Origin of the sequence: Streptomyces endocoffeicus, assembly GCF_016741935.1 — a bacterium.
GTDB lineage: Bacteria > Actinomycetota > Actinomycetes > Streptomycetales > Streptomycetaceae > Streptomyces > Streptomyces endocoffeicus.
Window position 1 is genome coordinate 1 of record NZ_JAERRG010000006.1, and the last position, 57,671, is coordinate 57,671.

At 72.1% G+C, this 57,671-nt stretch carries 35 protein-coding genes and 2 pseudogenes (1 of these 37 running past the window's edge); 18 read left to right on the plus strand and 19 right to left on the minus strand.

Translation table 11 applies throughout. The features are described 5' to 3' along the window. Positions 1–140: 140 nt before the first annotated feature. The 4 genes from JK364_RS16870 to JK364_RS16885 all read left to right on the plus strand — a co-directional run bounded on the left by JK364_RS16870 (position 141) and on the right by JK364_RS16885 (position 16,852). Positions 141–14,081 carry an SDR family NAD(P)-dependent oxidoreductase gene (locus tag JK364_RS16870; RefSeq protein ID WP_443732261.1) on the plus strand — a complete coding sequence of 4,647 codons (13,941 nt, stop codon included), beginning with the start codon at positions 141–143 and terminating at the stop codon, positions 14,079–14,081. A gap of 123 nt (positions 14,082–14,204) precedes the next feature. Beyond that, on the plus strand, positions 14,205–15,050 hold the full coding sequence (locus JK364_RS16875) for an SAM-dependent methyltransferase (RefSeq protein ID WP_201851918.1): 846 nt from the start codon (positions 14,205–14,207) through the stop codon (positions 15,048–15,050). A 223-nt stretch (positions 15,051–15,273) separates the two neighbouring features. Beyond that, on the plus strand, positions 15,274–16,116 hold the full coding sequence (locus tag JK364_RS16880) for an aldo/keto reductase (RefSeq protein WP_201851919.1): 843 nt from the start codon (positions 15,274–15,276) through the stop codon (positions 16,114–16,116). A 34-nt stretch (positions 16,117–16,150) separates the two neighbouring features. Continuing rightward, positions 16,151–16,852, plus strand: coding sequence for an alpha/beta fold hydrolase (locus tag JK364_RS16885; RefSeq protein WP_201851920.1), 702 nt, complete (start codon positions 16,151–16,153; stop codon positions 16,850–16,852). Positions 16,853–16,922: 70 nt separating this feature from the next. On the opposite strand, the gene JK364_RS16890 is transcribed toward JK364_RS16885, so the two are convergent. Continuing rightward, the gene (locus JK364_RS16890) at positions 16,923–17,624 is read right to left on the minus strand and encodes a hypothetical protein (protein WP_201851921.1); all 702 of its coding nucleotides are present in this window, start codon (positions 17,622–17,624) and stop codon (positions 16,923–16,925) included. 527 nt (positions 17,625–18,151) lie between these two features. Between JK364_RS16890 and JK364_RS58035 the strand changes: the two are divergent. From JK364_RS58035 to JK364_RS16925, 8 genes and pseudogenes are all read left to right on the plus strand, one after another. Next, positions 18,152–18,694, plus strand: a pseudogene (locus tag JK364_RS58035) (ATP-binding cassette domain-containing protein); the annotation flags it as partial. A 219-nt stretch (positions 18,695–18,913) separates the two neighbouring features. Next, positions 18,914–19,559 (plus strand): annotated as a pseudogene (locus tag JK364_RS58040) (ATP-binding cassette domain-containing protein); the annotation flags it as partial. Positions 19,560–20,192: 633 nt separating this feature from the next. Continuing rightward, positions 20,193–27,377, plus strand: coding sequence for a type I polyketide synthase (locus JK364_RS16900; protein ID WP_201851923.1), 7,185 nt, complete (start codon positions 20,193–20,195; stop codon positions 27,375–27,377). Next, the gene (locus JK364_RS16905; protein WP_201851924.1) at positions 27,374–31,948 is read left to right on the plus strand and encodes a type I polyketide synthase; all 4,575 of its coding nucleotides are present in this window, start codon (positions 27,374–27,376) and stop codon (positions 31,946–31,948) included. Before JK364_RS16900 ends, JK364_RS16905 begins: the two co-directional genes overlap by 4 nt. Continuing rightward, positions 31,945–32,307 carry an acyl carrier protein gene (locus JK364_RS16910; RefSeq protein WP_372461952.1) on the plus strand — a complete coding sequence of 121 codons (363 nt, stop codon included), beginning with the start codon at positions 31,945–31,947 and terminating at the stop codon, positions 32,305–32,307. Before JK364_RS16905 ends, JK364_RS16910 begins: the two co-directional genes overlap by 4 nt. A gap of 3 nt (positions 32,308–32,310) precedes the next feature. Continuing rightward, on the plus strand, positions 32,311–33,210 hold the full coding sequence (locus JK364_RS16915) for an alpha/beta fold hydrolase (protein ID WP_372461953.1): 900 nt from the start codon (positions 32,311–32,313) through the stop codon (positions 33,208–33,210). Beyond that, entirely contained in the window at positions 33,207–34,577 is a 1,371-nt protein-coding gene (locus JK364_RS16920; protein WP_201851925.1) for a glycosyltransferase, read from the plus strand. The genes JK364_RS16915 and JK364_RS16920 overlap by 4 nt, the downstream gene beginning before the upstream one ends. Next, on the plus strand, positions 34,574–35,713 hold the full coding sequence (locus tag JK364_RS16925; protein WP_201851926.1) for a class I SAM-dependent methyltransferase: 1,140 nt from the start codon (positions 34,574–34,576) through the stop codon (positions 35,711–35,713). The genes JK364_RS16920 and JK364_RS16925 overlap by 4 nt, the downstream gene beginning before the upstream one ends. Before the next feature lie 22 nt (positions 35,714–35,735). On the opposite strand, the gene JK364_RS16930 is transcribed toward JK364_RS16925, so the two are convergent. From JK364_RS16930 to JK364_RS17005, 16 genes are all read right to left on the minus strand, one after another. Continuing rightward, positions 35,736–35,933 carry a hypothetical protein gene (locus tag JK364_RS16930; protein WP_201851927.1) on the minus strand — a complete coding sequence of 66 codons (198 nt, stop codon included), beginning with the start codon at positions 35,931–35,933 and terminating at the stop codon, positions 35,736–35,738. Then, on the minus strand, positions 35,933–37,021 hold the full coding sequence (locus JK364_RS16935; RefSeq protein WP_201851928.1) for a hypothetical protein: 1,089 nt from the start codon (positions 37,019–37,021) through the stop codon (positions 35,933–35,935). Before JK364_RS16935 ends, JK364_RS16930 begins: the two co-directional genes overlap by 1 nt. Before the next feature lie 6 nt (positions 37,022–37,027). After that, a complete protein-coding gene (locus JK364_RS16940; protein ID WP_201851929.1) occupies positions 37,028–38,068 on the minus strand; it encodes a hypothetical protein in 1,041 nt (346 codons plus the stop codon). Positions 38,069–38,153: 85 nt separating this feature from the next. After that, on the minus strand, positions 38,154–39,062 hold the full coding sequence (locus tag JK364_RS16945; protein ID WP_201851930.1) for a phage distal tail protein: 909 nt from the start codon (positions 39,060–39,062) through the stop codon (positions 38,154–38,156). A 1-nt stretch (position 39,063) separates the two neighbouring features. Then, positions 39,064–40,221 carry a phage tail family protein gene (locus JK364_RS16950; RefSeq protein WP_201851931.1) on the minus strand — a complete coding sequence of 386 codons (1,158 nt, stop codon included), beginning with the start codon at positions 40,219–40,221 and terminating at the stop codon, positions 39,064–39,066. 20 nt (positions 40,222–40,241) lie between these two features. Then, positions 40,242–40,952: a hypothetical protein gene (locus JK364_RS16955; protein ID WP_201851932.1), complete on the minus strand. Its 711-nt coding sequence runs from the start codon at positions 40,950–40,952 to the stop codon at positions 40,242–40,244. Positions 40,953–40,970: 18 nt separating this feature from the next. Further along, positions 40,971–41,360 carry a hypothetical protein gene (locus JK364_RS16960; protein ID WP_201851933.1) on the minus strand — a complete coding sequence of 130 codons (390 nt, stop codon included), beginning with the start codon at positions 41,358–41,360 and terminating at the stop codon, positions 40,971–40,973. A 14-nt stretch (positions 41,361–41,374) separates the two neighbouring features. Continuing rightward, positions 41,375–41,665, minus strand: a complete 291-nt coding sequence (locus JK364_RS16965) for a hypothetical protein (protein ID WP_201851934.1) — start codon at positions 41,663–41,665, stop codon at positions 41,375–41,377. A gap of 49 nt (positions 41,666–41,714) precedes the next feature. Beyond that, positions 41,715–42,290 carry a phage tail tube protein gene (locus JK364_RS16970; protein ID WP_201851935.1) on the minus strand — a complete coding sequence of 192 codons (576 nt, stop codon included), beginning with the start codon at positions 42,288–42,290 and terminating at the stop codon, positions 41,715–41,717. A 54-nt stretch (positions 42,291–42,344) separates the two neighbouring features. Beyond that, entirely contained in the window at positions 42,345–42,752 is a 408-nt protein-coding gene (locus JK364_RS16975; RefSeq protein ID WP_201851936.1) for a hypothetical protein, read from the minus strand. A gap of 166 nt (positions 42,753–42,918) precedes the next feature. Continuing rightward, complete coding sequence (locus JK364_RS16980; protein WP_201851937.1) at positions 42,919–43,116, minus strand: helix-turn-helix domain-containing protein; 198 nt, start codon at positions 43,114–43,116, stop codon at positions 42,919–42,921. After that, positions 43,113–43,613 (minus strand): hypothetical protein, encoded by a 501-nt coding sequence (locus JK364_RS16985; protein ID WP_230992089.1) that lies wholly within the window; start codon positions 43,611–43,613, stop codon positions 43,113–43,115. The genes JK364_RS16980 and JK364_RS16985 overlap by 4 nt, the downstream gene beginning before the upstream one ends. A 329-nt stretch (positions 43,614–43,942) precedes the next feature. Beyond that, the gene (locus tag JK364_RS16990; protein ID WP_201851938.1) at positions 43,943–44,737 is read right to left on the minus strand and encodes an SDR family NAD(P)-dependent oxidoreductase; all 795 of its coding nucleotides are present in this window, start codon (positions 44,735–44,737) and stop codon (positions 43,943–43,945) included. Between the two features lie 110 nt (positions 44,738–44,847). Next, the gene (locus JK364_RS16995; RefSeq protein ID WP_201851939.1) at positions 44,848–47,373 is read right to left on the minus strand and encodes a beta-glucosidase family protein; all 2,526 of its coding nucleotides are present in this window, start codon (positions 47,371–47,373) and stop codon (positions 44,848–44,850) included. A gap of 246 nt (positions 47,374–47,619) precedes the next feature. Further along, positions 47,620–48,762 (minus strand): amidase domain-containing protein, encoded by a 1,143-nt coding sequence (locus tag JK364_RS17000; protein WP_201851940.1) that lies wholly within the window; start codon positions 48,760–48,762, stop codon positions 47,620–47,622. 131 nt (positions 48,763–48,893) lie between these two features. Next, entirely contained in the window at positions 48,894–50,117 is a 1,224-nt protein-coding gene (locus JK364_RS17005; RefSeq protein ID WP_201851941.1) for a cytochrome P450, read from the minus strand. Between the two features lie 174 nt (positions 50,118–50,291). On the opposite strand from JK364_RS17005, the gene JK364_RS17010 reads away from it, so the two are divergent. Further along, the gene (locus tag JK364_RS17010; RefSeq protein ID WP_201851942.1) at positions 50,292–50,900 is read left to right on the plus strand and encodes a TetR/AcrR family transcriptional regulator; all 609 of its coding nucleotides are present in this window, start codon (positions 50,292–50,294) and stop codon (positions 50,898–50,900) included. A gap of 65 nt (positions 50,901–50,965) precedes the next feature. Here the strand turns inward: JK364_RS17010 and JK364_RS17015 are convergent, their stop codons facing one another. Then, entirely contained in the window at positions 50,966–51,451 is a 486-nt protein-coding gene (locus JK364_RS17015) for a hypothetical protein (protein WP_201851943.1), read from the minus strand. Positions 51,452–51,706: 255 nt separating this feature from the next. Between JK364_RS17015 and JK364_RS17020 the strand changes: the two genes are divergently transcribed. Then, a complete protein-coding gene (locus JK364_RS17020) occupies positions 51,707–53,326 on the plus strand; it encodes a helix-turn-helix domain-containing protein (protein WP_307841308.1) in 1,620 nt (539 codons plus the stop codon). 179 nt (positions 53,327–53,505) lie between these two features. Here the strand turns inward: JK364_RS17020 and JK364_RS17025 are convergent, their stop codons facing one another. Then, positions 53,506–54,489: a DMT family transporter gene (locus JK364_RS17025; RefSeq protein WP_201851944.1), complete on the minus strand. Its 984-nt coding sequence runs from the start codon at positions 54,487–54,489 to the stop codon at positions 53,506–53,508. Between the two features lie 222 nt (positions 54,490–54,711). Between JK364_RS17025 and JK364_RS17030 the strand changes: the two genes are divergently transcribed. From JK364_RS17030 to JK364_RS17045, 4 genes are all read left to right on the plus strand, one after another. Next, positions 54,712–55,731, plus strand: coding sequence for a glutathione S-transferase family protein (locus tag JK364_RS17030; RefSeq protein ID WP_201851945.1), 1,020 nt, complete (start codon positions 54,712–54,714; stop codon positions 55,729–55,731). A 463-nt stretch (positions 55,732–56,194) separates the two neighbouring features. Then, positions 56,195–56,413, plus strand: a complete 219-nt coding sequence (locus tag JK364_RS17035) for a hypothetical protein (RefSeq protein ID WP_020874158.1) — start codon at positions 56,195–56,197, stop codon at positions 56,411–56,413. 107 nt (positions 56,414–56,520) lie between these two features. Next, entirely contained in the window at positions 56,521–57,327 is an 807-nt protein-coding gene (locus JK364_RS17040; RefSeq protein ID WP_201851946.1) for an HlyD family efflux transporter periplasmic adaptor subunit, read from the plus strand. Beyond that, on the plus strand, positions 57,324–57,671 hold the 5' end (the start) of the coding sequence (locus JK364_RS17045) for an NHLP family bacteriocin export ABC transporter peptidase/permease/ATPase subunit (RefSeq protein ID WP_372461954.1). 1,935 nt of this gene lie beyond the right edge of the window; the window shows 348 of its 2,283 coding nt (coding positions 1–348); it begins with the start codon at positions 57,324–57,326; its stop codon lies beyond the right edge, outside the window. Before JK364_RS17040 ends, JK364_RS17045 begins: the two co-directional genes overlap by 4 nt.

Here is a 57,671-nt window from a genome sequence, read left to right on the forward strand (position 1 = left end):
AGCAGCGTGGGGAGGCGGGTCGTTTCGGTCTGCACCCGGCACTCCTCGACGCCGCCCTGCACACCGCGGCATTGGGAGGGGACGACTCTGAACAGGACTCCTCCAGCCCGGGCCCCGGACTACCGTTCGTCTGGAGCGGTGTGTCCCTGTACGCAACGGGCGCGGACACCCTGCGCGTACGGCTCGCTCCCGCCGGACCGGACGCGGTTTCGCTCCTCCTCGCTGACACCACCGGGGCGCCGGTGGCCTCGGTGGCGTCGCTGGTGACCCGTACGGTGACCCCCGAGCAGTTCCGCGCCGCGCGGAACGTGACGCATGACGCGCTGTTCCACACCACATGGCGTGAGGCCCCCGCCCAGCATGAAGCCCCCGCGGCCACCGGACAGTGGGCGTTGCTCGGGAGCGTGGCACCGCACCTTGACGCCTTGAGCGGCGCGGATGACGCCACGTATCCGGAACTGGCGGATCTGATCCAGGCCATGAACGACGGTATGGCTGCCCCCGACACCGTTCTGGTCTCCTTCACGGCTGATTCCGGAGCCCGCGCCGGTGACCCGGCCGAGGCACGAGGGATGGCCCATCGTGCTCTGGGTGTGGTGCAGGGGTGGTTGGGGGAGGAGCGGTTTGCCGGATCGCGGTTGGTGGTGGTGACGCGGGGCGCGGTGGCGGCCATATCGGATGAGGATGTGCCGGATGTGGCGGCTGCCGCGGTGTGGGGTTTGGTGCGGTCGGCGCAGGCTGAGCATCCGGATCGTTTCGTTCTGGTGGATGTGGATGACGTATCGATGTCGTCCGACGTGCTTCAGTCCGTCTTGTCGTGTGCGGAACCTCAGGTGGCGGTCCGTTCCGGGAAGGTTCTGGCACCTCGGTTGTCGCGTGCCGTTGTTCCTGCGGCTTCTGCGGCTTCTGCGGCTTCTGTGGGTTCTGCTGAGGGAGCTGGGTCGGGCCTTGGGTGGGATCCCGAGGGCACGGTTCTGTTGACCGGTGCCACCGGCACGTTGGGTGGTTTGGTGGCGCGGCATTTGGTGGCCGAGCGTGGCGTGCGGCATCTGGTCCTGGTCTCTCGGCGGGGACGGGAGGCCGCTGGTGCGGTGGAGTTGGAGGCCGAGCTGGCCGGGCTTGGTGCCTCGGTGACGGTGGTGGCCTGTGATGTCGCCGACCGTGAGGCGTTGGCGGGGGTGCTGGCGTGTATTCCGGCGGATCGTCCATTGCGCGGCGTAGTGCACGCGGCCGGTGTACTGGACGACGGCGTCATCGAGACCTTGACCCCCGAGCGTGTCGACACGGTGCTCCGCCCCAAGGTCGATGCCGCCTTCCACCTGCACGAGCTGACCCGGGATATGGACCTGGCGGCGTTCGTGGTGTTCTCCTCCGCGGCCGGCACGTTCGGCGGCGCCGGACAGGGCAACTACGCCGCGGCGAACGCTTATGTCGACGCCCTGGCGGCACACCGACGCGCGCTCGGCCTGCCCGCCGTCTCGCTGGCCTGGGGGTTCTGGGCCGAGCGCAGTGGAATGACGGGCCACCTGGCCGACGAGGACGTACGGCGGATGCGGCGCGGCGGCATCGCCCCGCTGACGTCGGAAGAGGGCCTTGAACTGTTCGACGTTTCCGGGAGCATGGCGCAGCCCGTCCTGCTGCCGGTACGCCTGGACCTCCCGGCCCTCCGCGCCCAGGCGGCGTCCGGCGCGGTGCCCGCCCTGCTCGGCGATCTGCTGTCCGTTCCCACGCGTCGTACCGTGCGGTCGGCCGACGGTGGCGCGGGCGAGTCGGAACTGTGGCGGCGGCTTGCGCCCCTGTCGGCGGACGAACAGGACGAAGTCCTGCTGAACCTGGTGTGCACCCACGTCGCCGAGGTGCTCGGCTACGCGGGCGCCGACTCCATCGAGGTGGGGCGTGCGTTCAAGGAGCTCGGGTTCGACTCGCTGACGGCCGTCGAACTGCGCAACCGGCTGAACGCGGCCACTGGGCTGCGGCTGCCCGCCACCCTCGTCTTCGACTACCCCACGCCCGTGGTGATCGCGCGCCATCTGCGCTCCGAGCTGGTCGAGGCGTACCAGGGCGCCACCCTGTCGGTCTCTCCGTCCGGCGCCGCCGGTACGGGCACGCTCGCCACCCATGACGAGCCCATCGCGATCGTGGCGATGAGCTGCCGCTTCCCCGGTGGGGTACGGACACCGGAGCAGCTGTGGCAGCTCCTGGAGCGCGGCACGGACGCCATCTCCGCCTTCCCGGAAGACCGTGGCTGGGATGTGGAGGCGCTGTACGATCCGGACCCGGACGCCGCGGGGAAGAGCTATGCCCGCGAGGGCGGCTTCCTCCACGACGCGGGTGACTTCGATCCTGCGTTCTTCGGGATTTCGCCGCGCGAGGCGCTGGCGATGGATCCGCAGCAGCGGCTGCTGCTGGAGACGTCGTGGGAGGCGCTGGAGCGGGCCGGTATCGACCCGTCGACCCTGCGTGGCAGCCAGACCGGGGTCTTCGCCGGTGTGATGCACCACGACTACGGGCTGTTGCGGGGCCCCGGCGGTGGCCCTGGTGCCCCCAGCGCGGGCAGCATCGTCTCGGGGCGGGTCTCCTACACCTTCGGTTTCGAGGGCCCGGCGGTCACGGTGGACACCGCGTGTTCGTCGTCGCTGGTGGCGCTGCACCTGGCGACGCAGTCGCTGCGGCGGGGCGAGTGCTCGCTGGCGCTCGCGGGTGGTGTGACGGTGATGTCGACACCGGGTCTGTTCGTGGAGTTCAGCTGGCAGCGCGGGCTGTCGGCGGACGGGCGGTGCAGGGCCTTCGCGGGCGCGGCGGACGGCACCGGGTTCGCCGAGGGCGCGGGGGTGCTGCTGCTGGAGCGGCTGTCGGACGCACGGCGTCATGGCCATCGGGTGCTGGCGGTGGTGCGTGGTTCCGCGGTGAATCAGGACGGTGCGAGTAATGGGCTGTCGGCGCCGAATGGTCCGTCGCAGCAGCGGGTGATCCGGGCGGCGTTGGAGAGCGCTCGGCTGTCGGCCGCTGAGGTGGACGCGGTAGAGGCGCACGGTACGGGTACGAGGCTTGGTGACCCGATTGAGGCGCAGGCGTTGCTGGCGACGTACGGCCAGGAGCGGGCGGCCGAGGAGCGGCCGCTGTGGCTGGGCGCGATCAAGTCCAACATCGGCCATACGCAGGCGGCGGCGGGTGTCGCGGGTGTGATGAAGATGGTGCTGGCGATGCGGCATGGTGTGCTGCCGAAGACGTTGCATGTCGATGAGCCGTCGCCGCATGTGGAGTGGTCGGCGGGCGCGGTGGAGTTGTTGACGGATGCGGTGGAGTGGCCGGAGAGCGGCCGTCCGCGGCGAGCGGGTGTGTCGTCGTTCGGCATCAGCGGCACCAACGCACACGTCATCCTGGAGCAGGCGCCGACGGCGCCGTCCGAAGCCGAATCCTCTGACGAGCCAGGGGCGTTGGCCCCTTCTGCGGTGCCGTGGGTGGTCTCGGGGCGGTCCGAACCCGCGCTGCGAGCGCAGGCGAGTCGGCTGGCGTCGTTCGCGGGGGAACGGTCGGAGCTGCCCATCGTGAATGTGGCGCTGTCGTTGGCGACGACGCGTAGCGCGTTCGAGCATCGTGCCGTGGTGCTGGCCGCTGACCGGGCTGGTCTTGTCGATGGCTTGGAGGCGCTGTCGATCGGCGATCCGGCGCCGGGTGTGGTTCAGGGTTCGGCGGTGCCGGGCAAGTTGGCGGTGTTGTTCTCGGGTCAGGGCAGTCAGCGGGTCGGGATGGGCCAGGGGTTGTGCGAGGCGTTCCCGGTGTTCGCGGATGCCTTTGATGAGGTGTGTGCGCGGTTCGATGGGTTGCTGGAGCGTTCGTTGCGGGAGGTGATTCGTGGGGACGTGGCGGGGTTGGATGAGACCGCGTATACGCAGTGTGGGTTGTTTGCGGTGGAGGTGGGGCTGTTCCGGTTGGTGGAGTCGTGGGGTGTGCGGCCGGATTTTGTGGCCGGGCATTCGATTGGTGAGTTGGTGGCGGCGTATGTGGCGGGTGTGTTGTCGCTTGCGGATGCGTGTGTGTTGGTGGCGGCTCGTGGGCGGTTGATGCAGGGGTTGCCGTCGGGTGGGGTGATGGTGTCCGTGCGGGCGGCTGAGGCGGATGTGCTTCGGTTGCTGGTCGGTCGTGAGGCTGAGGTGAGTGTGGCGGCGGTCAACGGTCCGCGTTCGACCGTGATCTCCGGCGCGGAAGAAGTCGTGGTGGAGATTGCCGGGCTGCTGGAGGCCGAGGGCGTCAAGACCAAGCGGCTGCGGGTCTCGCATGCCTTTCATTCGCCGTTGATGGAGCCGATGCTGGCGGAGTTCCGGCAGGTGGCCGAGGGGCTGTCGTACGCGCCTCCCCGTATCCCCGTCGTGTCGAATGTGACGGGTCTGGTGGCGGATGCCGAGGCGCTGTGCTCCGCCGAGTATTGGGTACGGCACGTCCGTGAGACCGTGCGCTTCGCCGACGGCGTGGCGGCTCTCGCGGAGGCGGGTGTGACGACCTCACTGGAGCTGGGCCCGGACGGTGTGCTCTCCGGGATGGGCCAGGAGTGCGCTCCCGACGCCACCTTCGCCCCGGCCCTTCGCACCGGTCGGGACGAGGCCGCCTCGCTGCTCGAAGCGCTGGCTCACGTCCATGTCCGGGGTCGCTTCGTGGACTGGGCGACCGTGCTCGCACCGGTGCGCCCCCGGACCGTCGAGCTGCCCACGTACGCCTTCCAACGGGAGCGGTACTGGCTGGAGTCGGCCGCGGCCACGGCGGATGTGGCCTCGGCGGGGCTCGGTTCCGCGGAGCATCCGCTGCTTGGCGCCGCGGTGACGCTGCCCGACTCCGACGGATGCCTGTTCACCGGTCGGCTGTCCGCGCGTAGCCACGCCTGGCTGGCCGACCATGAGGTGCTGGGGGCGGTGATGCTGCCTGGGACGGCGTTCGTCGAGCTGGCGCTGCACGCGGGCGACCGCGTCGGATGCCCCCGGCTGGAGGAGCTGACGCTCGAGGCACCGCTGGTCCTGCCCGAGCACGGTGGCGTACAGGTGCGGGTGACGGTCTCCGACGCCGATGACTCGGGGCGCCGGGCGCTGACCGTGCACTCACGCGAGGACGGCGGGGAAGGGCCGTGGCTTCGGCACGCGACGGGCGGTCTCGCGCCCGAGCCGTCCGCCCCCGCTCGCGCCGCCCTCTCCGTCCTCTCCGCCTCCGTATGGCCGCCGCGGGACGCCGAACCCGTGGGGCTGGACGGGCACTACGAGCGGCTTGCCGAAACGGGGCTGCGGTACGGGCCGGTGTTCCAGGGGCTGCGTGGCGTGTGGCGGCGCGGAACCGAGGTGTTCGCCGAGGTCACGCTGCCCGACGAGGCGGGGCAGGACCCGCGCCGCTTCGGCCTCCACCCGGCCTTGCTGGACGCCGCCCTGCACGCCGTGGGCGCCGCGGCCACCGGTACGTCGGAGGAGATCCGGCTGCCGTTCTCATGGAGCGGGGTGTCGGTGTACGCGACGGGCGCAGCCATGTTGCGCGTACGCCTCACCCCCACCGGCCCGGATGGTATGGCGCTCTCGATGGAGGTGACGGACGGGACCGGTGCGCCGGTGGCCACGGTGGACTCGCTGGCGACGCGCCCCGTCTCCCCCGAGCAGGTCAACGCGGCACGTGGTGCGGTGCACCAGTCCCTCTTCCAGCTGAACTGGAGCGTTCTGCCGGGCGACGGGGCGCCGGTGGAGAGCGCCGTGGCCGAGGTGGCGCCGCTGGACGGCGTCGACTGGCACGACATAGCGGCATTCGGGGAGGCGATCGGCGCCGAAGGGGCAGTGCCTCCGGCGGTGGTGTGTGCGGTCCCGCCGGTGCGCGCCGCCGAGGCCGACGCGATACGGGACGTGATCCATCGGGCGCTGGAGCTGGTGCGCGGATGGCTGGCCGAGGAACGGTTCGCCGGATCGCGCCTGGTGATCGCCACGCATGGCGCGGTGACCGTCGAGGACGATGAGAGCAGTCAGAACGACAAGGCCGTGGTGGATCTCGCGGCTGCCGCCGTATGGGGCCTGGTACGGACCGCGCAGACCGAGTACCCGGATCGGTTCGTCCTGGTCGACCTGGACGGTGGGGAACGGGAACGGGAACGGGAACCGGAGCACGAGGCCGGGCGTCGGCCACTGACTCCCGGGGCCCTCTCCCTGCTGTCCGCCGCGGTGGCGAGTGGCGAACCCCAGGTGGCCGTGCGCGGCGGGCGGCTGCTTGCGCCCCGCCTGGGCCGAGTGCGGACCACCGGGACCGCCTCGGTTCCCGAGGCCGCCGGGGCCGCCCCGGCTCCCGAGACCACCGGGACTACCCCGGTTCCCGAGACCACCGGGACCGCCCCGGCTGCCGAGACCACCGGGGCCACCCCGATCGCCGAAGCCGCGACGCACTCGGCGGTGCCCTCGGCGGCGTGGGACGCGGAAGGCACGGTCCTGGTGACCGGCGCCACCGGCACCCTGGGCAGGCTGGTCGCCCGCCACCTCGTGGCCGAGCGCGGCGTACGCCATCTGCTGCTGGTGAGCCGTCGTGGCGTGGACGCCCCCGGCGCCCGCGCGCTGGAGGCCGAGCTGGTGGCGGCGGGTGCCTCGGTCGGCTGGGCCGCCTGCGACGTGGCCGACCGGGACGCCCTGACCGCCGCCGTGAAGGGCATCCCCGCAACGCATCCGCTGCGCGGGGTGGTCCACACGGCCGGGGTGCTCGACGACGGCGTCATCGCATCGCTGACACCGGAGCGCGTGGACGCGGTGCTGCGCCCGAAGATGGACGCCGCTCTGGCCCTGCATGAGCTGACCGAGGCGATGGACCTGTCGGCGTTCGTCGTGTTCTCCTCGGCCGCCGGAACCTTCGGCACCGCCGGACAGGCCAACTACGCGGCCGCCAACGCCTTCCTCGACGCCCTCATACGGCGCCGCCGGGCCTCGGGGCTGCCCGGCCTGTCCCTCGCCTGGGGTTTGTGGGACGAGCGCGACGGAATGGCCGGCGGGCTGGCCGAGGCGGATCTGCGCCGTATGGGCCGGGCCGGAGTGGACGGTCTGTCGCCGGAGGAGGGCCTGGCCCTGTTCGACGCGGGGTGTGCCGGGGAACCGTCCGTGGTCATCCCGATGCGACTGGACCCGGCCAAGGCGCGTGGCGCCGATGGCGAAGTGCCGTACATCATGCGGGAGTTGGTGCGGCCTATGGCGCGCCGGACCGCGGCGGAGGGCACCGGTGCCGCGGGTGACCTTCGGGAACGGCTCGCCGCCGCCACGGTGTCGTCAGAGGACGGCGAACGCCTGGTGCTCGACCTGGTGCGGCGCTGCGTGGCCACGGTGCTCGGCCACGGTGGGGCGGCCGCCGTGGAACCGGGCCGCGCCTTCAAGGACTTCGGCTTCGACTCGCTGACGGCGGTGGAACTGCGCAACCGCCTGGGCACGGCCACCGGACTGCGCCTCACGGCCACGCTGGTGTTCGACTATCCGAACCCGATCGCCCTGGCCCGCCATCTCCACCAGGAGCTGACCGGCGGAGGCGACGGCGTACGTACCGCTCACCCCTCCCTGCCCACCGGCAAGGCGGACACCGGCGAGGACCTGGTGGCGGTCGTCGGCATGGCCTGCCGATTCCCCGGTGGCGCCCGGTCCCCGGAAGAGCTGTGGCGGCTGCTCGCGGCGGGCGACGAGGCCATTTCCGGCTTCCCCGTGAACCGCGGCTGGGATGTGGCGGGGCTGTACGACCCCGACCCGGAGGCGGACGGCAAGAGCTATGCCCGGGAGGGCGGCTTCCTGCACACCGCCGGCGAGTTCGACCCGGCGTTCTTCGGCATCTCGCCACGTGAGGCCCTGGCGATGGATCCGCAGCAGCGGCTGCTGCTGGAGACGTCATGGGAAGCGTTCGAGCGGGCCGGAATCGACGCGACGACCCTTCGGGGCAGCGCGACCGGTGTCTTCGCGGGCCTGATGTACCACGACTACGGATCCCAGCTCCGGAGCGTCCCCGAGGGCGCCGAGGGCTACCTCGCCACGGGTGGGTCCGGAAGCATCGCATCGGGGCGGGTCGCCTACACCTTCGGTCTCGAGGGTCCGGCCGTGACCATCGACACCGCATGTTCGTCGTCGCTGGTGGCGCTGCACTTGGCGGCGCAGGCACTGCGGCAGGGCGAATGCTCGCTGGCGCTGGCGGGTGGCGTGGCGGTGATGTCCACCCCCGCCACCTTCGTGGAGTTCAGCCGTCAGCGCGGGCTGGCGCCGGATGGCCGGTGCAAGCCGTTCGCCGCGGCCGCGGACGGCACGGGCTGGGGCGAGGGCGTGGGCATGCTGCTGCTGGAGCGGCTGTCGGACGCGCGCCGCAACGGCCATCAGGTGCTGGCGGTGGTACGTGGCTCCGCCGTCAACCAGGACGGTGCGAGCAACGGCCTCACCGCGCCCAACGGACCGTCCCAGCAGCGGGTGATCCGGGCGGCACTGGCGAACGCGCGGCTGTCGGCGGCCGAGGTGGACGCGGTGGAGGCGCATGGCACGGGTACGACGCTGGGCGATCCGATCGAGGCGCAGGCGCTGCTGGCCACGTACGGCCGTGAACGCGCCGACGGACAGCCCCTGTGGCTCGGCTCGATCAAGTCCAACATCGGGCACACCCAGGCCGCGGCCGGGGTCGCGGGCATCATGAAGATGGTGCTCGCCATGCGGCATGGTCTGCTGCCGCGGACGCTGGGCGTGGACGAACCGTCGTCGCACATCGACTGGACGGCGGGAGCCGTCGAACTGCTCACCGAGGCCAGGCCCTGGCCCGAGACCGGCCGCCCACGCCGGGCGGGGGTTTCCTCCTTCGGCCTGAGCGGCACCAACGCGCACATCATCCTCGAGCAGGCGACGGCTGCCGAGGGCGAAAACTCCGAGGAGCCCGGGGAGTTGGCGCCCGCTGTGGTGCCATGGGTGCTGTCGGCGAAGTCCGATGCCGGTGTGCGTGAGCAGGGCGGGCGACTGCTCTCGCTCGTGACCGGGGAGACCGGCCCGGCGGTGACGGACATCGGTCTGTCGCTGGTCACCACGCGCTCGGCGTTCGAGCGTCGGGCGGTGGTGCTGGGTGGTGACCGTACCGCGCTCGTCAGCGGCCTGACCGCACTGGCCGAGGGCCGCGAGGCGACAGGTGTGGTGCGGGGGGCCGTGGTCGGCTCCGACACCCGTGCGGCCTTTGTCTTCCCTGGTCAGGGGTCGCAGTGGGTGGGGATGGCGGTGGGGTTGCTGGAGTCGTCTCCGGTGTTCGCGGAGCGGTTGGGTGAGTGTGCGGCGGCGTTGGGGCCGTTTGTGGACTGGTCGCTGGGCGATGTGCTGGGTGATGCGGCGGCGCTGGAGCGGGTGGATGTGGTGCAGCCGGTGTTGTGGGCGGTGATGGTGTCGTTGGCGGAGTTGTGGCGTTCGTACGGTGTAGAGCCCGCGGCGGTCATCGGTCATTCGCAGGGTGAGATCGCGGCGGCGTGTGTGGCGGGTGCGCTGTCGTTGGAGGATGCGGCGCGGGTGGTGGCGTTGCGGAGCAAGGCGCTGCGGGCGCTGTCGGGGCTGGGCGGCATGGTGTCGGTGTCGCTGCCCGTGGAGGCCGTACGGGAGCGGCTGGGCCGGTGGGGTGAACGGCTGTCGGTGGCGGCGGTGAACGGGCCCTCGGCGGTCGTGGTCTCCGGTGACACGGACGCGTTGGACGAGTTGCTGGCGGTGTGCGAGGCGGACGAGATCCGGGCGCGCCGCATCCCCGTCGACTACGCCTCGCACTGCGCCCATGTGGAGGAAATCGAGGGCGAGTTGCTGCGGGAGCTCGCGGGTATCGCTCCTCGCTCGTCGTCGGTGCCGTTCTACTCCACGGTCACCGCGGGTGTGCTGGACACCACGGGGCTGGACGCCGGGTACTGGTACCGCAATCTCCGTCAGACGGTCCGCTTCGACGAGACCGTACGCGCTCTGTTCGCCGACGGTTTCCAGGTGTTCATCGAGGCCAGCGCCCACCCGGTGCTCACGATGGGTGTGGAGCAGACGGCGGAGGACCATGGCACCCGTGTCACCGCGGTCGGTTCGCTGCGCCGTGACGAAGGCGGCCTGGAGCGCTTCCTGACCTCCCTGGCCGAGGCTTACGTGGGCGGCGCGGCCGTCGACTGGGCGGGGACGTTCGCGGGGACGGGCGCGCGGCGCGTCGACCTGCCGACGTATGCCTTCCAGCGCACGCACTTCTGGCTGGAGTCCGAGGCCATCGACGCCGCTGGTGATGTGGCATCGGTGGGGCTGGATGCGGCCGGGCATCCGTTGCTGGGGGCCGCCGTGCCGCTGCCCGACTCGGACGGTTTCCTGCTCACCGGTCGGCTCTCGCTCCGTACCCACCCCTGGCTCGCCGACCACGCGGTGGCGGATGTCACGCTGCTGCCTGGCACGGCCTTCGTGGAGTTGCTGATGCGGGCCGGTGACGCGGTCGGCTGCGAACGGGTGGACGAACTGACCCTGGGAGCACCGCTGGTGCTGCCCGAGCGGGGCACGGTCCGGCTACAGGTCGCCGTCGGCGGTCCTGACGAGGCGGGGCGGCGCTCGGTCGGTGTGTACGCGCAGACGGAGGACGGCCCCTGGACACAGCACGCCACCGGTGTGCTCGGCAGCGGCGGCCCCTCGGCGGCTGCTGCCGACCGCGCCACTGAGCCGGAGGTATGGCCCCCGGCCGGTGCTGAGGCGGTGGATGTCGGCGGGCTCTACGAACGGTTCGCACGGACCGGGCTGGGGTACGGGCCGTCGTTCCAGGGGCTGCGCGCCGTCTGGCGCAAGGGCGACGAGGTCTTCGCCGAGGTCCGTCTGGCGGAGGAGGCACGGCAGGACGCCGAGCGTTTCGGCCTCCACCCGGCCCTGCTGGACGCCGCGTTGCACGCGATGGCTTTCGGCGGCTTCGTCCGCCTCCCCGAACCCGATGGCAACGTCCGCCGGGACGAGGGGTCCGGCACCGGACGGGTCCGGCTTCCGTTCGCCTGGAGCGGAGTGGCGCTGCATGCCACCGGCGCGTCCGCGTTGCGGGTGCGGCTGGCCCCGGCCGGGGCGGACGCGGTATCGCTGAGCGCGCTCGACGAGTCGGGGCAGCCGGTGGCCTCGGTGGCTTCGCTCGTCACCCGTGCGGTCGCCCGCGACCAGCTCGGTGCGGCGCATGGTGCCTTCCACGAGTCGCTCTTCGGCTTGGAGTGGACGGCGCCCGCGGCCGTGTCCCCGTCGTCCGGCGCTCCCGGCCGTTGGGCCGTGCTCGCCGAAGGCGACACGGAGCTGTCGGCGGCGCTGAAGTCGGCGGGCACGGCCGGTGCTCTGGCCGAGACGCATGCGGATCTGTCCGCTCTGGGAGAGGCCATCGAGGCGGGGCGAACGGCGCCGGATCTGGTGTTCGCCTCCGTGTCCTCCCTCTCGCCGACCGCCGAGGCGGTCCGTGCCGCAGCACCGACCGCCGAGGCGGCCTGCGTCGTGGCACCGTCCGCGGAGGCGGCCTGCGTCGTGGCACCGTCCGCGGAGGCGGCCTGCGCCGTGGCACCGTCCGCGGAGGCGGTCCGTGCCGCGGCGCACCGGGCGCTCGCGCTGGTGCAGTCGTGGTCGGCCGATGAGCGGTTCGGACGGTCCCGGCTGGTGCTGGTCACCCGTGGGGCGGTCGGTGTCCGGCCCGGGGAGCCGCTCGCCGATCCGGCCTGCGCGGCGGTGTGGGGACTCGTGAGGTCGGCGCAGTCGGAGAATCCCGACCGGTTCCTGCTGCTCGACCTGGACGACCAGGAGGCGTCGTTCGCCGCCCTGCCGCAGGCCCTGTCGGGCGACGAGCCGCAGCTGGCGGTGCGCGGCGGCGCGGTGCTGGTGCCACGGCTCGCCCGGGTCCCGGCGGCCCGCGCGGCCACGTCCACGTCGGGCGGGGAGCGGGACGACGAGGCCGTGGCCACTCCGCTGTGGGACCCGGAGGGAACGGTCCTCATCACCGGCGCCACGGGGGTGCTGGGCTCCTTGGTGGCGCGTCACCTGGTGGCCGAGCATGGCGTACGCCATCTGCTGCTGACCAGCCGCCGGGGCCGCGAGGCCACGGGCGCCGCCGAGCTGGTGGCCGAGCTGACCGCGTCGGGGGCTTCGGTGTCCCTGGCCGCCTGCGACACGGCCGACCGCGCCGCGCTGGCGCGGCTGCTGGCCACCGTACCGGCCGAGCATCCGCTGACCGGGGTGGTGCACGCGGCCGGTGTGCTCGACGACGGGGTGATCGGGTCGCTGACCCCCGAGCGCGTCGACACGGTGCTGCGGCCCAAGGCCGATGCCGCCATCAACCTTCATGAGCTCACGGAAGACCTGCCGCTGTCCGCGTTCGTGCTGTTCTCCTCGGCGGCGGGCGTGTTCGGTGGCAGTGGCCAGGCCAACTACGCCGCGGCCAACGCGTTCCTGGACGCGCTCGCGCAGCGGCGCAGGGCGCGGGGGCTGCCGGCGGTCTCCCTGGCCTGGGGGCTGTGGGCCGAACGCAGCGCCATGACGGGGCACATGGACGACAGCGACGTCGAACGGCTCAATCGGGCGGGAGTGACCGCACTGTCGTCGGAGGAGGGCCTGGCGCTCTTCGACGTGGCGACCGCGCAGGCGCATGTCCGGGCTGCCCGGACCGGGGATCCCGGAGCGGGCGAGGGCACCGATGCGAGCGGCGGCGGTCGGCCGGAAAGCGTCACCGACGTGCACCCGGAGAGCACCACCGAGGCGAGCCCGCTCCTGGTACCCATGCGGCTCGACATCGCCGCCCTGCGCGTGCAGGCCGCCTCCCTCGGCGTCCCGCATCTGCTGCGCGGGCTGGTCCGGGTCCCGGCCCGGCGCGCCGCCCACAACGCCGCCTCCGGCTCCGCCACCGGCGCCGGGGGAGTGGAGCCGATCGGGCAGCGCCTGCACGGGCTGTCGGTCAGGGAGCAGACCCAGGTCCTGACCGAGCTGGTGCGCACCCATGCCGCCACCGTGCTCGGCCATGACTCACCGGACCTGGTGGAGGACGACCACGCCTTCCTCGAGCTGGGCATCACCTCGCTCACCGCGGTGGAGGTCCGTAACCGGCTCAACCTCGCCACCGGTCTCAACCTGCCCGCCACACTGCTCTTCGACCACACCACACCCGCGGCGCTCGCCGCCCACCTGCGCGCCCAACTGGTCCCCGGCGCCCCGGACTCCGCACCCCAGGGCGATGCGTCGGCCACGGGAACCGCACCCCAGGCCACCACCGCCGGTGCGGCCACGCCCTCCGGTGCGGCCAAGGCCGCGACCGGCTCGACGATCGAGGCGCTGTACCGGCAGGCGTGTGCCGATGAACAGTACGTGGCGGGCACCCAGCTGCTCATGGCAGCGGCCCGGCTGCGCCCGTCGTTCCGTACGGCGGCGGAGCTGACCACGCCGCCCAAACTGGTGCGGCTCTCCAAGGGCGGTACGGCGGCGGGTCTGGTTTGCTTCCCGTCGCTGGTCGCCATCTCGGGGCCGCGTGAGTACGCCCGTTTCGCGGCCGGGTTCCGGGGCCGCCGCGATGTCTCCGTGCTGCCCGAGCCGGGTTTCGGCAAGGGGGAGTTGCTTCCGGCGAGCGTCGACGCCGTCGTGGAGATGCAGGCGGAGGCGGCGCTGCGCTGTGCCGGGGAGAAGCCGTTCGTGCTCGTCGGACGCTCGTCCGGCGGCTGGATCGCCCAGGCGGTCGCCGGGTGGCTGGAGGCACGTGGCAGCGCGCCCTCGGCGGTCGTTCTGCTGGACACCTATCTGCCGCGCAGCGAGGCGTTGCCGTGGATCCAGACGAATCTGTCCGGCAAGATGTTCGACCGGGAAAAGATGTTCGGTGTGGTGGACGAGGGCAGGCTGACCGCGATGGGCGGCTATCTGCGTCTCTTCTCCGACTGGGGGCCGACACCGATCGCCGCGCCGATTCTCACGGTGAAAGCGGAGGAATCCTTTCCGGGATCCGGGGAGGGGAACGACGAGGAATCGGCATGGGGCGCCACGCTCACCCGTATCGATGTTCCCGGCGACCACTTCACCATGATGGAGGATTTCGCCGGCGTGGCCGCCGAAACGGTCCTCAACTGGCTTGCGGAGAACGTGTGATTCGCATTGCCTGACATCCTGATAGGCTCGCGCTCATTCGAAGCGCGGAAGAAAAAACGGGGAAGGCGCTCGCGGATTTCTGATGTCGCCGAAACCCTTTCCATTACTGCGGGAGGAAACATCATGACGTCCAATGTCAGCGCGGTCGGTGAGCGGGTCGGCGAGTTCTACGACCAGCTGGTGGGCATGTTCGACGCCTCGCTGTACGGCCCGAACATCCATGTCGGCTACTGGAACAGCCAGGAGGACAGCACCACCCTGGAGGACGCCGCCGACCGGCTCACCGACATGATGATCGCGCGGCTGCGCATCGGCACCGGCTCCCGGGTCCTGGACATCGGCTGCGGCTTCGGCGGGCCCGCGATCAGGCTCGCGCAGAAGACGGGTGCCGAGGTGGTGGGCGTCAGCGTCAGCCGTAAGCAGGTCGAGAAGGCCAATGAACTGGCCGAGGCCGCCGGGGTGAGCGGCAAGGTCACCTTCCAGTACGGCGACGCGATGGACCTGGGCTTCGACGACGGCTCCTTCGACGCCATCTGGATGCTGGAATCCGTGATGCAGATGCCCGACCGGGCGGCGGCGCTCGCGGAGGCCGCCCGCGTGCTGCGTCCCGGCGGGCGGCTCGCGCTCACCGACAACTACGAGCGCGAGGAGATATCCGAGGAGCGGCGGCCGGTCATCGAGAACATTCTCCAGCGGTACCTCACCCAGCCGCCCGCGTCTTTCGAGACATACCCGGCGATGCTGCGCCGGGCCGGGCTGCGCTGTACGGAGCTGCTCGACGTCAGCGAAAGCACCACCAAGCAGTCGGTCCGGCGGCTCGGTGAGGCCATGGCCCAGAACATGGAGCAGCTGGCGTCCAAGGTCGACCCGGAGGTCTTCAACAAGTTGAAGCCCGCCGAGGGCGAGAACATGGAAATGCCCGAGCTGGGTTATCTGATTGCCACCGCGCGGCGCCCCGAAACCGCGTAAGTTCTCGGCGCCGGAATTTCCCGGCTCTCGTCGGGGAGTCATTCAGGGGCGGGTCGCCACATTGCGGCCCGCCCCTCGGTGCGGAGGGGACCGCGACCGACCGCCGCGCCCCTCGGGGCGTAGGGGGCCATGACCGACCCCCGGGCCACGCGGTGCGGGCGTCGCATCCCGCGTGGCGTCGCCTACCGTGGAGGGCAGCCGGAGAACCAGGGAGGCGGGCAAGATGACCAGCGCACCGGACACCGTCCCGCTGCCCTCGGGGGAGCGGATCCCGCTGCTCGGCCAGGGCACCTGGCACATCGGTGACCACCCCCGGCGCCGCGCCGATGAGATCGCGGCGCTGCGGCGTGGACTCGACCTCGGCATGACCGTCGTGGACACGGCCGAGATGTACGGCGGCGGCGCCTCCGAGGAACTCGTCGGAGAGGCGATCGCCGGCCGCCGCGACGAGGTGTTCCTGGTCAGCAAGGTGCTGCCCGGCCATGCCGACCGCAGTGGCGCCATCGCGGCGTGCGAGGACAGCCTGCGGCGGCTCGGCACGGACCGGCTGGATCTGTATCTGCTGCACTGGCGGGGGCGGATCCCGCTGGAGGAGACCCTCGAAGCCTTCACCGAACTCACCGAGAGCGGAAAGATCCGCCACTGGGGTGTGAGCAACTTCGATGCCTCTGACATGACGGATCTCGTCGCCATCCCCGGTGGCGACGGCGTCGCCGTCAACCAGGTGCTCTACAACCTCACCCGGCGCGGTGCGGAGTACGACCTCATGCCCTGGTGCCATCGGCGCGACATCCCGCTGATGGCCTATTCGCCCATCGAGCAGGGCCGCCCGCCGCGCACCGGCGCGCTGCGGGAGGTCGCACGGGCCCATGACGCGACGCCCGCGCAGGTGATGCTGGCGTGGGTGCTCCGACAGGGAGCGATGGCGATCCCCAAGGCCGGGCGGGCCGACCATGTCGAGGAGAACCGCGCAGCGCTGGATCTCGAGCTCACCCCGGAGGACCTGGCCGCGCTGGACCGCGCCTTCCCACCGCCCACCGGGCCCGTGCCCCTCGACGTCCTCTGAGCCCGTTGTCGGACCCTCGCCCTACCTTGCCGCCATGACGGAATTCGTATTGGTGGCGGGTGCGTGGCTGGGGTCGTGGGCATGGGACGAGGTGGTGCCGGAGCTACGGGCGGCCGGACACGGCGCCCATGCCCTCACACTGTCCGGACTCGCCGATAAGCAAGGTGTGGAGGCCGGGCAGCAGACCCACGTCCAGGACATCGTCGGCGAGATCGAGCGCCTCGATCTGCGCGATGTGGTCCTGGTGGGGCACAGCTATGCGGGCATCCCGGCCGGTCAGGCCGCCGAGCGCGTCGGCGACCGGCTGGCCCATGTGGTGTTCGTGGACTCCAACGTTCCGGTGGACGGTGAGTCGTTCCTGTCGGCCTGGCCCAGCGGCCGGGCCATGGTGGAGGCGTCGATGGCCGCGCACGACGGCTTCTGGGCACCGCTGACCGAGGCCGACTGTGAGGGCCAGGGGCTCACCGACGAGCAGATCGCGCGGTTCGTGGCCGGTTCCACGCCGCATCCGGGCGCCACACTGTCCGAGCCCGCCGTGCTGGCGCGCCCGCTCGACGGGCTTCCGGCCACGTACATCAAGTGCCTGCTCGACGGCGATGAGCCGATGGGCGACGTTGCCGAGCTGCTGAAGAGCGAGCACTGGCGGCTGGTCGAGATGGACACCGGCCACTGGCCGATGTTCTCCCAGCCGCGTGAGCTGGCCCGGACACTGCTCGGATGCGCTGGACCATCGTGACCCCGCGCCACGCCTGACGGGCGGTGGCGCACGGCGGGCCGCGCCGTGTGCCACCGCGTCGCCGGTGTGGTCACTCGCAGCCGTACCGCCAGTTCCAGCCCACGAAGGTGTGCCTCAGCTCCACGTCGAAGCGACAGCTCGCCGTTCCGTCCGCCGTCAACTGGACGTACGAGTGGTGGGTGTTGCCGTACCAGTCGCCGGTCGGGTCGAAGACCCCCTGGTACGCGAAGTCGGCGTGCGCCTCGGAGTTGACCTCGGCGCAGTCCGTGACGCAGTCGTCCTTCGCGTTCTGCGAGGTGAGCGACCAGCCGGCGTCCCACGGCTCGCGGTTCCACTCCTGGGTGGCCGTGGTGCCACCCGTGGTGATGCGGCCGTTCGCCGTGTCCCACGAGGAGGCGGAGTACAGGCCCGTCATCCGGATGTTGCAGCAGTCGTACATCTCGTTCCAGCCACGCAGCTGATGGCCGGCGGCGGTGGCGGCCGTGGTGGCGGCCTTGGTGGTGCTCCCGGCAGCGGTCGCGGTGCGGGCCGAGCGGGCCGACGCCGGGCCGTGCTGGACGGAGACCCGCTCCGGCTCGCAGTCGGCGCCAATGGTGATCTGCCCCGAAACGGCCTGGCCGGGCGCCGGAGCGGGGAGCTCGCCGGTCAGCCGGACACCGTCACAGGACTTCGGCGCCGGGTCGGACTCCTGCGCCGTCGCCACCGTCGTGCCGCCCAGGAGCGCCACCAGGGAGACGGCCGACACGGCCGCGATGCTTAACCGGCTGTTCACTTCTCACGCCCCTTGATCCGATGATCCATGCGATCCGAAACGGGCGGCGCGCCTCGGTGCGGACGCGCCGCCAGGTCACGCGGGTGATCGTAACGGCGGCCGGAGGCGACAGCGGGGGAGTGGGAAAGGTTGGCAGGAAGGTGGCAGCGCGGCCCCCGCCCCGCCGCGTCCACGACACCACACACCACGGCTGGGGTAGACTGCCCGGGTCCTGTTGTCTCCGATAGAGGTGGACGTTGCGTATCTGAGGTTCGCGATCATCGCGCGGTACGGCACAAGCCGTAGCCCGTCACGCCGTAGCCGGCCTTCTTGCCGCCCGTGACCCGCGTGGATGCGACCTCGGTGCATACGCCGTCCCTCACCCTTCGGAGGGCCGCACCCCATTCCCCGGCTTGGTCGCCGCGTGGTGCTCGCATACGTAGCCCCTTGTTCACAGCGCTTACGAATGCGAGAACACCATGGCAGCATCCCCCACCCCCAGCGCTTCCGTGACCTGCTCGGCCGTGTCCTTCCAGTGGGCGGACGGCATGTCCGTCTTCGACGGGCTCTCGCTCGGCATCGGACGGGGCCGCACCGGCCTCGTCGGCACCAACGGCAGTGGCAAGTCCACCCTGCTGCGGCTGATCGCCGGCCGGTTGCGTCCCACCGAGGGGTCGGTGACCGTCGGCGGCGGCCTCGCCTACCTTCCGCAGAACATCACCCTCGACACCACCCTCCGCGTGGACCAGGCCCTGGGCATCGCCGAGCGGCGCGCCGCGCTACGGGCCATCGAGGCCGGAGACGTCGACGAGGCCCACTTCGAGACGATCGGCGACGACTGGGACGTCGAGGAGCGAACCCTGGCGACACTGGGCTCGCTCGGGCTCGGCGATGTCGAACTGGACCGCACCGTCGGCCATCTGTCGGGCGGGGAGACCGTACTGCTGCGCCTGGCCGCCCTGCTGCTGGAGCGCCCCGACGTCCTGCTGCTCGACGAACCCACCAACAACCTCGACCTGTTCGCGCGGCGCCGGCTCTACGACGCCGTCGACTCCTGGCGCTCCGGTGTGCTGGTCGTGGTCAGCCACGACCGTGAGCTGCTGGAGCGGGTGGACCGCATCGCCGAACTGCGGGCCGGGTCGGTGACCTGGTACGGCGGCGGCTGGTCCGCCTACCAGGAGGCGCTGGCCACTCAGCAGGAGGCGGCGGCGCGCATGCTGCGGGCCGCCGACGCGGATGTGCGGCGGCAAAAACGCGAACTGGAGGAGACCCATATCAAACTGGCACGCCGTCAGCGACACAGCAAGAAGATGGACATCGAGCGGCGGGCCCCGAGAATCGTCGCCGGTGGCCGCAAGCGGGCCGCGCAGGAGTCGGCGGGCAAGCTCCGCGATCTGCACGAGGACCGCCTCCACGAGGCGCGCGAGCGGCGCGAGGAGGCCGCGGACGCGGTCCGCGACGACGCCGAGATCCGGGTGAGCCTGCCGCACACCGCCGTGCCCGCGGGGCGTACCGTGCTCAGCCTGAGCGAACTGCGCCCCCAGTACGGCGCGTTGCGCGATGCCGGCCTCCATGTGCACGGGCCCGAACGCATCGCGCTGGTCGGGCGCAACGGAGCCGGTAAGACGACACTGCTGCGCACCCTCACCGGCGAACTCGCCCCACTGTCCGGTGAGGCCAGGACGTACGTACCGCTGCGGTTCCTCCCCCAGCGGCTGGATGTCCTGGACGACGAGCTGAGCGTGGCGGCCAACGTGGCGAGCCGGGCGCCCGGCGTCACCGACAACCACATCCGCGCCCAGCTCGCGCGCTTCCTCTTCAAGGGCGCGCGTGCGGAGCAGCCGGCGGGCACCCTCTCCGGTGGCGAACGCTTCCGGGCCGCACTCGCGGCCACCATGCTCGCCGCGCCGGCCCCGCAGCTGCTGATGCTCGACGAGCCGACCAACAACCTCGACCTGGCCAGTGTGCGACAGCTGACGAGCGCGCTGGACTCCTACCAGGGCGCGCTCGTGGTCGCCAGCCACGATCTGCCGTTCCTGGAGTCGATCGGCATCACCCGGTGGCTGCTGGTCGGCGAGGAGTTGCGGGACATCGCCGCCGATGAGGTCCGGGAGGTGCTCGAGACGACATCCGCGGCAGGCGAAGTGACGGAAACGGGCTGAGACCGAGCTCCTCGGCCTTCTCCACGAGGGCGGGGCGCACCCGCTTGGCCCCCGGGCCGGGCCGCCCCGCCGCTCCGTTCCGCATCCGAAATTCGCGAGAGCGAAATGAGGATCCGGCGTCCGCGCAGGTTAAGGCGCATTCAAGGTTGACTTATGCGCCTCGGCCTACCTTCGAAAACGATCTCGTTCACACGAGATATATGAACATTTAACAGGGGGAGAGAAGGTGGCGGCGCGGCCGATGTACTCGCGTCTGGCGAGATTCAGCCCGTCGCGGCGAGAGCGTGAACGACTGCTTGTTGACTCTTCAGTAATAACGTGGCTAATTTCAGTCGGCGCCGTTTCGCGGGATTGCCATGCCATACGTTCGACATGCCTTGCCCGAATTATCTCCATTTCCTGCCGCGCTAGCGATTTTGGAGAAAACATGTCAGCCGCCGTGGACGCAGGCGATCTTGTCATCGGCATCACTCCGTTCGGGGAACCGGACGCCAGACTCGCCGCGGCGGTCAGCCGTGCGGGCGGACTCGGCATCCTCGACCTGGGAACAACGGGCCGTGCGGCCCTCCGGGCATGGGAGGACATCGGTGAGTGGGCGGCCGACGGCCGGTACGGCATACGGGTCGCGGCGGGCTGCCGCCTCACCCCCGCGGACCTCCTGGACGCCGCTCCCGCCGACGGCTCACACGGCGGTGGGTTCGGCCCTCATACGGTGGTGCTCGGAGTGGACTCGCCCTGGCCGGTGGAGGCCGTTGCCGGCCACTGCCGTGTGCTGGCCGAGGTCACCGACCTGGACGAGGCCCTCGATGCCATTCGCGCCGGTGCGCACGGGCTGATCGCGCGGGGGAGCGAGAGCGGCGGCCGGATCGGTCAGCTGGGCACGTTCGTCCTGCTCCAGCGGCTCCTCGCCGACCCCCGGGTGTCCTTACCGGTGTGGGCCTGCGGCGGCATCGGCCCGAGCACCGCCGCCGCGTGCGTGCTCGGCGGCGCGGCAGGGGTCGTCCTCGACACCCAGCTGGCCCTGCTCGCCGAATCCGGGCTCCCGGAGGACCGCGCCGCCGCTATCCGCTCCATGGACGGCTCCGAGACCACCGTCCTCGACGGACACCGGATCTTGCGGCGCCGGGGGCGCGGCCCGCACCCCGGACCCGACCTGACGGTAGGTCAGGACGGCTTTCTGGCCGCGCGGTTGGCCGAGCGGTGGCGGGATGCCGGCCGCACGGTCCGGGGCATCGCGGACGCCGTCCGGGAGGCCGCACACGAGGCCGTACGGAACGGCTCCCCAGTCGTCGCGGGGCTGCGCCCCGGCGCCCCGCTGAGCACCCGCCTCGGCACCCGGCTGCCCCTGGCCCAGGGCCCGATGACCCGGGTCAGCGACCAGGGCGCGTTCGCCTCCGCCGTCGCCGCCGGGGGAGCGCTGCCGTTCATCGCGCTCGCCCTGGCCGGACGCGCTCAGGCGCGCACCATGCTGGAGGAGGCGGCGGCCGCGCTGGACGGACGCCCCTGGGGCGTCGGTGTCCTCGGCTTCGCACCCGAGGAGATCAGGAACGCCCAGCTCGAGGCCGTCCGTGAGATCCGCCCCAGCCACGCGATCATCGCGGGCGGACGGCCGTCCCAGGCCAAGGCGCTGGAGCGGGACGGCATCGCCACCTTTCTGCATGTGCCCTCGCCGGGGCTGCTGCGCCAGTACCTCCAGGCCGGGGCGCGGCGGTTCGTCTTCGAGGGCTCCGAATGCGGCGGCCATGTGGGGCCGCGCAACAGCTTCCCGCTGTGGGAGGCCCAGATCGCTGTCATCGGGGACTTCCTCGACGAGGCCGCACACGACCCGCGTCACACGGCGGGCACGGACGGGGCCGACGCGGCCGATGGCACCGACGGCGCGGGTATCGAGATCTTCTTCGCCGGGGGAGTGCACGACGAACGCTCCGCCGCGATGGTGGCCGCGCTCGCCGCCCCGCTCACCCGGCGCGGCGTCGCCGTCGGGTCGCTGATGGGCACCGCGTATCTGTTCACCGAGGAGGCGGTGGCCCACGGCGCCGTACAGCCGCTCTTCCAGCGCCAGGTGGTGGCCGCCGAGCACACCGTGCTGCTGGAGACCGCCCCCGGCCATGCCACACGCTGCGTGCCCAGCCCCTTCACCGAGAGCTTCGACACCGTGAAGGAGCGGCTGCGGAACGAGGGCCTGCCGGACCGGGAGGTCTGGGAGCGGCTGGAGCGGCTCAACGTGGGACGGCTGAGGATCGCCAGCAAGGGCATGGACCGCGGGCCCGACGGCGCGTTGGCCCCGGTGGACGAGGACGGCCAGCTCAGCGGCGGGATGTTCATGGCCGGGCAGGTGGCCGTGATGCGCTCGGCCACCACCACGATCGCCGCACTGCACCATGCGGTGGGCCCCGGCGCCGCCGACTTCCTCACCGCATGTGCGGAGGCGGTGTGTGAGCGCCTGGGCGTGGCCACGGCCCCGGCGGCGGCCGAGGCGCCCGCGCCGCTGGACGTGGCCGTCGTCGGCATGGCGTGCATGTTTCCGCAGGCACCCGACCTCGCCTCGTTCTGGGCCAATGTGGTGGGCGGCGTGGACGCCGTCACCGAGGTGCCCGCCGAGCGCTGGGACCCCGCCGTCCACTACACGGGCGACAAGGAAGGCGCCTCCGCCTCCCAATGGGGCGGATTCCTGCCACCCATCCCCTTCGACCCGCTGCGCTACGGCATTCCCCCGGCCTCGCTCGGCAGCATCGAACCCGTACAGCTGCTGGCCCTGGAGGCCGCCCGCCGGGCCCTGGACGACGCCGGATACGGCGACCCCGGTGACGGCGGCCGGGCCTTCGAGCGCTCCCGCACCTCCGTGGTGTTCGGCGCCGAGGCGGGCAGCGATCTGTCCAACGCCCAGACGCTGCGCGCCGTCCTGCCGTCCTACGTCCACGAGGTGCCGCGGGCCCTGGCGGACCAGTTGCCCCGGCTCACCGAGGACTCCTTCCCCGGCATGCTCGCCAACGTCATCTCCGGGCGGATCGCCAACCGGCTCGACCTCGGCGGCGCCAACTACACCGTGGACGCGGCCTGCGCGTCATCGCTGGCCGCCGTGGACGTGGCCTGCAAGGAGCTGACCGCCGGTACCAGCGACCTCGTGCTGTGCGGCGGCGCCGATCTGCACAACGGCATCAACGACTATGTGCTGTTCTCCTCCGTGCACGCCCTCTCCCCGACGGGCCGCTCCCGGACCTTCGACAGCTCGGCCGACGGGATCGCGCTGGGCGAGGGTGTGGCATGTGTCGTCCTCAAACGGCTGGCGGACGCCGAACGGGACGGCGATCGCGTCTACGCCGTCATCAAGGGCGTCGGCTCCTCCAGCGACGGCCGTTCGCTCGGGCTGACCGCCCCGCGCCCCGAAGGACAGCGGGCCGCGCTGGAGCGCGCCTACGCCAATGCCCGCGTCTCGCCCGCCGACGTCGGCCTGATCGAGGCGCACGGCACCGGTACGGTCGTCGGCGACCGCACCGAACTCACCGTGCTGGGCGAGGTGTTCACCGAGTCGGGGGCCGCACCCGGGGCGTGTGCGCTGGGCTCGGTGAAGTCCCAGATCGGCCACACCAAATGCGCCGCGGGCCTCGCCGGGCTGGTGAAGGCCGCGATGGCCCTGCATACGGGCATCACACCGCCGACCCTGCATCTGACCCGGCCCAACGAGGCGTGGGACGCGGACCGCAGCCCCTTCGCCTTCCACACCCGGGCCCGGCCATGGGCCGCCGCGCCCGCCGAACGGGTGGCCGGGGTCAGCGCGTTCGGCTTCGGCGGGACCAACTTCCATGTGGTGCTCGCGGCACACGGCCGCGGAGCGCCACCCGCACAGGGGCTGGACGACTGGCCCGCCGAGCTGTTCCTCTTCCGCGGGACCGACCGGGCGGCGGCGCTGCGGCTGGTCCAGCAGACACTCGACGAGCTCGTGGCCAATGACACGGCGGGTCGGCCGTGGCGGCTGCGCGACCTCGCGCTGACCGCCTCCCGGCGGGCCGACGCCGGCCGGGAACCGGTCCGGGTGGCCGTGGTGGCCTCGGACCTGGACGACCTGGCCGCACGATTACGTCAGGTGCTCGCGGGCGATCCGCCGGGCCAGGGGCCGCGCGGAACGGACGGGCTGCACACGGCCCCGGACACGCCCGGGGAGACTGAGAAGACCGGGGAGACCGGGGAGACCGGCGAGACCGGCGAGACCGGCGAGACCGGGGGCAGCGGAGAGGCCGAGGGCGAGCCGGGGCGCGGCAAGGTCGCGTTTCTCTTCCCCGGGCAGGGCAGCCAGCGGCCCGGGATGTTCGCCGACGCCTTCGTCACCTTCCCCGAGCTCCAGCGCCATCTGCGCCACGGACGCGGCTACGCCGACGCGCTGTATCCCCCCGCCGCCTTCGACAAGGCCGGGGAGTCGGCACAGCGCACCGCGATCACCGACACCCGGGTGGCCCAGCCAGCGCTGGGCATCGTCGGGCTCGCCGCGTACACCCTGCTCACCTCGGCCGGGGTACGGCCCGACATGGCGGCCGGACACAGCTACGGCGAGCTGGTCGCGCTGTGCGCCGCGGGCGCGCTCGACCCCCGTACGCTGCCGCGGCTGAGCGCCGAGCGGGCGGCCGCCATCCTCGGCGCCGCCGAGGCCGACTGGGAGGAGCCCGGCACCATGGCCGCCGTGACCGCGGCCCCCGACGAGGTCGAGCCGGTGCTGCGCGCGGCCGGGCTCGACGGGCGCGTGGTGGCCGCCAACCACAACGCACCACGGCAGACCGCGATCTCCGGGCCCCAGCGGGACATCGAGGAGGCGGTGCGGCTGCTGCGGGAGGCCGGGCACTCGGTCAAGCGGATCCCGGTGGCCTGCGCCTTCCACAGCCCGCTGGTGGCCGGGGCCGGTGCGCGGTTCGCCGAGGCGCTGGCCCGCCATCCGGTGCGCGAGGCGGAGTTCCCCGTCTGGGCGAACCGCACCGCTGCCCCGCACGGCGCGGAGCCGGATGCCATCCGCGCCGAACTCGTCGCCCAGATCGGCGCGCCGGTCCGCTTCGTGGCGCAGATCGAGGCCATGTACGAGGCGGGCGCACGGATCTTCGTGGAGGCCGGTCCGGGGACGGTGCTCACCCGGCTGGTGGGGGAGATCCTCGACGGCCGCCCGCATCTCGCCCTCGCGTGCGAGGGACGACGGTCCGGCGCCGCCGGGCCGCGGGGGTTTCTGGACACCCTCGCCCGGCTGGCCGTCGCGGGCGTTCCGGTACGTACTGCCTGGCTGTTCCACGGTCGGGACGCGGTGGCGGCGGGATCCGCCCCGCCACCGAAGCGGCCCGGCTGGACGGTCGACGGACACCTCGTCCGCACCGCGAACGGTGAGCTCCTGCCCGGTGCGCTGGCACCGGCCCGACGTGTCATGGAGGCTACGGTGAGCCAGTCGGATCGGACGGGTGGCGGCGAGTACGGCGACAGAGACGCCCTGATCTCGGAGTTCCTGAGAACCAGCCGAGAGATGATCGCCGCCCAGCGCGATGTACTCCTCACCTACTTCGGTAGCGCTCCGGGCGAACGGCGCGTGGCGCCACCGTCCCCGGTCGCCCCGGCCACGTCCCTGCCCGCCGAGCTCGCCCCGGTGGCTGTCGCCCCGGTGGCCGCCGCCCCGGAGGTCCCGGCCCCGGCCGCCGACGTGGCTCCTGCCCCGCCCGCACCCGCCACGGGGCCCGATGTGCTGCGCGCGGTCTCCGAAATCATCAGCGAACGCACCGGCTATCCGGTCGACATGATCGAACCCGATCTCGATCTCGAGGCCGATCTCAGCATTGACTCCATCAAACGCGCCGAGATCGCGGGTGAGTTGGCGCGGCGGCTCGGTGTCGCGGGCGCGGACACCGCCGGCCTGGGCGATGAGGAGCTGGAGGAGCTGGCCAAGGCGCGTACCACCGCCGCCGTCACCGATTGGCTCACCGCCCGTCTCGCGCCCGCGACCCCCGTGACCCCCGCACCGGTCGATGAACCGGAGCAGGCGGCCGTGGACGGCGTGGCGCCCAAGCGGATGCGGCTGGTGCCCGTGCCCCTCGGCGCACCGGACGACGGCGCCGCCGCGCCGCCCGATCTGACCGGCAGGCGCTTCGCCCTGCTCGGCGGGGACGCCGACGGGGTGGCCGAGGCGGTGGCCGCCCGCCTCGGCGAGCGCGGTGCCGAGGCCGTCATCCTCACCGCCGGCCATCAGCTCACCGAGGACGACGGCCGGGTGGACGGTGTGCTGCTGCTCGATCCGCTGGCCGCTTCCGGCGCATCGGTGCTGCCCGAGGCGTTCACGGTCCTCCAGTCCGCCCTGCGGCGCGCCCCGCGGTGGCTGCTGGCGCTCCGCCGCACCGACCCGCTCGTCGCGCGCACGGCCGGGCTGCGCGGGGTGTTCCGTACGGTGGCCAGGGAGTACCCGGACACGATCACCAGGCTGGTGGAGTTCCCCGCCGAGGCGGCCGGACTCGCCGATGCGGCCGGACTCGCCGATGGAGCCGGGTCCGCCGATGCGGCCAGGTCTGCCGACGCAGTCAGGCCCGCCGATGCGGTCAGGCCCGCCGATGCGGCCGGATCCGCCCACACCGTGGCCGACGGGCTGCTCGACGAGTTGCTCGCCCCGGACGGTACGCCCGTCGTCGTGCGCGACGCGGAAGGGCGCCGCCACCGGCTGGACCTCGTGGAGGCCCCGCTGGGCGCGCTCGCCGGTTCGGGCGCCGGGCCCGCCGGGGACGGCGCGGCGGAGGCCGCCGCGCTCGGCCTGGACCGGGACGCGGTGGTGGTCCTGGTCGGCGGGGCGCGGGGCATCACCGCGCGGTTCGCCGCCACCCTCGCGTCCGCCGCCCGCTGCCGGATCGAGTTGCTCGGCCGTACGCCGGAGCCCGTGGGCCCCGAGGACCCGGCCACCGCCGGGGCCCGCGACGAGACCGTCCTGCGCGCGGCGCTCGCGGCGCGTGGCGGGCTCGGGCCCGCCGAGATCCAGCGGGAGGCCGCCCGGATCCTGGCGCGGCGCGAAGTGGCCGCCACCGCAGCGGAGTTGACCGCGCTCGGCGCCCGGGTCCGCTATCGCTCGGTGGATGTCCGCGACGCCGAAGCGGTGCTCCAGGCGGTGAAGCAGATCCACGCCGACCACGGACGGCTGGACGGTGTGGTCTACGGGGCCGGTGTGATCGAGGACCGGCTGATCGCGGAGAAGTCCGCCGAGTCCTTCCAGCGGGTGTACGGCACCAAGGTGGAGGGAGCCCGGACGCTGCTGGACGCGCTGGCCGAACTGCCCGAACCCCCGGCGTTCGCGGTGTTGTTCGGCAGCATCGCCGCCGTGCTCGGCAACCGCGGCCAGGTGGACTACGCGGCGGCCAACGACGCGATGGAGACCCTCGGCGCGCGATGGCGGGACCGCACCGGCCGCCGGGCGCTGACCGTGCACTGGGGCCCGTGGGCACCGGCCGGAGCCCACGGCGGGATGGTGACACCGGAGCTCGGCCGCGAGTACGCCCGGCGCGGCATCTCGCTCATCGACCCGGAGGAGGGCACGCTGGCGCTGCTGCGCGAGCTGGCCTGGGGCGAGGAGTCCACGGGGTCCGTCGTCTACACCGCCTCGGGCTGGTGAGCGTGACGGACGAGCAGTCGCACCGGCAGCCGCCGGTGGCCATCGTCGGGATGTCCGTGCTGCTGCCCGGCTCGCCGGACCTGGACACGTACTGGCGCAACCTGGTCGGTGGCGTGGACGCGATCAGCGAGGTCCCGGACGGGCGGTGGGACGCAGGTTTCTACGCCCCGGACGGCGGTGCCGATACGCCGACGGCACCCGACCGGGTGTACTGCCGACGGGGCGGATTCGTCGACGAGTTCGCCCGGGTCGAGGCCGCCCGGTTCGGGATCATGCCGAACTCGGTGTCCGGCACCGAACCCGATCAGCTGATCGCCCTGGGCGTCGCGGCGGCGGCCATCGCCGACGCGGGCGGTGAGGACCGGCTGCCCGACCGGCAGCGGGTGGGCGTGGTGCTGGGCCGGGGCGGCTATCTCACTCCCGGTCTTGTCCGGCTCGACCAGCGGGTGCGCACCGCCCACCAGCTCGTACGGACCCTCGGCGAGCTGCTGCCCGACCTCGGCCCCGGCCAACTCGACCGCGTACGGGCCGCGTTCACCGAGCGGCTGGGCCCGGACCGGCCGGAGTCGGCCATCGGCCTGGTGCCCAACCTCGCCGCCTCGCGCATCGCCAACCGGCTCGATCTGCGCGGCCCCGCGTACACCGTGGACGCCGCCTGCGCCTCCTCGCTCGTCGCCGTCGACCAGGCCGTGGGGGAGCTGGTCTCGGGGCGGTGCGATGTGATGCTCGCGGGCGGGGTGCACCACTGCCACGACATCACCCTGTGGAGCGTCTTCTCCCAACTGCGCGCGCTGTCGCCGAGCCAGCGGATCCGGCCCTTCCACCGCGCGGCCGACGGCCTGCTGATCGGCGAGGGCACCGGCGTGGTCGTCCTGAAACGGCTCGCCGACGCACTGCGCGACGGCGACCGCGTCTACGCGGTGATCCGCGGCACCGGCGTGGCCTCCGACGGCCGTGCCACCGGTCTGGTCAACCCGGACCCGGGCGGTCAGACCCGTGCCGTACGGCAGGCGTGGCGGGCCGCGGGCCTCGATCCGCGCGAGCCGGGCGCCATCGGGCTGCTGGAGGCGCACGGCACTGCCACCCCCGCCGGGGACGCGGCCGAACTGGCCACGCTGGCCGAGGTGTTCGGACCCGGTGGCATGCCGGGTGAGACGGCCGTCATCGGCTCGGTGAAGTCGATGATCGGCCACACCATGCCCGCCGCCGGTGTCGCGGGCCTGGTGAAGGCCGCCCTCGCGGTCCACCACGGCCGGTTGCTGCCCACCCTGCACTGCGACGACCCCCATCCGGCGCTCGCGGCCACCCGCTTCTCCGTGCTCGACGCGGCCAGGCCCTGGGACGCGCCCGTACGGCGCGCCGCCGTCAACGCCTTCGGCTTCGGTGGGATCAACGCCCATGTGGTGCTGGAGCAGCCGCCGCGGGTGCCGGAGCCGCGCCGCGCCACGACCCTCGTCATCGAACCGGAGCGAGTGCTGGCGCTGGCCGCGGACACCCCGGAGCAGCTGGCCGAACTGCTGGCGGCGGACGACACGACCGTACGGACGACGGTGACGGGGCGGGACGCCCGTACCCGCCTGGGCATCGTCGAGCCCACCGCGAAACGGCTGGCACTCGCCCGGCGCATGGTGGCCAAGGGCCGCCCGTGGCGGGGCCGTAACGACATCTGGTTCACGCCCGAGCCACTGCTCGGCGCGGGCCCGGCGCCGAGGGGGAAACTCGCCTTCGTCTTCCCCGGTCTCGAAGCCGAGTTCGTCCCGCGTGTCGACGGTGTCGCGGAATACTTCGGGCTCTCCCGCCCGGCCGGGGACCGCTTCGGCGAGGCGGCGCGCGTGGGCGACATCGGCCGCCATGGCGTCGGCGTCTTCGGCGTCGGGCAGCTGCTGGACGCGGCACTGCGGCGGATGGGGGTCGTACCGGACGCGGTGGCCGGGCACAGCGTGGGGGAGTGGACCGCGCTGGTCGTGGGCGGCCTCTACGCGGGCGAGGAGGTCGATGCCTTCCTGGACTCCTTCGACCCGGACGCGCTGCGAGTGCCCGGTCTGGCCTTCGCGGTCCTCGGCGCGGGTGCGCGACGAGTGTCCGACGCGCTCACCGAGCGGGCGGACGGCCGGATCGTGCTCTCGCACGACAACGCGCCCAGCCAGTCGATGGTGTGCGGGCCGCGCGACGATGTCGAGGAGTTCGTCCGGGCCATGCGCGCCGAGGGTGTGATCGCGCAGGTCCTGCCCTTCCAGTCCGGCTTCCACACCCCGATGCTGGCGCCCTACCTCGACCCCATTCGGGCCGTGACGGAACGCTTCGAGCTGCTCCTGCCGCCCAGGACCCCCGTCTGGTCCGGGACGACCGCCGCACCCTATCCGGCGACGGAAGCGGAGGTGCGCGAGCTGTTCCTCCGGCATCTGCTGGAGCCGGTGCGCTTCAGGCTGCTGACGGAAGCGTTGTACGAGGCGGGGTTCCGTGCGTTCGTCCAGGTCGGCACGGGGCAGTTGGGGTCGCTCATCGGCGACACCTTGCATGGCCGTGATCACTTGGTGGTGGCCGCCAACTCGCCCCACCGGGACGGGGTGTCCCAACTTCGGCGCGTGGCCACGGCGCTGTGGGCGGAGGGGGTGGAGGTGGATCCCGCGTTGCCATGTGAAGCCTCGGGCACGAGATCGGCGCTTCCCGCGGTGCGACTGGATCTGAGCGGTTCGCTGATCTCGCTCACCGAACCGCACCTGACCGAGCTGCGCGAGCACGTACTCCACGTGGTGGGCAATCGTTCCTCCCCCGGCTACCGCCGGGAGGTGCCCCCTGGGCGGAACGGGTGGGCACCACCCCACCCGCACCCGGCAACGGCGAATGCGTTGCACGCAGCGCCTCCGCACGCCCCGTGGGCAGCTGAATTAAACGCCCTGCTCAGTGAGACCGCCGCCACCGCGACAGCGGTCATCGCGGCAAGCCGCCCACCGACCCCCCACACCCACGATTTGCGGGTCTCCACGGAGACCATGCCCTACCTCCGCGACCACTGCTTCTTCCCCCAACGCCCAGGCTGGCCCGCTGAGTCGGACCGCTGGCCCGTGGTTCCGGCCACCACGATCGTCCAGCACCTCATGGCAACGGCGGAGCGCACGGCGGGCAACAATCTCGTGGCCTTCGCCGTGCACGGCGCCCGCTTCGACCAGTGGGTGACGGCGTCACCCCCCACCACCGTCCAGGTCACCGCGACCCCCACCACGGCGGCCCAGTACACCGTCACCTTCGGCCGCAGCGCCCGCGCCACCGTGGAAGTGGCCGCCCGCCACCCCGATACGCGTCCCGCGCCCTGGAGGTTCGCCCCCGCCACCGAGCGCACACCCGACCACGCCGCTCAACTCATCTACGCCGAGCGCTGGATGTTCCACGGCCCGGCCTTCCAGGGGCTCACCGAACTCACCGCGATCGGCGCATCGCACATTCGCGGCACGATCACCACACCCCCCGCGCCCGGAGCGCTGCTGGACAACGTCGGACAGCTCCTCGGCTACTGGATCATGGCGACCCGCACCGAACGGACCGTGGTCTTCCCGATCGGCATGCGTCTGATGCGCTTCTTCGGACCGCATCCGGCCCCCGGCACCCCGGTGGAGTGCCTGATCAGGATCACCTCGCTGACCGATACCGCGCTCGAGGCCGATGCGCAGTTGCTGATCGGCGGCGAGGTGTGGGCGGAGCTGTCCGGCTGGCAGGACCGCCGGTTCGACAACCACCCCGAAACCCGGCCCGTGGAGCGCTTCCCACAGCGCAACACGCTGTCGCGGCCCCAGCCTGGCGGTTGGGTACTGCTCCATGAGCGCTGGCCCGACCTGGCCTCCCGCGACCTGATCATGCGTAACCACCTGGGCGGCGACGAGCGCACCGGCTATGAACACCAGCCGCCACGCGGCCGCAGACAGTGGCTGCTGGGCAGGATCGCGGCCAAGGACGCCGTACGGCGGTGGCTCTGGGACCATGGCGAAGGCCCGGTCTTCCCCGCCGAGATCGGCATCCGCGAGGACGCCCACGGGCGCCCGTACGCCATCGGCGTGCACGGCCGGACCCTGCCCGAACTGGCGCTCTCGCTGGCACACCGGGCCGAGACCGGGGTCGCCCTCGTGGTGCCGCGCCACGCGAACGGCGCCGCGGGCCCCGGTATCGCCCTCGAAGAGGTCACCGACCACGATGACGTGGCCGTCGCCCTCGCCTGGCCGGAGCGGGAACTCCTCTCGGCCCTGACGGCCCGGACCGGTGGATCACCCGGCCGCTGGGCCACCGCCTTCCGGGCCGCGAAGGAGGCGGTCGCCACGGCGGAGGGCGCCGGACTCCGCGACCGGCCACGGGACCTGACCATCGCCGGGGTACGGCCGCCCGGTGCGGGCCACCCCGACGCGCCACCGGCCCGGCTCATCGTCGAAGTGGCGACCACCACGCCCGGACAGCCCCCGCGCCGCTACGAAGTCCACACCATGACCATCGCCAACCCGCCCGGACTGCCGGACCGGGACTACGCCGTGGCCTGGACGACCGGCCCGGACCACAAGGAACAGGACGAGGAGAGCGATCAGTGACCACCGTCAATCAGGCCGCCCCGTCACCCGCCGCCGAGGCACCGGTCAGCACACCGGCCGGCGCACCAGCCGACGCACCGGCCGTGCTCGCGGAGATATCCGGGATGCTCCGGACGATGCTCGACGAATACGGGCTCGACGATATCGAGGTCACCATGGGGACCCGCTTCACCGAGGATCTGGAGCTGGAGAGCATCGATCTGGTGGCGCTGGCCGGCAGCCTGGAGGCCCGGTACGGCAGACAGGTCAACTTCGCCGAGTTCGTGGCCGGCCTCGACCTCGACGAGATCATCGACCTCACCGTGGGACAGCTCGTCGAGTATGTCGTCCGGTGCCTCAGAGCCGCCCGGGAGCGCTGACCGATGGCGATGATCGACACCGACCACGTCACCGGCCACGACGGCCCGCATACCGGGACGGACGGCGTCCGACTGCATGTCCAGCGGTTGTCCCCGCCCGACGGCCGTCCGCCCACCGCCACCGCCGTGCTCATCCACGGTCTGCTCACCGACTCCCTCGCCAGCTGGTACTTCACGGTGGCCCCGGACCTCGCCGCCGCCGGACTGGAGGTGGTGATGTACGACCAGCGGGGACACGGCCGCAGCGAGCGCCCCGGCTCCGGCTACCGGCTGGACACCTTCGTCACCGATCTGGAGCGGCTGCTGGACCGGCTGGACATCACCGGTCCGGTTCACCTCGTGGGCAACTGCTTCGGTGGAACGGTGGCGTTCGCCTACGCCATGCGCCGTCCGGAGCGGGTGGCCGGTATCGCGGTGATCGAGGCGAAGCCCGCCACCGAGAGCTGGCTGACCGAGATCAGCGGGATCCTCCGGCGGGTCGAGGAGGAACTGGTCGTCCATGAGGCCGAGTCGCTGGCCTGGGTCAGCGCCAACCGGGGCGCCCACACCGCACGGCTGGCCAAGTCGGCCGCCCGCCTGGTCCGTACGACCAGCATTGCCGAGGACGTACCCGCGAGCCGGGTGGTGAGCGAGGAGCAGGTCCGCGCGGTGCGCTGCCCGGTGCTGGCCGTCTACGGCGCCGATTCCGAACTCGCCGGACAGGAACGGTGGTTGGAGTCGGTCCTGCCCGGCACCCGGACCGTCGTCCTGCCGGGGCAGGGCCACTCGGTCCTCGCCGAGGCGCCCACGCGCATCCGCGAACTGCTGCTGTCCTGGATCGACGAGCGTGAACACGAAGGTGAACACGAGCGCCATACGGCCACCGACACCGCGGCGGCGGCCCTGGAGGCCGATGCCTCATGAGCGAACCGAGCGGAGACCCGGAGGCCTCCCCCCGCACATCCCGCCGCTTTCTCTTCGTCGTGCCGCCACTCGTCGGCCACGTCAACCCCACCGTCGGTGTCGCGGCCGAACTGACCGCACAGGGACACCAGGTGGCCTGGGCCGGGATGCCCGAGGTCGTCGAGCGGCTGACCGGGCGGGGAACGACGGTCCACCGCTGCGCCGGGCCGGTGCTGGGCGAGGGCGGGGCGGGCCGGCCACCGGACGTACGCGGTCCCGCGGCGCTGAAGTTCCTGTGGGAGCGGTTCCTGGTGCCGCTCGCCGAGGCCATGGCTCCGGGCGTGGCCAGGGCCGTCGAGGAGTTCCGCCCCGATGTGGTGATCGCCGACCAGCAGACCGTGGCGGGCGCGCTGGTGGCCGAACGGCTGGGGGTGCGCTGGGCCACATCCGCCACCACTTCGGCGGAGTTCACGGGCGCGCTGGACGGGATGCCCAAGATCGACGCATGGCTGGACGGGCTGCTGCACGAGGTGCGGGGCCGGATCGGCGACCCGGAGGGCACGGCCGATCCCCGGTTCTCGCCGGATCTCGTCCTCGCCTTCACCACCGAGGAACTGGCCGGACGACCGGCCCGGGCGGGTGACCGCATCCACTACGTGGGCCCCTCGATCGCCGAGCGACCGGCCACGGCGGACTTCCCCTGGGAGTGGCTGGATCCCGCGCGCCCCGCCGTCCTCATCACGCTCGGCACCGCGAACACCGACGCCGGGGCGCGCTTCCTCACCGAGTGCCTGGAGGCCGTACGGGCGCGGGCCGGTCGTTTCCAGACGGTCATCGTCGACCCCGACGATGTACTCACCCGGGCCACCCGGGACATCGAGAACATGCCCGCCACCCCGGACGACAACGACGTTATGGTGCGCCGCTACGTCCCCCAACTCGCCCTGCTGCGACGGGTGAACGCGGTTGTGTGCCACGCGGGCCACAACACCGTCTGCGAAGCCCTCTGGCACGGCGTACCGCTCGTCGTGGCGCCCATCCGGGACGACCAGCCGGTGGTGGCCGCCCAGGTGGTGGACGCGGGCGCGGGCATCCGGGTGCGCTTCGGCAGGGCGCGGGCCGCGGCCATCGGCGAGGCGCTCGACGCCGTGCTGGACGAGCCGCGCTACCGCGCCGCGGCCGAGCGCGTGGGCGCGTCCTTCCGCGCGGCGGGCGGCGCCACCGCGGCCGCCACCCATCTGGAGCGGCTGGCCACCGCGGGCGCCACCCACGACTCAGCGGGCGCCACCCACGCCACCTCGAATGTCCCCCACGCCAACCCGAGTGGCCCCCACGCCACCGCGAGCACCGCCGGCCACGCCACCGCGAACCCGGAAGGGAATCGATGAGCCGCGAGAGTGCCATACCCAGCGCACCGGAGAAGCCGTCCCGCGCCGAGACCGTCGCCGCGCTGCGCCCCCGCTACCAGGCCGATCTGGCGCGGGGGACCGAGCGGTTCTTCGAACCCCGCCGCACCGACTGCCCGTGGTGCGGCTCCACGCGGCTGGTGCGGCGGCTGCGCACCAAGGACCGGTACCAGAGCAAACCCGGCCGCTTCCGGCTCGACAGATGCCGGGACTGCCGCCATGTCTTCCAGAATCCACGGCTGAACGACGACGGCCTGGAGTTCTACTACCGCGACTTCTACGACGGGATGGGGGAGATCGAACTCGGCAACGTCTTCTCCGGCCGCGACAAGGTGTACCGGCGGCGCGCGATGTTCCAGGAGCCCTCCGCCGAGCCCCCGAAGACCTGGCTCGACGTCGGCACGGGACACGGCCACTTCCCCGAGGTGGCCCGTACCGTCTTCCCCGGCACCCGCTTCGACGGACTCGACTTCACCGCCGGTGTCGAACTGGCCGAGCGGACGGGCCGCGTCGACCGGGCCATCCGCGGCAGCTTCCCCGAGTTGGCCGAGGAGTGGCCGGCCGGGAGCTACGACGTGGTGAGCATGTTCCACTACCTGGAGCACAGCACGGACCCCCGCGCCGAACTCCGCGCCGCCCGCCGCGCCCTGCGACCCGGCGGCCATCTGCTGATCGAGGTGCCCGATCCGGAGAGCTGGTTCGGTCGCCTCTTCGGCCGGTTCTGGCTCCCCTGGCTCCAGCCCCAGCATCTGCACTTCGTCCCGGTGGCCAACCTCCGCGAGGAGCTGACCGCGCTGGGCTTCACCGTGATCGACGAACAGCACCGCGGGCCCTCGGACACCGTCGATCTGCTCGGCGCCGTCTGGCTGGCGCTCAACGCGATCGCCCCACCCGATGACGCCCCCTCCCTGGCCAAGCCGCCCGGCCGGCTCCGCTGGCTGCTGCGCTGCGCGATCCTCCTGGCCGGCGTGCCCGCCCTCGTGGTCGCGACCACCCTCGACCGCCTGCTGCTCAAACCGCTGGCGGGGCTCGGCGGGATGTCCAATGCCTATCGGGTGGTGGCCCGGTGTGAGGCCTCCGCCCGTTCCGGCCCCCGTCAAGGCCCCGGCGGCGGTTGAGCCACCCCGCCGGGACCGGACGTCAGGGTCCCGTGGCCGTGCCGCCGGGCCGCGGTGGTTCGTCCTCGGACGTTTCCTGAGCCCGCGGCGGTGGCGGCTCGGTGGCGGCCAGGGCCGTCGGCGTCCCGCCGGGCTTGCTGTTGACGTAGGTGGTGAGCCGGTGCACCTGACGTTCCAGGGCCCTGATCCGGTCCACGATGTCCTCGGGCAGGTTCGCCATCAGTCTGCCTCCTCCAGATACAGATCGGCGGTCTCCGGACGTCCCCGCTCCGGGGCGGTGACCTTGATGCCGACGACGCGGTAGCGGGCGTCCAGCCCCTCGGAGAACCACACGTCCTTGACGCGCAGCCGCACGGTCGCGCCGAGCAGCGCGGGCGTGGTGCCCGAGCCGAGGCGGATCCGTACCGAGGGGATGACCACCGTGCCGCGCAGCGCGGCGAGTTCGGACCGGGCGAACGCGTCGAGCGTCGCCTTGTCGGTGACGTTGCTGTGGTCGGACGAGGTGTCCAGGCGGGGGAACCCGGCCGCGAGGAGATCCTCGGCCACCTGTTCCCCGGACATCACCGGGCCGCCCGCCCCGCCCTCCGGAGTGCCGCCCCTGGCCCGCGCGGTCGTCCCGCCGCGCGTGGCATCGCGAGGGAAGGAGTACGACAGCACATCGCCCGGCAGATCCAGCATCACCGGCTGGCTGCCCACCCGGATCGTCGGAGAGCCCAGCTGGAGCAGCTTCACCCGCCGCCCGGTCACCGGATCCCGGTACACCGCGATCCGGTGCTCGAAACCCGGCTCCATCGCCGCGAGTTGACCGATCGCCTCCTCCACCAGGGTCTCGTCACCGTCGGTGTAGGCCACCGTACGGGCCGCGGTGGGGGCCGTCGGCTGGTACTCCACGCCGATGTGGCCGCCCTCGGACCCCTGCATGTAGTCCCACAGCCGGCGGACGATCTCCAGATGGTCGAGCGCGGTGAAGCTCAGATTCGCGCGGATGTAGCGACGGCCCGCGTAGGAGTCGAAGGTGGCCGCCTGCAGCCCGACCGTGGTGAGGCCCCGGTCGTCCGTGGCCGGGGTCAGCGTCCAGACGATGCCACCCCAGCAGACCTCGTCACCCCGCTCCAGATAGACGGCGGTGCGCCCCTCCACCAGCTCCCGCACCCGCCGGGCCATCCGGGCGTCGGGCACCGGAAGGGTCGCGGTCAGGGATCCCGGCTTGCCGAGGTAGTCGTCGTACTCCACCTCCCGCAGGGGCAGTACATCGATGGCCTGGTCGGTGCGCAGATCGGTGAAGACGGCGCGATAGCGGGCGTCCACGGCGCCTCACGCCACCGGGTCCACGCGGACGAAGCGGTTGTCGAAGTGCACACGCGTCCCCGCGACCGAGGAACGGTACGCGGCGGTCGCCGTGTAGACGGCGCCCGGGGTGAGGTTCCCCACCGGGAAACAGGTGGAGATCGAGGCCCGCCCGGCACCGTCGAGGATCGCCGCCCGGTCGTCGGACGGGGCGAGCACCTCGGTGCCGCTCTGCGTCCTGAGCCGGAACGAGATGTACGCGGTGGCGTTCCCGTCGGCGGCCGTGAAGGCACCGAAGGTGAGGGACACCCAGCGCGAGTACGGCGCGGTGAAGGTGGCGGTGAGCGTGGCGACGGTGTCGGTGAGCATTTCCTGATAGGTGGCGGCGGTGGTGGCACCCCAGTCCGCGGTGTGCCGGAGTATGGTGTCCGGAATGTACTTCGCCCACTGGGCGCCGTCCCAGCGCTCCAGCCGGCCGCCCGCGTCGCGGTACTGCCCGGCATACGCCCCGTTGTGCGGCGCGCCGCCCGCGGCGGGGACGATGCCGCCGAGCGCCGCGGTGTAGCGGCGGCGGTCGGTGATGGCGGAGGCCCAGGCGATGCCCTTGGCCGCGGACGCCCCGGCGGGGACGGCGATCTCGTAGAGAAGCTCCGCGTTCTTGGGCACGGCCGGGGCGGTGGGGGAGCCGGCCGGGGTGCCCTGGAGGAGTTCCAGAGCGGCCTCGTACTTGCCGGAGCCGTCGTAGTCGTTGTCGTAGACCCGTACGACGAGCGCGTCCACACGGGGCAGACTGGCGTGCCCATCGGCGACGGTCAGCAGGGTGTCGGAGTCGACGGTGACCGGATAGCCGCCCTGCGATCCGGTGGAGGTTCCCGGGATCCACACCTGGCCCGGGGAGAGCTTGGCCTGCATACCGGTGGCGGTGGTGCCGGTGAGCTGCAGCCCGCCGAACACGCATCCCGCCCGGGTCAGCAGCGGTCCGGCGGACGCCATGCCGAGGCTGACGGCCAGCCGGGTGTCCTCACGGGTCTGGCCGGTGGGCGGATGCCAGGCGGAACGGACGGTCATAAGACGGCTCCCACGGTCATCGGAGAACTCCTTGTGGTCGTACGGTCGTTAAGGATCGGGGCGGATGATGGGGCGGCGTGGCGCCTCACCACTCGGCGCGGCGCCAGGTGATCGTGGCGGTGGCTCCCTCCCCTCCCGACGCCGCGCGGAAGGACAGCTGCGAGGTCCCGGACGGCAGGGTGAACGACTCCTCCGGGGCGCTGCCCGGTGTGGCGGTGTGGCGGCGCGACGCGGTGCCGTTGAACATCACGGTTCCCTCGGCGGTGTCGACGACCAGTTCGTCGTCCGGGGCGAGGGTGATCGCGTACTCCAGCCAGTCGCCGCTGGTCCGGTTGGCCAGCCGCGGCCGGGTGCACGGCCCGGTGAAGGCGATCACCGGATGGGCGGGTGCGCTGCCGTCGTTCTCCACCGCGAGATCGCCGGTGGAACCGGGCGCGCCCCAGGCCAGCGGCCAGCTGAGCGACCAGGCCAGCCCCGCCTCCGGCTGGGGGAGCCCGGCGGTGTCCCGCCGCCCCACCGCCTCGTAACGGCGCGGATCGCTCGCCTTCCACTGGAGCGTCATCTTCGCCAGCCGGCTCGCGGTGAACTGCCGGTCGGTGGGGACCACGCGCTGGGTGACCCGGGCCCGTACGGCCAGCGTCTCGCCGTGCAGACGTACGGCCAGCCACTCCTCCTCGTCGCGTACGGCGGTGGCGGCCCGCAGCGCGCGCAGAGCGTCCCGCACCGCCTCCGGCCCGGCGTCCGGATCGGGTGCGAACCACACCTGCGCGGTGACCGTACGGGCCTGCGCCCACTGTGAACCCGGCCAGCCGCCGTGACCCACCGGGCGGTCCGCGTCGGAGGTGTCCAGCGCGGGCAACTCCTCCCAGCCGGTGAGCCCTTCGGCCGCGATCCAGTAGTCGGTGCCGGGACCCATGAGAAGCCCGGCCCACTGCACCTGCCCATCGGTGGTGATGAGCGGCCCCGGCTCGGCGGCGGTGGTCTCGTCCGCCATGTCACCCCCTCGCCTTCATCAGGAACATCAGGTCCTCGGCGGTCTGCCGGGCGCTGCCGCCCGGGGCTTCGTGGTAGTGCTCGATGACGAATCCGCCGCCCGGCCTGCCGGATCCCGCCAGGGCGGGCGTGGGCCCGGTGCGGGCGAGCAGCGTGCTCAGCCGGTTCAGCGGCAGCACCGCCTCGGCCTGCCCGCCCTCGGCGAGCAGCGCGAGCGTGCCACCGGGGCGCGGCAGCACGATGCCGCCCTGGGCGAGCGTGGGGATGGTGGGGATGTTCACCCCGAACGACTGGCCACCGATCCCCGGCACCCAGGAGGGCACCGAGACCTTGACCCGGTTCAGCGCGCCGATCGCCCGGTTGACCAGCCCGATCACCCCGTTGAGCGGCCCACGCACCGCCCCGAGCACGGCGCTGAACGCACCCCGGACGATGCTCGCCAGCCCGCTGAAGGCGCGCTGGATGCCGTTACGGGCGGAGCGGAAGGCGCCCGGGATCCGCTCCGAGAAGAAGGACAGCAGGGGCCGGACCACGGCCATGATGGCGTGGATGACCGTGGTGATGATGGTCTTGTAGATGTTGAAGTACGTCTTCACGACGGTCCAGATGACCTTCAGTACGACCGTGAACGCCGTCTTGATGCCGTTCCAGGTCGTCTCCACCACCTGTTTCGCCACGCGCATCGTGGTGCCGATGACCTGGCCGATGATTTTGAAGGCGGCCTGGACGATGCGCTGGACCGTCTTGGACTGCATGGCCATGTCGACGAGCTTCATGATCAGCGGCATCAGCAGGGCCATGATGGCCCCGAACACGTTTGACTTCATGGCGGTGTTCAGGCCCTTCTGGGCCGTTGTCACCCCCTGGAGCCCCGTCTTCATCCGCCCCATCAGCCCACCCCCGGTCGCCGCGCCGCGGCCGGCGGTGGTCATGGAGCGGCCGCTCTTGGCCACGCTGCGCTCGGCGGCGTTGGCTTCCCGCTGCAGGGTGCGCATGGAGTTGGCCGATTTGTCGATGTCGCCCTTGACCCGGCCTACGGCGCCGGACGCTCCGGTGACGGAGCCGCGCAATCTGGCGACGGTGGTATCGGCCTGGCGAGCCGAGGTCGTGAAGTTCCGCAGGGCGCCGACGGACGACCGCAGGGCGGCCACGAGCGACATAGCATCCTCCTCGATATAGGTCAGGAGCCGAGCTCACGCCGGAGGCTCGCGGCCCGCGTTTCCAGCGTCCGCATTCCCTGGTCCAGGGCGTTCATATGGCTGACGGTCTCCCGGCGCGTGCTTCTCGCCTCCTGCTCGGCCTGAGCGATGCGATGCGCTGCCGACACGACTCGCTGTCGGCTGCCTTCGACCCTCCCCCGGGCCTGCTGGGCGCGGCGCTCCGCTCCCTCCAGCGCGCGCAACTCCCGGCTCAGCGCCTCCTCGCGGAAGCGTTGCTCGCCGTACAGCGCGCGACTGTCGCCGCCGGGCTGGGCGCGGCGCTGCCGGGTCTCCTCCAGATCGCGGCGGCGTTGTTCGACACGCTGCAACTGCTCCTGGAAGCGGTTCACGGCGCCTTGCAGACGGTCGGTGCGCTGTTCCAGCTTCCGCTCGGCGACCTGCAACCGCTCATCGGGTGTGCGCATATGGCGCCAGGTCACGACCTGGCGGCCGGCCACGAACACCCCGGTCTCATCGACCTTCAGCAGGGAGAACCCGATGCTCGCCGCAGCCACGGCCCCCAGGACGCCGGCCAGATCGGACTTGCCGAGACCCGGCTCGATCTTCGGCTTGTAGGTCTGTATGAAGGTGTCCTGCTCCTTCTGCATTCGCGCGAGCGTGGCGTTGGTGGCCGTCATGCGGCGCTTCAGCTGGACAATGGCCGTCTCGGTGCGCTCTTGGAAATCGCTCACGTACCCTCCTGCGCGGGGTCACCCGAAGAACCGCGCCAACTCCGCCGCCGTCGGCGCGTGGCCGTCGGCGGCCTGGTCGGCGGGCGGGCCGTCGGACGTATCGGCGGCCCCCGGCCTCGGCACCGGGGCCGGTGCCTCCGGCGGGTCCGCGTATTCGTCGCGGTTGGCCGACGCGAACATCCAGTTGGCGATGGCCAAGTGGTCCACGACCGCCGCCAGCAGATGATCGGTCAGCCCCCATTCCGCGGCCTCGCCCTCCCGCGCCCGTACGAACGCCGAGTCCGGCGGAAGGTGGCGGACCAGGACCGCCAGGCGCCGTGAGGACAGCGCCTCGCGGTGCCAGTCGAGCAGGTCGACGCCGTAGTACCGCAGCAGATCGGCCTCCAGCGCCTCGGCGTGCTCCTCCACGAGCGCGCCGAGGCTCAGCCTTCCCCCACGCCGAGCCCGGTGTCCTCGCCGTAGGCCTCGAGGATCGCGGCGATGTCCTGCACGCTCACCTCGTGTGCGCACAGCCGCTGGTAGCTCTCCTCGCCCATGAGGAGGGCGAGCAGCCCGTCCAGGTCGTTGTCCTTCAGCTCGGCCAGCGCGTGCGCCGAGCGGCGGGGGATCTCGGTGGGCAGGGAGAACGTCTCCCCGTCCACTTCGAAGTCCCAGGTCAGGCCCAGCGCTTCCAGGCGCTGGGCGCGGGCGGCGTTGACGTTGAACGCAGGCATGGCGGCGGTTCCTTCGCGGTCGACGTGGCGGGGAGTGGCGGGCAGGGGGTCAGGACGCGGCGAACGCCGGGTCGTTCATCAGCCAGGTGGCCAGCGGGGTGTCGTTGTCCACGGCCAGTGCCGTGAAGGTGACCCCGAGCCGGACCGCGGCCGTGCGGGTGAGCTGGAGTTCCTCGGTCTCGGTGACCTGGCCGCGGCGGAGGACGAACCGGTACTTGATGACATCGCCGTCGGCGAATTCCACGCCCAGCATCCGCTCGTCCTGCTTCGGCTCGGCGGCGAGTTCGTAGCGGTACACCTTTGAACCGGCCTCCGTCTCCGCCACCACAGCGCCGCCGAAGAAGAACGGCAGGGTGTCCTCGTTGAGCTGGAGCAGCTGGAACTTCACGGTGAGGTCGCGGTCGGAGTAGACGAACCGGGCCGGGCTGACCGACTGCCAGGTGTCCACCGGGTCGATCTTGTCCTTCTTGTTGAACTTGATGCCGTCGGTGGTGGTGTACCCGAGGTCCTTCCAGCCCGCCGCCCACGCGGTGGAGACATCGGCCGGGACGGTGGTGCCGAGCGGGGCGGTGAGGATGCGGCCGGTGCCCGCGACGCGGATCTCATTGGGGTTCATTCCGGGCATGCGATTGCTCCTTGTGGCGTGGTGATGAGGGCGAACGGTCGGCTGGTACGCGGCCTACGCCGGGCGGACGGAGAGCCGGGCCGTGGACACGTAGCGGCTGGCGGCGGCGTGCAGATAGTCGGGCAGCCACCGGGGGCCGTCCACCTCGGAGACATCGGTGACAAAGGCGGTGCCGAACGTGGTGCCGCGCACCGTGAACAGCGCCGTACGGGCGGCCGTGGCGATGGTGTGGGCCGTGGGCTTGTCCGGGCCGTACACCTCGAGGTCGACCAGCGGCTGGTCCAGATGGATGTCCTCGACCCAGACGCCGCCGGCCCGGGAGACCAGCACGGCCCTCTGGGTCCCGTCGAAGTCCGGCGGGGTCCGGTTGTCCACGAGTACCCCGGCCAGTTCGGGGCGGTTCTTCAGATGCTCGACGACGAGGCGTTCGACGTCGGGAAAGATCACCAAGGGCTCGGTCATGCGCGCACTCCTTGCTGTGGTCAGGGGCTGCGCACAGCGAAAAGCGGCGGGGCCGTGGCCCCTCCAGGGGGCACAGCTCCGCCGCTGGCACCAAGTGTGATGCACCGGATGCCCATTGACAACCACTTGTCGTCACTTATGCCTAGATGACCATGGGTCCCGCAGGTCACGTATGTCGTCGTGTGGCCCGCTCGGCCGCGAACACATCCTCCAGCCGATAGAGGAACGCCTTGCCCTGACGCCCCGCGGGCCGCAGATGCTTCAGCTGCACCCACTTGCGGATGGTGGCCGGGGTGACGCCCACCTCCGCGGCGGCCACGGCGGCGGTCAGCAACGGATACTCGGGCGCCTGTATGGTCCTCATCGGCTCACCGCCGCGACGGTGGAACCTCCGCCCAGGGCGGCGGTGATCTCCTCCAGGGCGAGCGCGCCGCCGGCCGCCAGCTCCGCCCACTCGCCCTCCGGCCAGGAGTGCCGGTGTGCCCGGTCCGCGTGGCAGCCGCACCCGGTGTGCGGGCAGCGGCAGCCGGGGTTGATGCACAGCACCGCACGGCGCAGTGGAAAGGCCCGCAGCGAGACCGAGGCGCACAGCGGGCACCGGCCGCGCAGCCGGACCACGGGCTCGGCGTCCCCGAGCGTGCCCGAGCAGCGCCGCGCCAGTCCGCTGACCTCGTCCAGCAGATGGCGCATCAGCACCGGGTCGGCCTCGACCCGTTCCAGGAGCCCCGCGAGACGGGCCAGTCTGACCTCGACCGTCCCCCTGCCCGCGGGTGGCAGCCCGAGCCGGTCGTGCACGGCCTCCTCCAGCTCCACGACGCCGTCGGTGATGTCGCGTACGGTATCGGAGACCCGCAGGCGCAACGGCTCCGAGGGCCCGTGACGATCGGCGCCTCCCCGCTGCCGACCGAGGCCGGGCCGGTGCGGGGAGGGCGTCAACTCCGCCCGGAGCTCGGGGAATTGCCGCCTCAGAACGGTGATCCAGTGGCTCGCTCTGATGCGGTCAGGATGCGCAAGTGCGTCATTGCTCAACAGAACCCCCCAGGTTGTCTGCTTCTTCGCTCCTTAGGGACCCCCGGTCCACGCGGAACGGTTCCCACCGGAAGGGCGCGCGGAAGCGGGGATCAGGGGGCGCCGAAGCAGGCGTCAGGAAGGCGCCGCGGTGAGTGTCAGGGGAGGCGCCGCGGTGAGTGTCAGGGGAGGATCGAGTCGACGTAGCCGCCGTCCACGCGCACGGCCCCGCCGGTGGTGGCCGAGGCGAATGTGGAGCTCAGGTAGACCGCCATGTTGGCGATCTCCTCGGGCTCGATCAGCCGCTGGATCAGCGACTGCGGCCGGTACTTGGCCATGAACTCCCGCTGCGCCTCGTCCCAGGGCAGCTCCGGGTCCACCAGCTCGTACACGAAGTCCTCGACCCCGCCGGTGTGGGTCGGCCCGGCGATCAGCGAGTTGACCGTGACCCCGGTACCGGCCGCGTCCTTGGCGAAGCCGCGGGTGACGGCGAGCAGTGCGGTCTTCGACATCCCGTAGTGGATCATCTCAGCGGGGATGACGACGGCGGAGTCACTGGCCACGTTCATGATCCGGCCCCAGGAGCGGTCCTTCATCCCGGGCAGGAAGCTCCGGATCATCCGGACGGAGGCCAGGACGTTCACCTCGAAATAGCGCCGCCACTCATCGTCGCTGATCTCCAGCGGCGGAGTGGTCCCGAAGATGCCGAGGTTGTTGACCAGGACATCGGTGTCCGGCACCGCATCGATGACCTGGCGGGCGCCGTCATCGGTGGTGATGTCGCCGGGGGCGGAGACGAACGAGCCGCCCTCGGTGTCCTCCTCCAGCTTCTGGATGGCGGCCTCGACGGACTCCTGGCGGCGCCCGTTGACGGCGACACGGGCACCCGCCCGCGCCAGCCCGGCGGCGATGGCGAATCCGATGCCCTGCGTGGAGCCGGTGACCAGGGCGGTCCTACCGGAAAGGTCGATCTGCACGGCGCTCCTTCGTCGATGCCTTATTGCTTGCGTGCGCCTTTAGTTGCACACGCGCCATACTAGCGTAGCCCGAGGCGACGACGGCCGTGGCCGCTCAGGACCGTGGCCGCTCAGGACCCATGGCGGACCTCGATATGCCCCCGCAGCCTCGGATCGCGTGAGGAGGAGCCCACTTCCACGGTCCGGCGCCCGGTGCCCAGTACCCATCCATGGCGTTCGGAGTCCCAGGAGGACAGCGTCCGGGCGGCCATCCGCACCGTCACCTTCCGCGCCTGGCCGGGCCGCAGATGGACGCGCCGGAATCCCGCCAGGGACCGCTCGGCCTGGTCGAGCGGCAGATCGGGTGAGGGCCCCACATACACCTGGGCCACCTCCGCCCCGGCCCGCCGCCCGGTGTTGCGCACGGTGAAGACCGCCTCCAGGCCGCTTCCGCGCCGCCGCAGCCGCAGGCCCGCATAGGCGAAGGTGGTGTACGACAGGCCGTGGCCGAAGGGGAAGAGGGGCCGCACCCCCTCGGCGTCGTACCAGCGATAGCCGACGTGGACACCTTCGGAGTACTCCTCGCGGCCGTTCACCCCGGGGTAGCGCCGGGGGTCTCCGGCCATCGGATGGCGGTCGTCGGAGACGGGGAAGGACTGGGTGAGCCTGCCGCCGGGGTTGGCGTCGCCGAAGAGCAGGGCGGTGGTGGCGGCGGCGCCCTCCTGGCCCGGGTAGTACATCTGGAGGACGGCGCCGGTGCGCTTCAGCCAGGGCATCGAGGTGCACGAGGAGGTGTTGAGGACGACGGTCGTGCGCGGATTGGCCTTGGCGACGGCGGCGATCAGCGCGTTCTGGTGGCCGGGGAGGGCGATGGTGGTGCGGTCCCGGCCCTCGGTGGCGTCCTCGTAGCCGAAGAGCACCACGCTGTGCGCGGCGCGGGCGGCACACACCGCCTCGGCCACGTCGGCGGCGCGCGTGGCGGAGGTGGTGCGGCGCAGCCGGAAGGTCAGCCCCTTCGCGCCGCCCTTGGCGGTGACCTTCAGCCGGTGTTTCCCCGCCGTCAGCCTGACGGCCGCCCGGCGCACGGCGAGGCCGTCCGGGGCGGCGCTGACGAGGCCACCGGTGAAGTACTCGGCCAAGCCGGGCCGGAACGGGAACAGCTCCTCGCCGTCCAGCAGCACCTTCGGGCGGCCGGTGGGCGGACCGCTGAAGTGCAGGACGAACGTCCACTCATCGGCCTCGGCCACGGTGAGGGTGCCGTCGTACGCCCAGCTCCTGCCCGCCGCCACCTTCCGCTTCTGCAGCCCGGTGGCCGGGGAGAGCGCGGAGCTGGGGATCTTCTTGCCGAACACGTCCTCGCCCAGGGCGTAGTCGACCCGGGCCCCCTTTCCGGCGCGCTCCCGGATCGTCTCCAGTGGGCTCGCGGCGTGGTCGGGGACCACATGGGCGCTGCCGCCGCCACTGACGAAGGGGATGGAGCCGGTGGGCCCGACCACGGCGATCGACCGGGCGGCGGACCCGGTCAGCGGCAGTGTGCCGCGCTCGTTGCGCAGCAGGACGCCGCCCGCCGTGGCGACCTTCAGCGCGGTGCGCGCCCCGGCCCCGGGGTCCCGGCCGGGCCGCGGCGGGGCGCCGCCGTCCAGCAGGCCGAAGCGGTCCATGACGGTCAGGACGCGGCCGACCGCGCGGTCCACCCCGTCCTCCGGTACGGTCCCGTCGGCCACCGCCTTCCGCAGGGCGCCGCCGAAGTACTTTCCGTCCGGCATCTCCATGTCGAGCCCGGCGCCGAGGGCCGCCGCGGTGCTGTGGGCGGCGTGCCAGTCGGTCATCACCCAGCCGTCGAAGCCCCAGTCCTCGCGCAGCACCCCGGTCAGCAGCGGCCCGCTCTCGCAGGCGAAGGCCCCGTTGACCTTGTTGTAGGCGCCCATGACCGCGCCCGCGCCCGCCCGTACGGCCGCCTCGAAGCCGGGCAGCTCCATCTCCCGCATCGTCCGCTCGCCGACGATGACATCGATCGACTCCCGCTCGTGCTCCTGGTTGTTCATGGCGAAGTGCTTGACGGTGGCGATCAGGCCCTCGCCCTGGATACCGCGCACCTCCTCGGCCACCAGCTCGGAGGCGAGCAGCGGGTCCTCGCCGAAGGTCTCGAAGTTGCGCCCGGCGTACGGGGTGCGAATGAGATTGACCATGGGGGAGAGCAGTACGTCCTGGCCCAGCGCACGGCCCTCGCGCCCGATGACGCGCCCGTACTCCCGCGCCAGGGCCGGATCGAAGGCGGAGGCGAGCAGCACCGGCGCGGGCAGCGCGGTGGCATGCCGGGTGACCCGTACGCCGGCGGGCCCGTCCGCGAGCCGGAGTGGCGGAATGCCGAGCCGGGGGACACCGGGGGTGTACCCCGCCTGCCCGAGGCCGCGGGGATCCTTCGCGCCGTGCAGCAGCGCGAGCTTCTCCTCGAGCGTCATCCGGCCGATGAGGGAGTCCACCCGGGAGCCGGGACCTGGGGCGTGCCCAGTGGCGGAATCGGGGCCGGAAGCGGCCGCGGCGGCGGCCGCGGGCCATCCGCCGCCACCGGTTGCGACGACCCCACCGGTCGCGGCGACGGCCATCGCCCCTCCCAGGAAGGACAGGGCGGAACGGCGTGACAGGGCGCCCGGCATGGCGTCACTCCATCTCTCGCGGCTCGAAGACGTGTGTGTACGCAGGCGTGCTGACGTGGCTCGGTGTCCGTCGGGTGAACACCGTGCGGACATCACATCACGGGGTCGGCCGCGGCTGAGCCGGTCGGCCGACCGTCGGCGCGCCGCGCCGAAGCGCGGCAGAGCGGAGTCCGGGCGAAAACGCGGTGGACCCCGCCCGGGGGCGGGGTCCACTGTCACGGGGAGATACGGGTGCGTGCTGGTGCCTCAGGTGCGGTAGGCGTAGTAGAGCGAGTTCGGGTACGAGGCGATGATGCTCGCCACGGACTTCCGGTAGGTGTTCACCGAGTGGTAGGTCATGTACGGCACACCGCTGGAGCTCCGGTAGGTGACGATCATGGTGTGGTCCTTGGACCCGTCCTTGTCGAAGTCCATCTGCATGACGTCACCGACGCCCATGTAGTAGACGTTCGCCAGGTTGGTGGCCCGCTTGGCGTCCAGGGTGAACCAGGACCACTCGTTGGCGCCCACCCAGGACGTCGACTGGTACGAGGTGTCGTACCACCAGCTGCGGTAGTCCTCGGAGTCGCCGGACTTGTTGGCCCAGCCGCCCGCCTTCAGGGCCTGGCTCACGAAGTTGGTGCAGTCCCCACCGGCCTCGTTGAACTTCCGGTAGGCGGGGTTGTAGTTCTGCCAGTACTTCTCCGCGTACGAGGCCATCGCCGCGTAGTTGTAGCTTCCGGCGGGCTTCGTCTGCGGCTGGGACGGCTTGGAGATGGCGGCGGGCGTCGCCTCGGGGAGGGCCGTCGTCCGGGCCGTCGCCACCCGCGCCGTGGCGGGCTCGTTGACCGCCAGCGGGCCGTCGTCGGTCGAGGTGAGGCCGGTCAGCTGCCACTTCCCGTCCGCCGTGGCGGCGAAGCTCAGCCGGTGGTGTGCCTGGAAGCCGGTGGTCGCGGGCTCGTCGCCGCGTATCTTCCGGTAGGCCAGCGTCGTGGTCTCGGTGGCCTGGACCGTGGCGTGTCCGGCCTCGACCCGTATCCGGTCCACCGCCACCCGGGTGTCGGCGGAGGTGTATGCCTCGCCCAGAGCCGCGAGCCGCGCCTTGCGGGTGTGCAGCGTGGACAGCGCGGTGTCCTCGGTCCTGGTCTGCCCGGCCGACAGGCGGACGTTCTTCTCGGCGAGCGGGGCCGCGCGCCGCACCGAACGCTTGTTGTTGTCCAGCAGAGCCGCCGTGCGCTGGGTCAGCACCGCGTCGGCCAGCCGTCCGAAGGACCGCGCGGTCGCGGTGTCCACGGTGCCGGCCGCCGCCGGGCTCTCCGCCGCGCTGGCGGCGGAGGCGGGCAGGACCACGGCGGACAGGGCCGCCGTCAGCACGGCCCCCACGGCGGATCTGAAGGTCGTTGACTTCACGTGTATTTCCCCTCCACACTCCCGGACCGGACGGGCCGGGGTCACCGAATCATCACATGAACTTCGCGTCTGTGGAGCTCATGTGATGATTTCGGGTGTGCGGAGGCCGGGCCAGATCCGGCCCGGCGCCGTCACCAGGTGACGGGCAGTTCGTGGGCTCCGTAAATGATCATGTCGCTGCGCATCCGGACCTCCTCCGGGGGCACGGCGAGCCGCAGCCCCGGGAACCGGCGGAGCAGTCCGCGGTAGCCCGCCACCAGCTCGATCCTGGCCAGATGCTGCCCCAGACACTGATGGATGCCGTAGCCGAAGGCGAGGTGGCTGCTGCGGGGACGCCCTACGTCGAGCGTGTCCGGGTCGTCCACCAGCGCCGGGTCCCGGTTCGCCGCCGGGACCGAGACGGCCACGGACTGGCCCGCCGCGACGGTGACACCGCCGACGACGACGTCCTCCAGCGCGATGCGGACGGGGAAGGCGTTGACGATGCTCAGGTAGCGCAGCAGCTCCTCGACGGCCTGGGGCAGGAGCGACTCGTCGGCCCGCAGCCGCTCCAGCTGCTCGGGCTCGCGCAGCAGGGCGAAGGTGCCGAGGCTGAGCATGTTGGTGGTGGTCTCGTGACCGGCGATCAGCAGCAGCCCCGCGATGCCACCGATCTCCTCGTCGTCGAGCTCTTCGACGGCGGTCAGCAGGGAGATCAGATCGTCCTTCGGCTCCTTGCGCTTGGCCTCGACCAGGGTGCGCAGGAAGGTGTCGAGCTCGGTCTTCCCGGCGAGGAACTCCGCATCGGTGCGGTCCTGGCGGAGCAACTGCGCGGCGACGGACTGGAAGAGCTCCCGATCCTCGTACGGCACACCGAGCATCTCGCAGATCACCAGTGAGGGGATGGGCATGGCGAAGTGCCGCACCAGGTCGGCCGGTTTGCCCGCCGCCTCCAACGCGTCCAGCTGGTCGGCCACGATGTCCTCGATGCGGGCCTCCAGCTCCCGCATCCGACGCACCGTGAAGTACCGCGTGAGCTGGCCCCGGTAGTGGCCGTGCTCCGGCGCGTCCATGGCCAGGAACGACCCCGCCCCGCTGCTCCGGTCCCTGCGGACCGACTCGGGGACCGGCCGCATCGCGTCGTCGCCACGCCAGCGCTCGGCGCTGAACCGGGCGTCCCGCAGCACCTCCCGCGCCTCGTGATACCCCGTCACCAGCCAGCCGGTGCTGCCGCCCGCGAACCTCAGCGGGCTGATCGGCGGCCCGGTGAGCAGCGCGCGTGCCGGGTTGATGTAGTCGTCCCGCTCTTTCGGATACGAAGGGAGGTCGTGGAGATCTCGCAGGTCGTCATGGGTCGTGGGCATCGGAGCGTTCACGATGGGTCTCCTTCGTGATCCTCGAACTGTCCCGGGGCGAACGTCCCGGAGCCGTCGGCCGCGGCCTTCGATAGGGAACGCTACCGATAGGGTTCCCTACTGAACAGGGGGACTGATCGGCTACCGTACGGATCTGGCCAGGTTTCCGAACAGTTGGGGGAGAGGGGCACGCCGATGCCGCCGCAGCGGTCAAAGACCGTGGAAGCGCTGATCGTCGGGGCGGAGCGGGCGTTCGCCGAACGCGGCTTCCACGGGGCGTCGATCGGCTACATCTGCCAGTGCTCGGGCAGGACCACCGGGGCCTTCTACTCCAACTACGACAGCAAGCTGAAGCTCTTCCTCGACGTCTTCCGGCGGCACAGCGACCGCACCGCCGACTACATCGGGGAGCGGATCGACGAGATGGACACCGAGCGGGACCTGGCCCCCCAGCTCGCCCGGACCTTCGCCGAGATCTTCAACGGCGAGCACCTGGACGTCCGCTGGGTCTTCATCCACCTGGAATTCCGGCTGATGGCGCTCCGGGACGGCGATGCCGCCGCCGCGCTGGTGGATCACGAGAAGCGGTTCAGCCGCCGCATCGGCACCATGCTGGACGGGCTGTTCGACCGGGCCGGCCACCAGCCCGCCCTGCGGGGCACCGAACTGGCCGCGCTGCTCGGCGCGATGACGCGCGGCATCAAACTGGACCGGGGCATCTACGCGGCGGGCGGTGTCGACGACCCGCTCTCCACCGACCAGGTGGCGATGGCGCTGGAGGGCCTGTTCCGCTCGGTGGCCTGATGGCCGGTCCCGATCCGTTCGGTGTGGTGCTTCGTCAAGCGGCTGAACCTGATGCGTCCTGAGGGTCAGCCCGCCCTGCGGAAGCTGTCGACGGGGCCGCCGAAGCCGCCCTCCGGGCCCTTCCAGTTGATCGCCAGGGCGTCGTCGCCCTTCATCCCGACGGTGCCCTGGCCCCGCCCTCCGTCGCTGTCGCCCTTGCACGACAGGGTCAGGGAGGGCTCGTCCTCACCGCCCTTCCGGCCGGGCCCGAGCGTGCCGGTGCAGTCGAGCTTCGGGCCCTTCGCCGTGACCTTGCCGTCCGCGACGGTGAGGGTCTCCAGGTCGTCGGCGGACTTCGCCGCCACGATGGACTTCCAGGAGCCCGCCGAACGCTCCATGATCGTGCCCCGGGCCGACGGGCCGGAGCTCGGCGACTGCTGGGCGGCCTGAGTGGCCTTGGTGGCTCCGCCGCTCGGCTTCGATTCCTTCTTCCCGTCGTCGCCGCCTCCGCAGCCGCTGACGACAAGGCCGAGAATGACCGAAGTGACCGCCATGTGCACTGTCCTGCGCACGTGAATTCCTTTCCCCGTACAACTGAGCACGTCAACCTAACAGGCCCCGCCACTGCCCCATGCAGGGCCCTGGCCTGCGCGGACACCCCCCCCGATGGGACAGACCCGCCCCGCGGAACCGGCCTGATACGTACGGCACTGTCCGAGATCCTGTGTACCGGTCAATAAAGTACGTCGGAAAAGTACGTCGGAGCGCGGATCGCCGATCGGTCCGCGCGGGATGACGTGGCGCGGGGGGTGAGGAGGAGTACGGCTGTGGAGGCACGGGCCCACACCGGGCGGCTGGACGAGCTGCTGCACGAGGTGCGGCGACAGATGGGCCGAGGGGCCGGGGCGGATCCGCGGCCGGTACTCGACTGGCTGGGCCGGCAGATCGACGCCGATGTCGCGCTGGTCGGCGGCGCGGGCGCGGTCGAGGCCTCCACCGCGCTTTTCCCGCGGCAGATCCTGCCCTCGCTCGAACCGACGCTGGCACGGCTGTCCGGCGGGCAGATGGCCGCGGCGGCCACCGAGAGCGGCGCCCTTCAGGTGCGGCTGGAGGCGCTCGGCCCGCACGCGCCACGGCCCGTGCTGGTGGTGGCGGGCACCTCGGCGCCCACCCGCGAAGCGGCGTCGCTGGTCTCGCACGCCGGGAGTCTCATCGCGCTCCTGGACCGCGCGCAGGGCGCGGACACCACCTTCCGCGGCTATCAGTCCAAGGCGCGGCAGCTGCGGTTCGCCGTCTTCAGCGCCCTGCTGGCGGGAGATCTCACCCTGGCCCGCCGGATGACCACCGGCGCCGTCCCCTCGTTGCTGGACGCCGCACGGCTGCGCGTCTATCTGCTGCACTGCCCGCCGGAGGACCGGGACCGGCTGGCGCAGACCTACCAGGACGGCTCGGGCTATCACGGCACGGGCCTGATGGTGCACTGCCCGGCCTTCAAGGAGCACCTCATCTGCCTGGTCGCGGACGGGTCCGCCGACGGATCCGACGACGGGACCGGTGGCCGGTTCGACGACGAGCCCGACACCGACCCCCGTGACTTCGGCGACGACCCCGAGGTGGCCCGCGGCCAGGGCACGGTGCTGCGCCGTCTGGTGCGGGAGAACTCGCTCTACGCGCTGGGCATCAGCAGCCCGTATCCGCTCGACGCCACGGCCGAGGCGTACGGGCAAGCCCTGCACGCCCTGGCCGCGGCGCGCCATACGCCCGAGCGGATGGCCGCCTACCTCGGCCGGACACCGCTGGTGCCCCTGCTGCCCCACACGGAGGCGGGCACCTGGGCCCGCGCCCTGTTGCGGCCACTGGGGTCCACCCCGAGAGCCACCCTGGACATCACCCGGCTCGCCGTCACCTTCCCCCGGTCGGCGGTGGCCCGGCTGTTGGACATCAGCCGCAACACCGTGTCCCACCACCTCAGCCGGGTGGAGGCCACCCTCGGCCTTGACCTGGGCGACGTACGCACCCGGGCCGCCCTCGACCTGGCCTTCTGCCTGACCGGAGGGCAGCCGGACGGCGGCTTCGGCCCCGAGGGCGGCTTCGGCTCCACGGGTGGGTTCGGCTCCACAGGTGGCTTCGGGGCCCGGGGCGGGCGGCCGGTGCCCACCCTGGACGAGTTGTTCCGCACCGGGCCCGCCCACGCCTGGGCGCGGGAGTTCCTCCGTCCGCTCCAGGACACCCGGGGCCGCGATCTGCACACCACCCTGAGCGCCTGGATCGACGCGAACACCGATGCCCAGCGGACCGCCCGCCATGTCGGTCTCAGCCGGAACACCGTCAGGGCCCATCTGCGAGCCGCCGAACACCTGCTCAGCCGGGATCTGCTCACCACCGGCTCCGGGATCCACGACCTGGTGCACGCCCTGCACATCACCGGGCTCCACCCGGCGGACTGACTGCGCACCGTGCACATGTCGCGGGCGGGCGATGCGCACCGTGCACCGTTGCCCGCCCGCGTGATCGGCTTTAGCGTCGCTCTTGCCGCACCGCGCGGGAAACGAAGCCCCGCCTCCCAGCGTGGCGGGCGGTCTGTATCACCACGAGGGGAGTGATGCAGACCGGCGCCGTACGGTGCTCACAGCTCCGAGGGCTTCTTTCCCGCGGTGGGCGCGGTGCGCGCTCGGGGACGTGCCGGTACACGTCCCCGAGCGACGGCGAGCACCGCACCCGACAGCAGCACCAGGGCGCCCAGGGCCTGGAGACCGCCGAAGGACTCGCCCAAGAAGACCATGGAGCACACGGTGTTGACCACCGGGACCATGAACATCATCAAGGACGCGGACGCCGGGCCCACCGCACCCACGCCCCGGTAGTACAGGAGATTGGCCACGGCGGCCGGGCCGATGGCGAGGAACACCACGTTCAGCCAGAGGCCGGCCGGCAGCCCGTCCCAGCGCACCTCGCCGAGGTCGGGCGCGGCGAGCGCCCCCAGCAGCACCGCCCCCGCACACGTCGCGTACGTCGTGGCGCGCAGCGGGTCGATCCCGGCCAGCACCCGGGGCCCGATGAGCGTGTACGCGGCCCAGCACACCGCACTGAGCAGATACAGCAGATCGCCCGAGAGCCGGGTGGTGCCGCCGTGTGCGCTGCCGCCCGCGCCGAAGAAGAACACCACCGCCCCGGCGAGCCCGAGGGCGAGCCCCGCCAGCCGCCCCCCGGAGGCCCGTTCACGGCCGGTGACCAGGAGGAAGGCGCTGGTCAGGACCGGGCTGAGGACGGGGATGACGATGCCCGCGTCGAGCGAGGGCGCCAGCGACAGCCCCCAGAAGAAGAAGCCGTTGTAGGCGAAGACCCCCAGGACGCCCGCGAGCGCCGCGCGCCGCCCGCCGCCACGCGCGGCAGCCGGGGTGGCCGCGGCAGCCGGGGCGGCCGCCGGTTTGCCGAAGACCGCCACCGCCGCCAGCAGGGCGACCGCCCCGCCGCCGAAGCGCAGCAGCGCCGCCACGGTGTGCGGCAGCTGGGCCACCACCGACTTGGAGCTGGAGAAGGCGCTGCCCCACAGCAGCATGGTGACCGTGAGCAGGACGTACGGGCTCTTCCATCCCTTGTCTTCAGGCATGCCCCGACCCTGGCCCGTGGCCTCGCCCCCGGTCTTGAACGCTGGTGCGCCGCCCCGGCGCCACGCGTTCCGTATCGCCACCCTGTCCGTTCCGTGAGGAATACCCCTTCCCGGGATGTGGAACCGGGTAGGTATCACCCGTGGCGCCAGAGCCCCGGCAGTCGACCCGTGATCCGGACCGTCCACGACGGTTCCCGCTTCGGAAGGTGGTAGGTGGTCCCGTTGAACACCGCTGACCAGGAGACACCCCGCGAGCGCAAGGAGTTCCGCCGCTCCCTGCCGCACTTCGCCGACCGGATCACCGCCGACGGCCGGGACGGCTGGCCGGTGGAGGCCGGGCGCTATCGGCTGGTGGTCAGCCGGGCCTGCCCCTGGGCGAGCCGTGCGCTGGTCTCACGGCGGCTGCTCGGCCTGGAGCCGGCCCTGTCAGTGGCCATCACCGACCCCATCCAGGACGAGCGCAGCTGGCGCTTCACCCTGGATCCGGGGGACCGGGACCCGGTCTTGGGCATCGGGTTCCTCAGCGAGGCGTACGACGCCCGCGAGAGGGGATATCCGGGCGGGGTGAGCGTGCCCGCGGTGGTGGACGTCCCCAGTGGCCAACTGGTCACCAACGACTACCACCGGATCACCCTGGACCTCGCCACCGAGTGGACCGCCCTCCATCGTGAGGGCGCCCCGGATCTGTACCCCGAGGAGCACCGCGACGAGATCGACGACGTGGCGGAGGACATCTACCGCGATGTGAACAACGGTGTGTACCGCGCGGGCTTCGCCGAGCACCAGCACAGTTACGACGACGCCTACCGGCGGCTCTTCGCCCGCCTCGACGAGCTGTCCGGGCGGCTGGCCACGCGGCGCTATCTGGTCGGCGACACCATCACCGAGGCCGATATCCGGCTGTTCACCACGCTGGTCCGGTTCGACGCCGTGTACCACGGCCACTTCAAGTGCAACCGCAACAAGCTCAGCGAGGACCCGGTGCTGTGGGGGTATGTCCGTGATCTCTTCCAGACGCCGGGATTCGGGGACACCGTCGACTTCGACCACATCAAGCGCCACTACTACCAGGTGCACACCAACATCAACCCCCGCCGCATCGTTCCGCTCGGCCCCGACCTCTCCGGATGGCTGACACCGCATCACCGCGAGGAGCTGGGCGGGCGCCCGTTCGGCGACGGCACCGCACCCGGGCCGGTGCCGGACGGCGAGGTGGTGCCGGAGGAGGGCCGGGTGGCTTGAAGTCGCACATGTCGCATTCCCGTGCCGCCCATGCGCCGCACGTCACTTCGTTCGCCCGGTCTTCAAGTGATCGGCACACCTGTTACACACATGCCATGTGTGCGCCCCGGCTCGTACGCCATCTCGGCCCCGGCCGTGGTGGCCAGGCCCGACATGACGCGCGTCACCTCGCACAAGGGACATGATGCCGGGCGAGCTCGGTGACCTTTCTGTGACGGAAAAGCGCCCATGAGGTGCGCACTTGTGCCGGTCGTGTAATCGGAAAGTGGCGGAATGCCCGGTTCCGGACTTGGCTGATTCGCAGCGTGGCGAGCCCCGTGGTTACATCCCATTCCGCGCTCGGCATCCACGGATCCCCGGTTCCTTCCGGAGCCCCGTGACCATGCCGCGGGAGCCGATTCCCCTCGGCCCCCAAGCGCTGCTTGCAAGCTCAATGAGACAGTCACCCAAGGGAGACGCAACAATGAACAACGCGCCCAAGGTCGCCACCCAGGAGATCTCCGACGCCGAGCTGGACAACGTGGCCGGTGGCATCGGCAACCCGGTGGGCGACGTCCTCGGCACCGTCGACTCCGTCACCGGCCCGGTGACCGGCGCCCTCGGCACCGTCACCGGCACGGTTGACGGTGTCACCGGCCTGAACACCACCGGCATCGTCGGTGGGGTCGTCGGCAGCCTCTGAGGCTGACAGACCGCCTTCCCTGTGCCCCGGGCCTGCCTGGTCCGGGGCACTCGGCGGTCCACGGCGCCCTTTTCGATCACTCCCTTCGCGGCTGAGGAAAGACTCTCGTGCAGTTCCGCCAGCAGGCCCTCTCCAAGGCGCAGTCGGCAGAGGACATCGACCTGCCGGTGCGCTACGCCCGTCCCCAGGGATGGCTGGCGCTCGCGGTCACGGTGGTGGTCATGGCCGGGGCCGCCGTATGGGCCGTCACCGGCACCGTGTCCAACACCCTCGACGCCACCGGGATCCTCACCCACGGACAGGGCAGCTATGTGCTGCAGAGCCCGATCGCGGGCCAGGTGACCTCCGTCCTCGCGCAGGAGGGCAGCACCCTCCCGGCGGGCGCACCGCTGCTGAAGGTCCGCACCACCGGTGGCACCACCGTCGTGCGCACCATCGCCGCCGGCCGCCTCACCACCCTCTCCGCCTCGATCGGCTCCGTGCTGAACACCGGCGCGAACGTGGCCTCCGTGGAGCGGGTCCGCCGCTCCGACGACCCGCTGATGGCGACCCTGTACGTCCCCGCGGACCGGGCGGCCTCGGTGCGGGTGGGCGCGTCGGTCGACCTCAGTGTGCAGTCCGCGCCCACGCAGACCTACGGTGTGCTCCGCGGCGAGGTGCGGGCCATCGGCCGGACCGCCCAGTCCAGCCAGCAGATCGGCGCCTACCTCGGCAGTGAGCAGCTCGGCGAGGAGTTCTCCAAGCACGGCCCGCCGGTCGCCGTCCAGGTACGCCTCGACCGCGAGCGCGGCACCCGCTCCGGCTACCGCTGGTCGTCCCCCGAAGGCCCGCCGTTCGCCCTCGGCTCCATGACCCTGACCGACGGCACCGTCCACCTGGACGCCCAGCACCCCATCGATTGGCTGCTCCCGTGACCGCGACGAACGAGGCCGGACCGCCCCGGCCCGCACCCGCCGGAAGCAGCGGGGCACGCCGCCCCCAGCCGGCCCGCGGCCGGCGGCGCGCCCCGCGTGGCGGAGCCGGGCCGAGGAAGCCCCGGCGCCGTACCGTACGCACCCCCACCGTGCTCCAGATGGAGGCCCTGGAGTGCGGTGCGGCGTCGCTCGCCATGGTGCTCGGACACTACGGGCGCCATGTGCCGCTGGAGGAGCTGCGGATCGCCTGCGGTGTCTCCCGGGACGGCTCGCGCGCCAGCAATCTGCTCAAGGCGGCCCGGAGCTACGGTCTGCGCGCCAAGGGCATGCAGATGGAGCTCGAG

Coding starts and splice junctions, on each gene's coding strand:
- JK364_RS16940 (WP_201851929.1), bottom strand. CDS start 38,068: ATGACCGTCCGTTCCGCCTGGCATCCGCCCACCGGCCAGACCCGTGAG.
- JK364_RS16970 (WP_201851935.1), bottom strand. CDS start 42,290: ATGCCCGGAATGAACCCCAATGAGATCCGCGTCGCGGGCACCGGCCGC.
- JK364_RS16875 (WP_201851918.1), top strand. CDS start 14,205: ATGACGTCCAATGTCAGCGCGGTCGGTGAGCGGGTCGGCGAGTTCTAC.
- JK364_RS16925 (WP_201851926.1), top strand. CDS start 34,574: ATGAGCCGCGAGAGTGCCATACCCAGCGCACCGGAGAAGCCGTCCCGC.
- JK364_RS16975 (WP_201851936.1), bottom strand. CDS start 42,752: ATGACCGAGCCCTTGGTGATCTTTCCCGACGTCGAACGCCTCGTCGTC.
- JK364_RS16965 (WP_201851934.1), bottom strand. CDS start 41,665: ATGCCTGCGTTCAACGTCAACGCCGCCCGCGCCCAGCGCCTGGAAGCG.
- JK364_RS16880 (WP_201851919.1), top strand. CDS start 15,274: ATGACCAGCGCACCGGACACCGTCCCGCTGCCCTCGGGGGAGCGGATC.
- JK364_RS17010 (WP_201851942.1), top strand. CDS start 50,292: ATGCCGCCGCAGCGGTCAAAGACCGTGGAAGCGCTGATCGTCGGGGCG.
- JK364_RS16980 (WP_201851937.1), bottom strand. CDS start 43,116: ATGAGGACCATACAGGCGCCCGAGTATCCGTTGCTGACCGCCGCCGTG.
- JK364_RS17025 (WP_201851944.1), bottom strand. CDS start 54,489: ATGCCTGAAGACAAGGGATGGAAGAGCCCGTACGTCCTGCTCACGGTC.
- JK364_RS16930 (WP_201851927.1), bottom strand. CDS start 35,933: ATGGCGAACCTGCCCGAGGACATCGTGGACCGGATCAGGGCCCTGGAA.
- JK364_RS16885 (WP_201851920.1), top strand. CDS start 16,151: ATGACGGAATTCGTATTGGTGGCGGGTGCGTGGCTGGGGTCGTGGGCA.
- JK364_RS16900 (WP_201851923.1), top strand. CDS start 20,193: ATGTCAGCCGCCGTGGACGCAGGCGATCTTGTCATCGGCATCACTCCG.
- JK364_RS16995 (WP_201851939.1), bottom strand. CDS start 47,373: ATGCCGGGCGCCCTGTCACGCCGTTCCGCCCTGTCCTTCCTGGGAGGG.
- JK364_RS16945 (WP_201851930.1), bottom strand. CDS start 39,062: ATGGCGGACGAGACCACCGCCGCCGAGCCGGGGCCGCTCATCACCACC.
- JK364_RS16915 (WP_372461953.1), top strand. CDS start 32,311: ATGGCGATGATCGACACCGACCACGTCACCGGCCACGACGGCCCGCAT.
- JK364_RS17035 (WP_020874158.1), top strand. CDS start 56,195: ATGAACAACGCGCCCAAGGTCGCCACCCAGGAGATCTCCGACGCCGAG.
- JK364_RS16950 (WP_201851931.1), bottom strand. CDS start 40,221: ATGTCGCTCGTGGCCGCCCTGCGGTCGTCCGTCGGCGCCCTGCGGAAC.
- JK364_RS16920 (WP_201851925.1), top strand. CDS start 33,207: ATGAGCGAACCGAGCGGAGACCCGGAGGCCTCCCCCCGCACATCCCGC.